Raw genomic sequence first — 57,671 nt, forward strand, 5'->3', positions numbered from 1 at the left:
GCCCCCGCCGACCGGCGCGCCCGGGGTGGAGTAGGCCACCTCGTAGGACGTCCTACCCGTAACAGTCACAGAATTACCGTGTGATTCGGTATGGTAATCTGTCGAAGGCGGAGAGGCGGCGGCGGTTGAACTTACGAATGCCATCAAATAAAATGTCGCCACGATCGCCGTGGTCCGGCGGAATATAGTTAAATGAACTCTCATTTGGAATCTCCTGCGTCTTCGATGTCGACGATTTCTACGCTCCACGTCGAGTTCTTCCAGAGCATCTGAATTAGAAGGATTTCGTCTGCCCCTTCGGTATGCGTGACCTCTACTCCGTCTCCGGAATGTGTTGAGTGGACGTCGAAGCTTGTTTTTGCGCGTACGACGTAGCGGTTGGGGTCGTCCTGGTCGGTCCACCACTCCAGGGGGGTGATCTCCTGCTCCCACGGGTCTGCCCACCCGCCTGCGTCGTGCAGTTCGGTGGCGTTGGTAATGACGTTGTTGCAGAATTCGCAGTTGTCGTCGCTCATCTTCTTCCAGGCGTCCAGGTCGCCGGTGGCGTAGACGTACGGGTAGAGGTTGAGGAAGTATGTGGCTGCCTGGGCTGCGCCGTCGGGGGTGAACTCGGGGGTGTAGGCCTGGGGCTTGTCCATGGCCAGGGCGGTGGCCCTGGCGGCGGCCTGCTGGGGTGAGAGCGTGGGTGTAGCGCTAGCGCTGGCTGTGGCGGGTGGGGTCCAGGTGGGGGTGTAGGTGGTGCGGTTGGCGGCGTGTGAGCAGCCGGCGCCCAGTAGGGTGAGGCAGATGGCCAGTGCGCCGGCTCGGCGCAGGTGATCCGCTCGGCGCGCAGGTTTCGGCGCATGGGGGTGTGCGGCAGCGGCGCGGGCCTGGTGGTGGCGGGTGCTGGCGTGTGGCTTGCTTGGGTGTGTGGGCATGTTGGGGGTGGCCTCCTCGCTGAGGACCCGGGCGGGACTTGCTGGGGCTTCGGCTTGGCGTTAACGCACGCAACCGTAGCGTGACCAACAGCCGCGGCGCTACTGGCTCCATCGCGCCTGTGGAAAACCCATCACATTCCGGGTCGGCCGTGGTACCGGGCGCGCGGCCCGGGGCCGCATCTTGCTACCAGCGCTTGTGCGCCCGTACCGACCTACCTTCACCGGTACAGACCTACCTTCACCCGTACCGACCTACCTTGGGCCCTATGAGCGACCGAACTCGGTGCGCAACTTCGACCGAACTCGGCGAGGCGAAGAAAGACTGGCGGGGAGCGGCGGTTAGATGACACGAAGGCCCACATGCGCGGCGAGCGCGGGCGCGAGTTCCGCGAGTTGCTCGGCACCCACCCAGGCACCGCGCAGGCCCGCGGCGTCGTCGAGCTGATTAAGCGTGAGTCCACGCAGGTCCACGTCTTTGAGCCGACTCTCCCGGATCCGCAGCTCGCCCACACGGCAGTCCTCGAAAGCGACCCGGTTGAGCGTGGCGGCAGTCAGGTCGAGCGTGTCCAGCGCGCAGTCGCGCAGGCGCACATCCAGCAGATTGCTCCGTCCCAGCCCCAGGAAACCGATGCGGCAGCCCTCAATCAGCACGCTGCGCCACTGCGCGTCATGACATTCGCAGGCCCCGACCCGGGAGGACTCCCAGGACACCTCACGCCACACCGACCGCTGCGCGTGCAGTTCGGAGGCGGTCAAGCGGTCCACGCGTGACTCCGCCAGGCGCAACTCCTCAAGATGAGCGCGATCGGCCCGCACGTCCTCAACTACGCACTCGACCAGCTCCAACCCGCGCAGATCCACCCCTGAGACATCGACGCCGCTGAGGCGCGCTCGGTCGACGTAGCCGCCCGCCCGCAGGACGACGGCGCCGACGGGCTCAAGATCCCGCGGCCGGATCGGTTTCGCCCGGGGCGGCCGGGGAAGCGGGGGACGAGGCACGGGACTTAGGCGGCGTCGTCGGCCCGCGACTGCTGGACGTCCGCGCCGAGGTGGCGAGCGATAGTCGCCTCGCACTCGGCGCGGTCAACCGGGCGGCAGCCCTTCGCCGCCCAGCCGGCGATCTTGGCGGGCTCCTCGCGGGCGAGCCGGAGGCCACGACGCAGCAGCACGTGTACCGGCTTACGGTGCTCGGCCAGGTCGCGGCGCAGTCGGAACCACCAGGTCTGCAGCCGTGGGCGCCGCAGTACGAGCGCATCGGCCAGTACGCCGGCCTCCCGGCAGCGGTCAACGAGCTCCGCGGCGAACACGCCCTCCGCGACGAAGGCCGGCAGGGCGTCGACGTCGAGGGTCGTGTAGTCGACCGTGGCGTTATCCGGGATTGAGTACACGGGCACGGTCGCCGTGCCCGTGGCGCACAGGTCGAGGATTGCGGTCATTGCCCGGTCTGCGTCCCATGAGGCGGGGTTGTCCCAGTCGATGGCGCTCTGGGCCTCGGCCCGGGTGACGCCTTCAGCGCCGGAGACGCCGCCGTCCAGCAGCGGCATGCCCGGCTCGTCGCCGTCGCGGTAGAAGTCGTCGAGTTTGAGCCGACGCGCGCCGCAGCGCCGCAGCAGGGACGTCTTACCGGAGCCGGACGGGCCGGCAAGCAGGATGACGCGGGTGCTCACGGTGCCCAAGGCTAGCCTGCCGGGCGGGTGCAGGTGGGCACGGCTGCGTTGTCGGGAAATGCAAATGCGGATCGGGGCGGGCGGGGCGAATCGCGCGAATACGGGTTCACTGCCCGGGGCCGTCAGGAAGCCGGCGCGAGGGCCCTGACCGGGCGCGGGGCCCTGACCGGGCGCGGGGCCCTGACCGGGCGCGCGGGGCCCTGACCGGGCGCGGTGGCGTGATCTCGATCCTGGGGCTGCCGCCGATTGCGGCGGATTGGGTACTATCTCGGCGAGGGGCAAGCGTGAGGCGGCGTGATGGGCAACGTTCGAGAGGCTGAGACCAGCGAACTCCTCGGGCTGATACGTCGCGGAGAGGCGACTACCCGGCCCGAGCTTCAGGATCGTCTGCAGCTCTCGCGGGTCACGCTGGGCAAGCGGCTCGACGCGCTGCTGCGCTCGGGGCTGGTGGATGAGGCCGGGCAGGACGCCTCAACCGGTGGCAGGCCGCGCACGGTCTTCCGGATTCGCCCCGGCTGCGGCACGCTGCTAGCCGTCGACATTGGCAGCGCGCGCACCCGCCTGGCGGTGACGGACTTCGCGGGGACGATCCTGGTGCGCGATGACCGGCTACTGGACCTCTCCGGTGGTCCTGGCGCGGTACTCCCCTGGGTCCGTCGTCGTCTGCAGGCAATGGTCAAGCAAATCGGTGCCACGGGTAGCGTCCTGGGTGCGGGAGTATGCGTTCCCGGCGCGGTCGACCCCCTCTCGGGGCGCCTGGTCCACCCCGCGCTGATGCCCGGCTGGCACGGCGTGGACATCGCCGCGGAGCTGACGGGAGACTTCGATGGTGTCCCGGTGGCCGTGGGCAGTGACGTGCAGGTGACCGCACTCGGCGAGTACCGGATGCGCTGGTCCAGCTCCGACGACATCGTCCTGGTTAAGGCGGGCGAGGGGATCGCCGCGGCCGCCGTGATTAATGGCGTCGTGCGCACGGGCGCCACCGGGGCGGCCGGAGAGATCGGGCACATGCGGATTCCGGAGGGGCGGCAGTGCCGTTGCGGGCGATTCGGCTGCCTGGAGTCGGTGGCCGGTGGCTGGGCCCTGCGGGAACGGCTGAGCGCGGCCGGCTGGACGGTGGACAGTAGCGAAGAGCTCTCCGGGCTCGCCCTGCGCGGGGACTCACTGAGTATCGAGCTGCTCGAACTGTCTGCGCGACTCGTGGGCCGTGCGCTCGCCCCGGTCGTTGCGGTTCTCAATCCCTCCGCGGTGGTGGTTGCCGGTGCCCTCGCCGACGGCGGAGCAGTGTTCCTGGACCCGCTGCGGGCCGCCCTTGACGCCGTCGGGCCGCAGGAGGCCACTCGGCCGCTCGTGATCGCCTCGGCGCAGTTAGGGGCGGACGCCGGCGTCGTTGGCGCGGCGCTGCTGGCCCAGGATCTACTGACTGCCCCCGCCCATCTGGACATGCTGCTGTCCCGGGTGACCTCGCGGCGACCGGCTCCAGACAGTTTTGTAAAGCTCTTTACATAACGGGCCTGCGGCCGGTATCGTCATGCTCACCGGAACCCACCGGCCCATATGACGAGAAGAGGCAATGATGGCCGCTCTCACTCTGTCCACCGCCTTACCGGATACCTCCTTCCGGCTCGACGTCGACGCGACCGACTGGCGCGGCGCACTCCGGCTCGCGGGCGAGGGGCTCACCGCTTCCGGGGCGGCGACGCCCGAATACACCGAGGAGATGATCGCGGCCGTTGAGGAGCACGGTCCCTACATTGTGATCGCTCCGGGGCTCGCCTTGGCGCACTCGCGGCCCTCCCCGGCTGTGCTGCGCACCGGCATGAGCTGGGTGCGGCTGGTGCACCCCGTCGAGTTCGGCAGCCCGAACGATCCGGTGCGTCACATCATCGGCTTGGCCGCCAAGGACGAGCGCGAGCACCTGGATGTCATGGCCGCCCTCGCCCGCGCCCTGTCCGACCCCACCTCGCGCGCGGAGCTGGACCGTGCACCCACCCCGGCGGCGCTCCGCGGACTGCTTGACCCCAGCTCAACCGATACCACCACCTCTACCGGATTGGAAGAAGAATGAACATCACCTGCGTCTGCGGCATGGGCATCGGCACCTCGATGCTGCTGAAGATGAACGTCGAGCAGGCCGCCGCCTCGCTCGGCCTGGACGCCGACGTCTCCACCTCCGATATCGGCACCGCCAAGGGCGCCGCGCAGAGCGCCGACCTGATTATCACCTCCGCCGAGCTGGCCGAGGAGCTCACGGGCCTGTCCACCCCGATCGCCGTGGTCCACAACTTCACTGACATCTCTGAGATCGAGGCCGCCCTAAGGGAGAAGACCCAGTGAACGTGCTGGTTGCGGTACTCGATTTCATCAGCCAGGAGATCCTCAACGTTCCCGCCTACCTGATCGGTATCGTCGCAGCTGTCGGCCTGATCGCCCTGCGCAAGTCTGCCGGGCAGGTCATCGGCGGGGGACTCAAGGCCGCAATGGGCTACCTGATCCTCGGCGCCGGCGCCACGGTGGTGACCAGCTCCTTGGCCCCCTTCGGCGACCTCATCTTCAGGGTCACCGGGGCCCACGGCGTGGTCCCGACCAACGAGGTCATCACCGCCCAGGCCGCGAGCGAGTACGGGACCACCTCCGCCTACCTCATCGTGCTCGGCTTCTTGATCATGCTGCTGCTGGCCAGGTTCAGCCCGCTGAAGTACGTGTTCCTGACCGGACACCACATGGTGTTCATGGCGACGCTGCTGGCCGTGGTCCTCTCGGTGGGCTTCGGCCCCGGGCACTCCGCCCTCGTGGTAGTGATCGGCTCGGTGCTTATGGGCACCATCATGGTGGTGATGCCGACGTTCGCCCAGCCGTACATGAACCGGGTGACCGGGGATGACAAGCTGGCGGTCGGGCACTTCAACACGGTCGGTTACCTGTTGGCGGGCGCGCTTGGCAGCGCCGTCGGTAAGCGTTCGCGCTCTACCGAGGACATGAAGTTTCCGCAGGGGCTGCGCTTCCTGCGCGACTCCATGGTCTCGACGACGCTGCTCATGCTGGTCCTGTACCTGGTGTTCGCCGTCTGGGGGATTGTCGCCGTGCCCAAGGAGGAGCTAATGGGCGTCTTCGAGGGGGCTCAGACCTCCGACACCTACGGCTCCTACATCATGGCGGCCTTCGCCCAGGCGCTGCAGTTCGGAATCGGCGTCAGCATCATCCTGTACGGGGTGCGCATCATCCTCGGTGAGCTGGTTCCCGCGTTCCAGGGAATCGCCAACCGGGTGGTGCCCGGCGCCAAGCCCGCGCTCGACATCCCGATCGTATTCCCCTTTGGGCCCAACGCCTCCCTGATCGGATTCATCGCCTCCTTCGTGGGCGGTCTGGCGTCTTTGGCGCTGATTGCCGTCTGGTTCGGTCCTGCTTGGGGGATGGCGCTGATCCTGCCCGGCATGGTCCCGCACTTCTTCGACGGCGGCGGCGCCGGTGTATTCGGCAATGCCACAGGCGGGCGTCGCGGTGCGATTCTGGGCGGTTTCGTCAATGGCGTGCTTATCACCTTCCTGCCCGCCGCGCTGCTGACCGTCATGGGTTCACTCGGTTTGGCCAATTCCACCTTTGGTGACGCCGACTTCGGCTGGTTCGGTTCGATCGTGGGGCTGCTCAGTCGTCTGGGGGCCGTCGGCGGCTCGCTCAGCGCACTCGCCTTCGGCGCGATCCTGTTCGCGGTTGCTTGGTGGTACCAGGTGCGACTGGTGAACACCGGCTGGCTGCCCGCCGCCGAGCGGGCGGCACGGCAGGAGGAGAACAAGGCGACGGCGGCCGGCTGATTCAGCGCGGCTCTGTTAATCCGACGCATCCGACGGGCCCGGCGACCAAAGTCGCCGGGCCCGTCATTGGTGCCGGTTTCGGTGTGTTACAAGTGCCGGTTTGGGCGTGTAACGAGTGCCGGTCTCGGTGAAGGGGTGAAGGGAGTCGGGTGATCATTCAGGCGAGCCGAGCAGGGCGCGCATGCGGGCGCGGGCGCCCTCGCGCTTGAGCGCCGCCAGCTCCTCGGTGTAGGCGGTGCGGAAGCGCTCGTCGTCGGCCAGGTCGCCGAAGATCTCCCGGTTGCCGATGAAGCCGAGCTCGTCGCCCGCCTCCTGCTTCTCCGCGAAGGGCCGCAGGTCGTCGGCCACCGGGATCGCCTCCCCGTTCTCGTCGGTGCCGAGCACCCCCAGCGACCAGGCGGCGCACATGGCCGCGCCCAGGCGGATCGGCCCGCCCGCGGCGAGGTTGTCGCGCACGGTCGGCAGCACGAACTTCGGCATGCCGGAGGGGCCGAACTGCGCCAGCCGCAGCAGCGTGTCCGCGATCGCCTCATTGGTGAAGCGCTCGAAGAGCGTGTCGATGTACTCATCCAGGTCGATGCCCGGCACGGGCAGCAGCCGCGGCCGCGCCTCGCGCTCCAGGTAGGTGCGCACCCAGGCGGCGATGTCGCCGTCGGCGGCGGCCGTGTGCGCGTACTCCATGCCCAGCAGCCGCCCCCAGTGCGCCAGGCCCTGGTGGGAGGCGTTCAGCAGCCGCAGCTTCATCAGCTCGTAGGGGACGACGTCGTCGACCATCTGCACCCCGACCTCCTCGTAGGGTGGGCGCCCGGCGGGGAATTCGTCCTCCAGCACCCACTGGGTGAAGGGCTCGGCCACCACCGGCCAGGCGTCCTCCACGCCCAGCTCGGCGCGCACCTCCTCAATATCGGCGGGGGTGGTCTGCGGGGTGATGCGGTCAACCATGCAGTTGGGGAAGGCGACGTTGGCGTCGATCCAGTCCGCCAGCTCCGGGTCGGACAGGCGCGCCTGGGACACGACGGCGGTGCGGGCGATCTTCCCGTTGCCGGGCAGGTTGTCGCAGCTCATCACGGTGAAGGGTGCGATCCCGGCCTCGCGGCGCAGCCGCAGCGCCTCCACGATGTAGCCGAAGGAGGTCTCCGGCTCGCGGGGGTTGGCGGCGTCGTGGGCGGCCCCGGGGGCCTCGGCACGGAAGGTGCCGGTGGCGTCGTCGATGTTGTACCCGCCCTCGGTGACGGTCAGGGAGACGATCCGCGTGGTGGCTGCGGTCATCACCTCCAGCACGCCGGCGCGGTCCTCGGGGGCGAAGCGGTAGTCGCAGATGGAGCCGATGATCGCCGGCTCGTGGTGGCCGTCGGGGTGCTTGAGGGTCAGGCTGTACAGGAAGTCCTGCCCGGTCAGGGCGTCGCGCATGCGGGCGTCCTGGGGCAGCAGGCCCACCCCGCAGATGCCCCAGTCCAGGGCCTTGCCCTCACGCATGAGCCGGTCGAGGTACATGGCCTGGTGGGCGCGGTGGAAGCCGCCCACGCCCATGTGGACGATGCCGGTGGTGATGGCGGAGCGGTCGTAGGTGGGGGCGAGGGGGGAGGCGGCGAGTGTGGTGGTCATGTTGACATCCTTGTCTTGGATCGGGTTTAGCGGTGCGGAGTCGGACGGGTTCTTGGGTCGGCTCCCGGCCGGGCCGCGGCAGGCGCCCCGGCCGGGTGACGACGGCGCTGCTGGTGCGGGATCAGGCGGTGACTGCCTCCTTGTGTGCGTCGGCGTCCTCGTCGCCGAAGGACTCGAGGATGCGGGCGTTGCCGGGCAGCTTCAGGGCGAAGCACAGGAAGAAGGAGATGACGTAGATGCCGGCCAGCGCCATGGCCACCCACAGGTAGCCGCCGGCGGTGGTCTCGTCACCCATCAGCAGGGTGACGATGGCGGGGCCCACGAAGGCGCCCAGTCCGGCACCGAGATTCAGGATGGCCAGCGCGTTGCCGGTCTCGCCGTGGGCGTGAGCGGTGATCAGCGGCGTCGTGGGTACGTGGGCGCTGAGCCCGATGCCGACGGCGGAGGTGCCCAGGGCGATCAGGAAGAAGTTCGGGCCCGCGACGATCGGGATCAGGTAGATGTAGGCCAGCGCCGCCGCCGTAATCGGGGTGGCGAACCACTGCAGGGTGTTGCGCCAGCCCAGCTTGTCACCGACCACGCCCCAGAACACGTCGCCAATGATGGCCACGAAGCCGAAGATGGAGAACTCCAGGATGGCCTGGGACTCGGGCATCCCGTAGACCTTGTGCAGGTAGACCACGTAGTAGGCCTGCATGCCGTACTGGCCGGAGAGGTTGATGACCTTCACGATGCCGCCGATGGAGACCTTCGGGTAGCGCCACAGCACGGACACGGCCGAGCCGACGGACTGCGCCACCGACTTGCCCTGGGTCTGCGCCGAGGAGGGGTGCATGCGCAGGAACAGCATGCCGATCACGCCGCCAACCGCGGCGAGGACCCAGCCGAGCCACAGGGTGGCGATGTGGCCGATGTGCGGCAGCAGCAGGCTGGAGAAGTAGGAGCCGAGCAGCTGCATGCCGAAGCTGAAGGCGAACCAGAACCAGCCGGAGACCGAGGACTGGCGTGCGGGCGGGGTCACCATCATGGTCCAGGTGAGGAACCCGTAGGCGAACATGGGATACCCGAAGCCGCGCATGCCGTAGAACAGCAGCAGCAGTGGCAGGTTGTGGCTGGGCAGGCCCACCGCGATGAACAGCGCGTCGAACACCAGGAAGGAGACCAGGCCGATCAGCATCACCCGGCGGCAGCCGATTGCGTCGCACAGGGCGCCAGAAAGGAAGGCTGCGATGGCCACCACTACGCCGTAGGAGGTGACGATCATTGAGGCCTGGGAGACGGCGAAGCCGACGGCGTCGCTGGACAGGTAGTTGGTGATCCACACCGCTTCGATCCCGTCACCGATCACGAAGATGATGACGGCCAGGAAGCCGGCCGCGAGGTTGGTGGGGAATCCGGTTTTCTGTATGGCTGCTATGAACCTGTTGGAGGAGGGCATCGTTGCTCGATCACCTTTGGTCGCTGGGTCAGGGCCGGCGTCCTTCGCCGGTAAACCCAGTTTGCGACCGGGAGGTGACCGCTTCGGTGACCGGTTGGGCACGTCAGGTTTACCGGTGTCCGGCTCCTCAAGCGCCTCGGCGACGCGGCTCAGGGCGCCCGCGAGGGGACGGCGGTTACCGAAGCCGGGCGTGCCGGTGACCGTTTCCGACAGCCTTCGCCCCAAGTGGGGACGGGAGCGGGCGAACTTGGGGCTGCAGTCGGCGGCGGCCTGGCCGCGCGCCGCCGGCTGGCGGCACCGGGTGGCTGCCAGGCTCCTGCTCCTAAAGTGCCGCTCCCGCTCAGACTCGTTCGACCTGGGGACCCAGGGCGCCAAGTCTGCGCGCCGTCGCGGCCCGCAGCTCCCGGCCGGTGATGATGCGCTCCAGCGAGCGCACGTGGCCGAAGCGCACGAAGGTGGAGTGGCCGAACTTGGTGTGGCTGCCCACCAGGATGGTGCGGTGGGCCACCGTTAGGGCTGCCTCCTTGACTGCTGCCACAGCAGGATCCGGGGTGGTCAGCCAGCCGTCATCGGTGATGCCATTGGCTCCGATGAACGCCAGGTCCGGCTCGATTCGCGCCAGCATGGCGGTGGCCCAGTGGTCGACGGCGCCGAGAGTCTTGGGCCGTATCCGGCCGCCGACGGCGATCACGGTGTAGCGGGGCCGCTCGGCCAGCTCAATCGCGGTTGGCAGGGAAGTGGTAACGACCGTGAGGGTACGGTCCTCGGGCAGGGCTCGCCCGACCAGAGCCGGCTGGTTGCCCTCGTCCAGGAATACCGTTTCTGCGTGCCCCAGGCAGGCCACGGCGGCGCGGGCAATGCGGTCCTTCTCACCGGCGTTGTGGCTGGAGCGGAAGGCGCGGCTGGTCTCATAGGTGGCGGACTCGGCGGCAGCAACCCTCCCGTAGGTGCGGATGATGCGCCCACTGGACTCCAGGTGGCGCAGGTCGCGGCGGATGGTCTCCACGGACACCCCGAATCGCCCCGGGAGCTCGGATACCTCCATCTCGCCGCGTTCCCGCAGCTCGCGGATCAGCGCCTCTCGGCGCGCCCGTGCCTCCGGGCGCGCCGAGAGCGGCTCTGGGCTACTTGCTGTCATGCGGCCGCCAGTTGCCGTGACGCCCGGTGCCGGGAGGGGAGCTGCGCCGCACCTGCCGCCGCTTTCAGCGTTGGCTTCCGCACGGGCACCAGAGTCGGCTTCAGTGTGCGATCACCACGCCCAGGTTACGCGGGCCGTGCACGCCGTTGACACGCACCAGCTCGATATCGGAAGTGGCCGAGCCGCCGGCGATCCAGGTGGTGGGGCGGGTCGGGTGCTGCCCGAGCACCTCCACCGCCTGCGGCACCGTCGGCATGATCATTTCCCGCTCCAGGACGACTACATGCTTGTCTGGAACAAGCGTGATGGCACGCCGACCCTGGTCGGGCTCCCCGTCCAGGCAGATTGTGCCGGACAGGGAGATGCCCACGCGGGAGCAGGTGACCACGGCATCGAGCTGGTCCAGCTCGAGGGTAGGGATCGGCTGCTCGCGGGAGTCCTCGCGCACCGTGCGCCCGCCGCGTGCGGCCGCGTCCTTATAGGCCTGCGGCAGCCCGGCAGGGACGACGACGCTGCGCGCATCCCCGAGCAGCTCGTCAATGGCGTCCAGGATGGCGGCATCCTTGGGGGCGCGCACGACCTTGGCGGAGTAGTCCTCGAGCTTCTCGGCCATGTCCGCGACCACCGGTTCCGAGCCGGGGGCGTCGGCGCCGACGCGAATGTAGTTGCGGGGGACCTCCCGCACGGGCCGACCCTGCTGCGAGCGGGAGATCGCTTCACGGGCGCGGGCGAGAATAGCGGTCTTGGCGTCCATCAGCGGTTCTCCTCGGTGGTGGGCTGGGCGGTGGCGTCAGCTGCGGCGTCGGTTGCCGGGCGGGCAGGAGTGATGCCCTCGGGGTGGGTGCGCTTCCACCAGTGCCGCAGCGACTCCTTGGGGGCGACGGGCAGGTCGCGCGAGCGCGTCCACAGGGAGGCGGGGAAGGGCAGGGCGCCGATCCTGCCGTCCTTCCCGAGCAGGCGGGTGGCCTTGACCCCCTCGGTGGCCGCCAGCCAGGCCTTTCCGCTGGACATGAGCGGGCCGGTGGTGTTCATGGCCACGTCCCACATGTCCGGCACCAGGCGGCGCTTGACGTCCACGCTGCGGGCCCGCAGGTGAATCAGGATGGTGGGGATGTCGATCTTGACCGGGCACACCTCCGCGCAGGCCCCGCACAGGGAGGAGGCGAAGGGCAGGGTGTGGACCGGATCGTCGTCGTCGAGCCCCTGAGTGAGCTGGGGGGTGAGGATCGAGCCGATCGGGCCGGGATAGACCGAGCCGTAGGCGTGCCCGCCGGTGTGCTGGTAGACGGGGCAGATGTTCATGCACGAGCCGCAGCGGATGCAGGCCAGTGCCTGCCTGCCGATCGGGTCGGTGAGTACCTTCGTGCGGCCGTTGTCCATGAGGATCAGGTGGAACTCCTGGGGGCCGTCGCCGGGGGTGACACCCGTCCACATGGAAGTGTAGGGGTTCATGCGCTCACCGGTGGCGGAGCGCGGCAGCAGCTGGGTGAAGATCTCCGCATCCTGGTAGCGCGGTACCAGCTTCTCGATGCCCATCAGCGTGATCAGCGTGTCCGGCAGGGTCAGGCACATGCGGCCGTTGCCCTCGGACTCGAAGATGGAGACGGTGCCGGTCTCGGCGATGCCCATGTTGGTGCCGGAGACAGCCACGGAGGCGTGCAGGAACTTGCGGCGCAGGTGGGCGCGGGCGGCCCCGGCGAGCTCCTCGGGCTGGTCCGACAGGTCCTCGGGCGCGTCCCCCATGCGGTCCAGGAAGATGCCGCGCACCTCGGAGCGGTTGCGGTGGATCGCCGGGACCACGATGTGGGAGGGCATGTCGTCGGCGAGCTGGACGATCATCTCCGCCAGGTCGGTCTCGTGGGCGGTGATGCCCTCGTCTGCCAGGTACTCGTTGAGGTTGGTCTCCTGGGTGGCCATGGACTTGACCTTGACGACGTCGTCCACGCCCTTGGACTTGATGATGTCGGCGACGATCCGGTTGGCTTCCGCGGCGTCGCGCGCCCAGTGGACGATGCCGCCGTTGGCGGTCACATTCGCCTCGAACTGCTCCAGCAGCTCGGGCAGGCGGGAGGCGACCTCGAACTTGACGGCCTCGGCGGCGTTGCGCAGGTCCTCCCAGTCCGGCATCTCGTCCACGCGCATTTGCCGCTTGTTGCGGATGGTGCGCGTGGCGTGGCCCAGGTTGCGGCGCATCTGGGTGTTGGCAAGGGTCTTGTGTGCTCCCTCGGGGAAGGTGTGGCCCCAGCGCAGCGTGTCCTGCGGGACCTCGACGTTGGTGCGCCAGCCGCCGGTGTGGGGCTGCTCGTCGGGGGCGGAGGCGGGCATGCCTAGAAATGTCTGGGTCATTTGAGTCGTCACAACCTCACCTGGTCGTTGCTGGGCTGGAAGGAGGCGTGGCCTTCAAAGGGGGCCTCCTTGGTGGAGGCGAGGATCTCCGCCAGGTGCATTACGCGCACGCCGGAGTTGACGCGGGACAGGGCACCGCCGATGTTCATCAGGCAGGAGTAGTCACCGGTGCACAGCACCTCGGCGCCGGTGGACATGACGTTGGCGGCCTTGTCCGCCACCATGGCGGTGGAGGTGTCGGAGTTCTTGATGGAGAAGGTGCCGCCGAATCCGCAGCAGACCTTCTCATCGGGAAGCTCGATGAGGGTCAGGCCCTCGACTGCGCGCAGCAGCCGGTAGGGGCGGTCCCCCACGTGCGCCACCCGCATGGAGTGGCAGGTGGGGTGGTAGGTGACCGTGTGCGGAAAGTAGGCGCCTACGTCCTCCAGTCCGAGCACGTCAATGAGGAACTCGGAGATGTCGTAGGTGTAGTTGCTCAGCGCGTCCACGCGCTTAACCAGGGAGGAGTCGCCCACGTGCTCAGCCACCAGGCGCTGCTCGTGCCGGGCGGCGCCCGCGCAGGACCCGGAGGGGACGACGACGGCGTCCCACTCCCCGTCCAGGACCGGCTCGAAGGTCTTGACGTGGTTGGCGACGATGGAGGCGGCCTGCTTGAAGTAGCCGGTGTTGGCGTGCATCTGGCCGCAGCAGGCCTGCCCCTGGGGGAAGACCACCTCGTGGCCGAGCCGCTCGAGAATACTGACGGTGGCCTGTGCGGCCTGGGGGAACATCGTGTCTGCCAGACACGTGGCGAATAGTGCGACGCGCACGGTGTGAGGTCCTTTCCTCCACGAGATGCATTGGCGTAACCGTGACCAGGTTAGGACGGCGGCGGGAAGGTCTCCACCGGTGTGTGCGAGCACCTTCAAACTCTCTGGTTGAAGGCTGAAATCTCGCGGAAAAGTGGGGGTAGTTCGGGGTGGTGGGGGGCCTCCTCGGGCACCGCTGCGGGCGCGTTGCGGGTCACATTCCGCAACTCCGGCCTTCGGTTTTCCTCACCTGTTGCCGCGTGCGGTCGACAATGTCATCGGCTGACTCCTCCGGTTCGAGGATGCGGACGTGGAGGCTGGGGTGGTGTCCGGGGCGTGCGGCTGCTTGCGGTTGGCCACCCGGCGACGACGCTTCGGCACTTCCGACGACGCTTCGGCACTTCGCATCAGCGCTTCGTACCTTGCGGTGACGGTTCGGCACTTTAGGGTACGAACCGTCGGCTCGGGGTACGAAGCGTCCACCGGAAAGTACGAACCGTCGGGTCAGGGTACGAAGCGTCTTCCCGCCGCTTAAGGGACCCCTACGGGAATGCCACCCCACTACGAGCCCCGCCTTGAGCATGGTGTTACGCCGTCAGGAGTAGTGCCCGGTGCCGACCATGACGACGAGGTCGCAGTCGGTGGACAGTGCCAGCTCATCCACGGTGAACCGCTCCGAGCCGCCCACGAGGTCGGCGTTCTCGGTGTCAAGAATCCGGTTCGCGTCGGACTCCGGGACGGTGACGAAGGTGCAGTCCTGGGGGACGTACTGGTGCAGGTCGGGGTAGATCGGCGGCAGCAGGTCGGGCGTGGTAGTCGCGGCGTCGCCCAAAGCCCGGCTGGTGGCCTGGTCGACTTCGGCGACGGCGTGGAACCAGTAGGGGCGATCGGGTTCCGGCAGCGGCCACTCGCCCTTGTTGACCCGGTACTGCCCGACGAAGTGCACGCCTGTGGCGCCCATGGCCGGCATGCGGCTGGTGACCGAGTCCAGGGAGGTCTGGACGGTCAGTGGGTCGGGAACGTACTGCGTGAATTCGGCGAAACGCGCATCCTGCGTGCTGTCCGGCTGGGCGTCCCGACCCAGGAGAGGAGTAACCGAGCAGGCTGCAAGAAGAAGAGCCATGCAGACAGCCAGTGCGCTGAGAAGTCCGCACCTCGGGAGTCGGCCGCACACCCGCCAGCCCGAGTACGACCATGGGAGCCCGGCTACGGCCCCCACCTCCCGAGGCCACCGCGAACGCGGAGTTACCGGGGAGGAAGCGGCCGTATCCGACAAACGGCCCCCGGTCGACCTCGCCGGCGCCACCGTCACGCCGGCATGTAGGCGCCCAGCCAGCCCTGGGAGGCGGCCAGCACCAGGCAGCACAGCACCAGCAGCAGGCCGAGGGAGTAGGGGGCGGCCTTCTTGAGGATCTCCGCGTCGGTGCCGGGGGCGTCCACGGCGGTGGTGACCACCGCCAGGTTCTGCGGGGAGACGATCTTGCCCAGGCCACCGCCGATGGTGTTGGCGGCCAGCAGGATGCGCGGGTCCAGGTTTGCCTGCGCGGCGGCGGTGGCCTGCAGGTTGGCGAACAGTGCCCCGGCGCTGGTGGCCGAGCCCGCCACCGCCGTGCCGATCCAGCCGAGCACGGGGGAGAGGAAGGCGAAGGCGGCACCGGTGGTGGCCAGGGCGGCACCGACAGCCGTGGTCTGGCCGGAGAAGTTCATGACGTAGGCCAGCGCCATCACGGAGGCGATGGTGAGGATGGACATGCGCAGGGTGTAGATGGTGCGCGGCAGTACTGCGAACATGGCGCCGATGGAGGTCTGGAAGCGTCCCCCCGAGGAGCGGGTGCCGTAGACGATGCAGACGATCACCGCCGTAAGCAGGATCCAGGTGCCCGGGTTGGATAGCGTCTGCAGGTTGTAGATGGCGGAGGTGGAGGCCTCACCGTCGGCGGTGAGCAGGTTGCCGTACACGCCCGGCCACTGGATCTTGATGTCGGTGCCGGACAGGACGGCGGACAGGTCCACGCCGAGCTTCCACAGCTTGGTGATGGCGATGATGACCACCACCAGCACGTAGGGCAGCAGCGCCAGGATGACGCGCTCACGGTCGGGCTTGTCTGCGGCAGCGATTTCTGAGTGGTACTCGCTGGGCGTGCTTGGCGTCCAGGCCAGCAGGAACAGGTAGCAGGCGGCAAAGGCCAGCAGGGCGCCCACCACCGAGGTCAGCTCGTAGGAGAGGCTCGGGGTAGTGAAGTGGCCGATGCCGGCCGCGATCCCGGCTACCAGTGCCAGCGGCCACAGCTGGCGCACCCCACGGGCGCCGTCGAGGATGAACAGCAGCAGGAAGGGAACCAGCAGGCAGATAAGCGAGGTCAGGTGGCCCATGTTCTGCGCGACGGACACCGGGTCCTGGCCGCCGAGGTTCCCGGCGGTGGTCACCGGGATGGACATGGCGCCGAAGCCGACGTAGATGCCGTTGCCCACGATGGTGGCGATCGCCGCCTTGAGCTTGGGCACCCCCAGCGTCACCAGCATGGCGGCGGTGATGGCTACCGGGGCGCCGAAGCCGGCCAGGCCCTCCAGCAGGCCGCAGAAGCAGAAGGCGACGATCAGGGCCTGGGCGCGCTGGTCTCCCTTGCCGATGGCGTTGAACACGGCCTTGAGGTCCTGGCTGCGGCCGGAGGTCTCGGTCAGGTTGTACAGCCAGACGGCGGCGATGATGATGTAGATGATCGGCACGAAGCCCATGGCCAGGCCTTGCGTGGCCGATAGTGCCGTCATTCCCACTGGCATGTGGAAGGCCGCGACGGCGATCACGGCGGACAGTGCCAGGGCGATGATCGCGCACCAGTGCGTGGCGACCTTGAAGGCCCCCATGAGTACGAAGAACGCGATCAGCGGCAGCAGTCCGATGATCGCGGTGAGGAAGACATTGCCGCCGACGGCGGTCGTCGAGGGCGTGAAGGCCGTGGCGAGCAGTGGAGCTGTGAGTGTCATGAGCTGTTCCGGGAGGGGTGGCGACGACGGTGCCGAAGTCCGCCGGCTTCGTGGTGAGGCCGCGAGACGACAGCGACCACTGAATTATCACATCAAATCGCTCTCGTCACATGAAGGTTGGGAAACCTTATTCGGCACCGCCTGCTGCCGGGTAGGCGCTGGGGCCCGGCACCGCAGTGGTGCCGGGCCCCAGCCGGTCTCGGGGCGCGCGCGTCGGGCCGGGATGCGTGGCCCGTGGGGCCTCACGGGGCGGTCCCGACGCCGGCGCTCACTTCACGTCGTCGTCGACCCAGTCGAGGGTGCGGGTGACGGCCTTCTTCCACAGCCGGTAGGTGCGGTCGCGCTCGGCGGCGTCCATGGACGGGGTCCAGCGCTTGCCCTCCTGCCAGTTGGCCACGACGTCCTCGGTGCCGTTCCAGAAGCCCACCGCGATGCCGGCGGCGTAGGCGGCGCCCAGCGCGGTGGTCTCGGCCACCACGGGCTGGATTACGTCGACGCCGCACAGGTCGGCCTGGAACTGCATGACCAGGTCGTCGTTAGTCATGCCGCCGTCGACCTTGAGCTCCTTGAGCGGCACGCCGGCGTCGGCGTTGATCGCATCGAGCAGCTCGGCGGACTGGAAGGCGGTGGACTCCTCCACGGCGCGGGCGATGTGCCCCTTGGTGGCGTAACGGGTCAGGCCCACGATTACGCCGCGGGCGTCGTCGCGCCAGTAGGGGGCGAACAGCCCGGAGAAGGCGGGCACGAAGTACACCCCGCCGTTGTCCTCCACCGTGCGCGCCAGCGCCTGGATGTCGCTGGACTTCTCGATCATGCCGAGGTTGTCGCGCAGCCACTGCACCAGGGAGCCCGCCACCGCGATGGACCCCTCCAGCGCGTAGACCGGCTTGGCGTCTCCGAGCTGGTACAGCACCGTGGTCAGCAGGCCGTTCTTCGAGAAGACGGGCTCCTCACCGGTGTTCATCAGCATGAAGCAGCCGGTGCCGTAGGTGTTCTTCGCGGTGCCGACCTCGAAGCAGGCCTGGCCGAAGGTGGCCGCCTGCTGGTCGCCGAGGATGCCGGAGATCGGGGTGTCGATCAGCAGGCCGTTCTTGCGGCCGTAGCCGTAGACCTCGGAGGAGGACTTGATCTGGGGGAGCATCGACATCGGGATGCCGAAGTCCGCGCAGATGTCCTCGCGCCACTGCAGGGTGCGCACGTCCATCAGCAGCGTGCGGGAGGCGTTGGTGACGTCGGTGACGTGCACGCCGCCGTTGACGCCGCCGGTCAGGTTCCACACCACCCAGGTGTCGGGCGTGCCGAACAGCAGGTCCCCGGCCTCCGCCTTCTCGCGGGCCCCGGGCACGTTGTCCAGGATCCACTTCACCTTGGTGGCCGAGGGGTAGGTGGAGATGTTCTCACCGGTGATCTGGCGGTAGCGCTCGGTGCCCAGCGGGTCGCCGGCGGCGATCTCCCGGGCGATGGCGGCGGTGCGGGTGTCCTGCCAGACGATGGCGTTGTAGATCGGCTCGCCGGTGTGCCTGTCCCACACGATGGTGGTCTCGCGCTGGTTGGTGATGCCGACGGCGGCCAGCGAGTGGCGGTTGATCTCCGCCTTCTGCAGGGCCTCGGCGACGACGGCGCGCACCGACTCCCAGATCTCCACCGGGTCGTGCTCAACCCAGCCGGGGTTGGGGAAGATCTGGGTGAACTCCTGCTGGCCGATGGATACGACCTGGCCGGAGTGGTTGAAGACGATCGCCCGGGAGGAGGTGGTGCCCTGGTCGATCGCCAGGACGTACTTCTCGGTCTCGGATACCTCGGTCATGGACAGTCCTTTCTGTTCACTTCTCGGTTTCACTTCGTTGTGACGGCGGCGCGGGCGTCAGAACAGCCCGGCCATGTTGGGGATCAGCAGCCCGGCGACGACGGCGCCGATGAGGGGGCCGACTACCGGCACCCAGGCGTAGGCCCAGTCAGCTGAGCCCTTGCCGCGGATCGGCAGGATTGCGTAGGCGATGCGCGGGCCCAGGTCGCGGGCGGGGTTGATGGCGTAGCCGGTGGGGCCACCGAGCGACAGGCCGATGGCCACGATCACGAAGGCCACGGCCAGCGGGCCCAGCTCCGAGGGGGACTTGCCGTTGTAGATGACCCAGGCGACCAGGGTGAAGGTGGCGATGGCCTCGGTGACTACGTTCCAGCCGTAGGAGCGGATGCCGGGGCCGGTTGAGAAGCAGCCGAGCTTGGCGTCCGCGGGCGCCTCCTCATCGAAGTGCTTCTTGTAGGCGAGCCAGGCGCACACGGCGCCGACGATGGCGCCCAGCATCTGGGCGAGGATGTAGATGCAGATGTTCGCGGCGGTGGCAGGGACACCCGCCGCCAGGTCCTTGCCGGCCACGGCCAGGCCGATGGTGACTGCCGGGTTCAGGTGGCCGCCGGTGGCGTAGGCGGCGTAGACGCCCATGAATACCGCCAGGCCCCAGCCGAAGGCGATCACAATCCAGCCGGATCCTTGCGCCTTGGACTTGGGGAGGTTGACGGCGGCGCAGACGCCGGCACCGAAGAGGATGAGGATTAACGTCCCGAAGAACTCCGAGAGGAAGATCTGGGCGAGACTCATGGCCTGCTCACTTTCTGCACGACAGCGTGCTCGATGCGTAGGGCGAGCGGCGTGCAGCCGTTCGCATTGCACGAAGGAACGGGCGCAGTCCTGGCCGCGCCCGAACAGGTCCGAAAGTACTCGAGGTCACACGGGTGCTCGCACCCCGGCGTCGGCTCTGTTACGTGCCAATTAGGCGTGACTAAGTCGGAGAATCCTCTGAATTCCGGGGATAAGTCCCCTTTTGGGTGATCGCGCCAGGGAATAGGTGCGAAGAATCGTGTCTGGAGGTGAACGTTTGCGCACCAGGCGTGCACGAGCTCTCGGAGGCGTGTAGGCATGAAGCCGGGCGCGGGCAGGAACGCGCCGCACAGGCATGAGTCAAGGCAACCGCCTGGACAAGACGGACGAGGAGGTCCCCAGTGAGAGCCATGACTGCCGACGTGGTCGTCGTCGGCGGCGGAGCCACCGGCGTCGGCGTCGCGCGGGATGCCGCCATGCGCGGCATGAGCGTGGTGCTCCTGGAGCGCGCCGACCTGGCCCAGGGCACCTCGGGCCGCTTCCACGGGCTGCTGCACTCCGGGGGCCGCTACGTCGTGTCCGACCCCAGGTCCGCGCGCGAGTGCGCCGAGGAGAACGCCATCGTCTCCCGCATCCACGCCGACGCCATCGAGCGCACGGGTGGCATGTTCGTCGTCACCCCCGAGGACGACCTGGACTTCTCCGACCAGTTCCTCATCGGCGCGCAGGCCACCGGCGTCGCCTGTGAGGAGCTGAGCCTGTCCGAGGCGCTGCGGATGGAGCCGCGGCTGAACCCAGGCATCAAGCGCGCCTTCGCAGTGAACGACGCCGCCGTGGACGGCTGGCAGATGGTGTGGGGCGCCGCCCGCTCGGCCCGTGCCCACGGCGCGCAGGTGCTGACCTACCACGAGGTCACCGGCCTGGTGGTTGAGGGTGAGGGAAGCGACCGGCGCGTCGTCGCCGTGCGCGCCCACGGGCTCAAGACCGGCGAGGACCTGACCATCTCCTGCGCCATGGTCGTCAACGCCGCCGGCCCCTGGGGCGGGCGCCTGGCCGCGATGGCCGGCTCGGAGGCGGTGGAGATCGTGGCAGGCGCCGGCATCATGATCGCCGTCAACCACCGCGTCGTGAACCACGTCATCAACCGCTGCGTCTACCCCGCCGACGGCGACATCCTCGTCCCCGACCACACGGTGTCCATCATCGGCACCACCGACAGCCGCATCCCCGACCCCGACCACATTCCGATTCCCCGCGAAGAGGTCGCCCAGATGCTCGACGCCGGCGAGGTACTCATCCCCGGCTTCCGGCAGGCGCGCCTGGTGCACGCGTGGGCGGGCGCCCGCCCCCTGGTGCGCGACAAGCGCGTGGCCGGCACCGACACCCGCCACATGAGCCGCGGCATGACCGTCCTGCGCCACAGCGAGGCCGAGGGCCTGGCCGGCCTGATCACCGTGGCCGGAGGCAAGCTCACCACCTACCGGCTGATGGCCAAGAACACCGTCGACGCCGTATGCGCCGAGCTGGGCACGGACCGTCCCTGCACCACCGACACCGAGGCGGTTCCCGGCTCCGAGCACGGACGCAACTACCGCGTCACCCACCGCCTGGCCGACCGCGAGCAGGACCGGCTGGACAACCAGGTCATCTGCGAGTGCGAGCTGGTCACCCGCAAGATGCTCACGGACCTGATGGAAGAGCAGCCCGACGCCTCCTTCGACGACCTGCGCCGCCAGCTGCGCATCGGCATGGGGCCGTGCCAAGGAGGGTTCTGTGCCGCCCGGGTAGCCGGCGTGCAGGCCTGCCAGGGCCGGGCCGACGCCGCGACGGCCACGGAGCTGCTACGCACCTTCCTGCGGCACCGCTGGATCGGGCTGTGGCCGATCCTGCACGGCGAGCAGGTGCGCGAGGCAGCACTGGACTTCTGGATGCTGCAGGGGACCCTAGACGTCGAGGACCTGCCGGCCGCGCCCCCTCCAGCCGCCGCGGCCACCCCGATCGAGAACGCCGAGGACGGCGAGCAGCAGCCCGACGAACTGGCCCGGGCGCTGGCCGCCCTGGCCGGCGCGCCCCGGCTCGCCGCCGCGGCCCCGGCCGGTGCCAAGCGCGCCGCCACCTCAGCCAACCAGGAGGCACGCCCATGAGCAGCGACGTCGTTGTCATCGGTGCCGGAATCGCCGGCTACGCCGCGGCCCTGCGGCTGCGGCGGGCCGGAGCCGACGTCACCCTGGTCACCAAGGGCATGGGCGGACTGGCCCTGTCCCCGGGAACCATTGACGTGCTGGGGCGGCTCGGCGGTGCCGCCGGTCCGGCCGGCCCCGGGGCCGGCGCGGACGTGGAGGCACGCTCCGCGCGCCGCAGTATCACCCACCCCTACGCGGCCATCGACGCCTCCGACCTGCTGCCCGAGGGGCACCCCTACCGGGTGATCGGTCGGCGGGCCACCGCGGCCGGCGTGGACCGCTTCGCCGCGCTGGTCGGCCCCGAGCTGCTCACCGCCCGGCCGGACGGGACTGCCGGCGGTACCGGCACGGGTGAAGACGGTGCCACCGGGAGCAGCGGTGAGGGGCCCGCGAACCTGTGGCTGCCCACCGCGCTGGGGGCCGTGCGCCCCACGCTGCTGGTCCAGCCCTCCATGGAGGCATCCGTGCTGCGCGACGGCGGCCGCTACCTGGTCGTCGGCCTGGCCCGGCTCAAGGACCTCACCGCAGACATGGTGGCCGGGAACCTGAACCGCGCCGAGCTGCCGGGGGGCGGTCGCGTGCAGGCGCGCGCCCTCACGGTCGACTTCGAGGCCCGCGCGGGCGAGAACGACACTAATGCCGTCGGGCACGCCCGCGCCCTGGATGAGCCCGCCGGGGTTGAGCAGCTGGTGCGGCTGCTGGCCGGCAAGGTGCGCGACGGTGAGACCGTGCTGCTGCCGGCCGTGCTCGGGCTGGACCACCCGGGTGTCTTCCAGGAGCTTGCCGCGCGCCTGGGCGCGCCCGTCGGGGAGATTCCCCTGGTGCCGCCGTCGGTACCCGGACTGCGCCTGGAGCACCGGCTGGACCGGCTCGCCTCCGCCGAGCGCGTGCGCGTGGTCATGGGCGCGCGGGTCGTGGATGCGCGCGTGGAGCGCGGTCGGCTGGTGTCGGTCACCAGTGCTGCTGCCGGACGTCCCCGCGAGCACCGCGCCGCCGCCTTCGTCCTGGCTGCGGGCGGCTTCGAGTCCGGGGCCCTGACCATGGACTCCTACGGGCGGGTCACCGACACGGTGCTGGGCCTGCCGCTGGCCGGAGCCGGCGCCGACGGCGAGGAGAACCTGCGCCACCTGATCCACCGCGACTACTGGGGCTCCCCGCAGGGTCTGTTCCGCGTCGGGGTAGCGGTCGATGCGCAGATGCGGCCGCTGGGCCCCGATGGGACTGCGGCTCTGGCGGGAGTCCACGCCGCCGGCGGGGTGCTGGCCGGTGCGGTGCGCTGGAGTGAGAAGTCCGGGGAGGGCATAGCGCTGGGCTCGGCCGAGGCCGCCTGCGATGCCGTCATGGCTGAGCTGGGGCACTCACCTTCCAACAACACCGCCGCCCTGGAGGCGGACGCCGCAACCGGACGGGCCACCGGGCCCGCGAAGAGCAAGGAGCAGGACTGATGTTCGACGTCGACACCCTGGCCCAGCGTTGGGACCTGCCGCTGCCCGGCAAGGGTGGGGAGCGCGTGAGGAGCGGCGCCGCCGCCGTCGAGACCGCTGCCCACTCGCTGGCCCGCGCCAGCCTGGACCGCTGCGTCAAGTGCACCATCTGCGAGACGATGTGTCCGGTCATGGAGGTCACCGAGCTCTTCCCCGGGCCGAAGTTCGTCGGCCCGCAGGCCGAGCGCTACCGCAACGGTCAGAGCGTGGACCACTCCATCGACTACTGCTCCTCCTGCGGCACCTGCACCAGGGTGTGCCCGCAGGGAGTGAAGATCGCGGAGCTGAACAACCAGGCCCGCGCCGTCATGCGCGCGCAGAACAGTGCCGTGCCCGTGCGCGACCGGCTGATCACGCAGACCACCCTCATGGGCAAGGTGATGACCCCCATCGCGCCGCTGGCCAACGCCGCCCTGGCCAACAAGCCCATCCGTGTGGTCATGGAGAAGACGGTCGGCGTGCACCGCGACGCCCCCATGCCGCACGCGCAGCCGCAGTCACTGGCCGGCTGGCTGCGCCGTCGCACCAAGCGGGAGCACACGCTGGTGCCGGCCGGCTCGCGCGGGCCGGTCGTGTTCTTCCACGGCTGTGCCGGCGGCTACTTCGAGGTGGAGACCTCCAAGCGCGCCATCGAGGTGCTTGAGCACATCGGCTATGAGGTGATCGTGCCCAAGCAGGGCTGCTGCGGCCTGGCCGCCCAGTCCAACGGCCTGTACGGGCAGGCCTCGGCCAACGTGGTCAAGCTGTGTGAGCAGCTGGCAGCCGCCGGGAAGGACCTGACGATCGTGTCCTCCTCCGGCTCCTGCGCCGGCATGCTCAAGCACGAGGCCCACGAGATCATGGGTGTGGAGGCCGAGGCCCTCGCTGATGTCTCCCCGCGGACCGTGGAGCTGTCGGAGTTCCTGCGTGACCTGGACGATGCCGGTGAGCTGCCGCACCAGTTCCGCCGCATCGACGCCACGGTCGCCTACCACGCCCCCTGCCAGCTCAAGGGGCAGAACATGGGTATGCCGGCGATCGAGCTCATGGAACTGGTGCCGGGCTTCCACGTGGTCGAGTCCGGCCGGGCCTGCTGCGGCATAGCCGGCACCTACGGGCTGAAGAAGGAGAAGTACGACATCGCCCAGGCGGTCGGAGGGCCCCTGTTCGACATCGTGCGCGAGGTCAACCCGAACCTGGCCGTGTGCGACACCGAGACCTGCCGCTGGCAGATCGAGCAGTCCAGCGGCGTCAAGACGGTCCACCCGATCTGGGTGCTGCACGCCGCCTACGGCCTGTCCCGCCTGGCCGGCATCGAGCCTAAGCCGGAGCGTGGCTCCCGGGCGTAGCCGTCGGCCGGGCACAGGTGCGTGGTTCCGTAGCGCCCTGCGGGGGCGCGGCGGAACCACGCAACTGTGCGGGCCGGAGCCCGTGTGCGATAATGTGCAGCACTAATGGGTGAATGTGCGGGGTCTTCCCGGAGAGGGGCGAGCATGACATCTGGGGCCGCGGGCCCGATTTCCCTGGGGCGCTGCTACGAGGCGGCCTCGATGTATTACGTGCAGGGGGAGACCATGGACGTAATCGCCCGCCACCTGGGCGTGTCGCGTTCCACGGTCTCGCGGCTGCTGGCGCGGGCGCGCGCCGACGGCATTGTCCGTATCACCCTGACCGCCCCAGGGGGTGCCGGCACGCTGGAGGCGGCCCTGCGGGACACCTTTGGTGTCTCCGCCCGAATCGTGCCGGTGCGCGAGGGCACCACGGAGATTCACCGCTTGGAGCAGGTTGCCGCCGTGGCGGCGGAGGAATTGGCGATGCTCGCCCCGGAGAACGGGGTGCTGGGAACGGCCTGGGGCACCACCATGTCGGAGGTGTGTGCCGCGCTGCCCCGGCGGCGCGTGCCGGGACTGACGGTCGTGCAACTAAACGGCGCCACGGCCCCCGAGGGGGACGGCCCCAATGTGGGGGAGGTGCTGGCCGATTTCGCTGAACGGCTTGGCGCGCGGGCAGTGGCCTTTCCGGTGCCGGCGTTCTTCGATCACGCCGCCACCCGTGAGGCCATGTGGTCCGAGCGCTCGGTGCGGCGCGTGCTCGCACTGGCGGACCGCGCCACCCTGGCGGTATTCGGCGTCGGCTCACTGGACCCCAATGCGGCGCTGCCCAGCCAGGTGTACAGCGGCGGGCACCTGACGGAGAAGGACCGGGAGCTGCTGCGGCTCGACGGCGTCGTCGGTGACGTGTGCACCGTCATGCTGCGCCAGGACGGTACCTGGCGTGATGTCGCCCTCAATGGGCGGGCCACCGGCCCGACCCCGGCGCAGCTGTCGCGAATTCCCCGCAGACTGTGTGTGGTGGCGGGTGTCGGCAAGGCGCGCGCCCTGCTGGCGGCGCTGCGGGCGCGCGTGGCCACCGACCTGGTGGTTGATGACGCGACCGCACGCGCAGTGCTGGCACTGGCCGCACGGAAGGAGAAGCGTGAGTATGGGCCGCATGCGCAACACGTCCAGCGCCGACCGCGGTGAGCCACGCGGCACGAGCGGGTTGGAGGCGGGTGCGGGCGGCGGCCCGTCGGCGCGGCCGCCCGCGGCGCCGTCGGCGCCATCACAGCCGGTGCCCGTGGCCGCGCCCGACCTCACCACTCGGCTGCCCGAGCGCTTCAAGGACGCCGCCTTCCGTACCGTGCTGCGCCCGGCGCGTCCCGCCGATGCGCGTGCCATCGCTGAACTCGTGCGCCCGTACGCGGAGCGGCGCATCCTGATCGGCAAGGACCTGATCAACTACTTCGAGGACATCCAGGAGTTCACCGTCGCGGAGGGAGCGGGCAGGCTCGACGGCGCGCAGGAGTCCGGCCTGATCGGTTGCGGCGCCCTGCACGTCATGTGGGATGACATCGCGGAGGTGCGCACGCTGGCGGTGCGCCGCGACCACCTGCACCACGGCGTCGGCCACGCGATCTTGAACAACCTGCTGGACCGTGCCCGGGCCCTGGGGCTGCGGCGCGTATTCTGCCTGACCTTCGAGGTGGACTTCTTCGCCGCCCATGGGTTCAAGGAGATTCAGGGCACCCCCGTGGGCACGGACATCTTCGTGGAGATGCTGCGCAGCCACGACGACGGCGTCGCCGAGTTCCTCGACCTGGCCCGCGCCAAGCCCAACACCCTGGGCAACACCCGCATGCTGCTGGAGCTGGACGACTGACAGGACGTCTCTGGAATCGCTCTGGGAGGCGAACAGTCCGGGGGAGGCGAGGGATGCCCCTCGCGTTCAGGCGGCGGGCCCTCCCGCCGGAGGTTACTGGGGTCGCAGTGCGGCCGCGCCGGGCGGGGCGGTGACCGGGGAGAGGGGCTGGCGCCGGTACAGTCGGCCTTATGGCGCAGGGACGGAACAGGGGCGACGGCTCCCGCGGTGGTGGTCGCGGCCGCGGCACGGGAGGTCGCGCTCAGTCCGGCCGCTCCGGAGGTGCCAGGCGGACGCCGTCGGCAGGCAGTGGTTCCAGGTCCTCCGGTGCCAGGCCGCCCCGCTCGGGCAGTGGCCGCTCAGGAACGCCTAGTGGCGGTTCCCGTTCCGGTTCCTCCCCCGCAGCCTCCAGGCAGGCGCCTCGCGGGCGGGCGCGTGCACAGCGCACCGTGACCACCCAGGACGGCCGTCCGGGCGCCCGCCCCGCGCGCAAGGCCCGTACCGGCCGAGGGCAGACCGCCCGTTCGGCGACGCGCTCGCGCTCCGGCGTCGGCAGCCCGTTAGAGCGGGGCGGCCGTGGCAGGGGTAATCGCTCCGCAGCAAGGCCGGGCGCTGGATACCCGGGCGGGCGGGGCCGGGGGCGCAGGCTTGCCGACAGCCGCCGCCAGGCTCGTCCGCAGCGGCCGCGCTACTGGCTGCGCCGCCTGGTGGCACTGCTGATCGGCGTTGCGCTGCTGGCCGGGATCTCCGGCGGAATTCTGTCTGCTGCCGTCTGGGCGCGTAACACGATCCGGGCGCAGGACGATGCCGCTGCCGCGCATGTGGCCACTACCTACGCCATCCCCGGGGACTGTGCCGCGGGCGACCTGGACGTCACATTCACGTCGCCGGACTCGATTTCCAGCGGTAGTTCCATGACGCTGAACGTGACGGTCAACAACAACGGCTCAGAGGCCTGCCTGCTGGACCTGGGTGGCGAGCACGTCGGCGCCCTCATCACCTCTGGGGGGCAGACGGTCTGGCAGTCGACGGTCTGCCCCTTCACCCCCACTAGCCGGCGCCTGCTTGTGGCTCCGGGCGATGCCGCTGCCGCCACCATCATCTGGGACGGCAATGTGGCCTCGTCGCAGTGCGCTCCTGCCGCCACGGCGTCAGGCACCGTGACGCCGACGGCTACCGATGCGGCTACGGGCGAGGCATCTGCGGAGGCTACCGAGACCCCTACGGCCGATGCGACTGCCGAGGGCAGCGACGGCGTCGCGAGCGGAGAGGCGCAGGAGACGCAGGACGCGCAGGATGCGGAGGACGCTGCGGGGCAGGCGCCTGCGTCCGCAGCCGGAGACGCTGCCTCCGCAGGTACTTACCGGGTACGCATCCAGCTGGACGGTGCCGACCTGACCGAGGACCGTGTCTTCGTTATCGAATGACCGGTGCTCCTGGCTTATCGGTACGCCCTGGGGCGGGGTGGGCGCTCAGGTTGGTGGCTGGCCGCAGCAGGCGCCGGCAGCATGGGGAAGCATGGGTATCCGCTTCGGTGCTGAGACGCACCGCGCGCTCACGCGTAGCGGTCGGCGATGGATACCTCGGCCAGGCGGGACAGGCCGTCGCGCAGGGTGCGGGCCTGGCGCGCGCTGACGCCGTCGATCGCCTGCAGCTCCTCCACGGTTGCCCCCAGCACGGCCTGCAGCGAGCCCCAGTTGTCTACCACGGCGCGCGCCGTGACTAGCGGTAGTCGTGGAATCTTGGCGAGGATCCGCAGCCCCCGGGGTGAGACGGCGGCGTCTAGGTCCTGCCCGTCGGCGCCGCCGAGGCCCATGGAGCGGGCCACCATGGCCAGGTCCAGCAGGGCGGGGGAGCCCACCCATTTCAGGCGTGCGTCCACCGTGGTGGTGTCCAGCCCCTGTGGCAGGTAGTCGGACAGTAGGAAGTCGCGCTCGGCCATGAGCCCGCGGGTCAGCTCCTCCACCTGCAGGGCGAGCAGCCGCCCGTCGGTGCCCAGCTCGACCACGTAGCCGTCGATGTCGGAGCCGATGCGACTCACCATTTCCAGGAGCTGTAGTACGGCGGTGACATCGCGGACCGTGACCAGGTCCTCAATCTCCAGGGCGTCCAGGCCGCCGGAGATCTTGTCCAGCCGCGCCTTGTAGCGCTCCAGGGTGGCCAGTGCCTGGTTGGCGCGCGCCAGGATCGCCTCGCTCGGCTCGATCACGTGCCGACGCCCGTCCACGTACAGGGAGATGATTCGCATCGACTGGCTCACCGAGATCACCGGGTGGCCGGTCTGCCGCGCGACGCGCTCGGCGGTGCGGTGGCGCATGCCCGCCTCGGCGGTCTCGATGGAGGCGTTGGGCAGCAGCTGCACGTTGGCGCGGCGGATGCGGTTATTGGCGCGGTCCACGATCACGGCGCCGTCCATCTTGGCCAGCTCGCGCAGCTGGGCGGCGGTCAGCTCGACGTCCAGCCGGAAGCCGCCCGAGGAGATCGCCTCTACCGTCTCGTCGAAGCCGAGCACGATGATCGCCCCGGTGCGCCCCCGCAGAATGCGCTCCAGCCCGTCGCGCAGGACGGTGCCGGGGGCGACGAGCGCGAGCGTCTCGCGCAGCAGGTTGGCTGGGGTGTCGGTCATGGGTCTCTCCTGAGAATGGTCCGGGCGCGCCCACTGGTGCAGGCGCCGGACCGGTGCCGCATCATGCTAACCGCCGGGGCGGCCAGCCGCCGTGACACAGGTCGCGCTGAGCGCGGCACCACTTGCATCCTGCAAGCGGCCCCGCCCCGGCTGGTGGTCTCAGCTGCGCGGCAGGGCGGCTCCGACGGCCTCACTGAGATGCGCCACCGGAAGGATGTGGACGCCGTCGACGCCCCGCAGCTCCTGGGAGCCTGCCAGGGGCACAATAGCCCGGTCGAAGCCGAGACGTGCCGCCTCCGCCAGCCGCCGCTGCACGCCCACGGTGGCGCGCACCTCTCCGGTCAGCCCCACTTCCCCGAAGGCCACCAGCCCGGGGGGAGTGGGCAGGTTCCGGGCGGCGGATACGACCGCGATCGCCACCGCCAGGTCCGTGGCCGGCTCGACTGCCCGCGCCCCGCCCACGGTGGACACGTACACGTCCGTACTCGACGTATCCAGCCTCAGACGAGCCGCCAGCACGGCCAGCGCCATCGCCACCCGGGAGTGGTCCACCCCGGAAGTGGTGCGGCGTGGCGAGCCTGCGGCGGTTCCGGCCACCAGCGCCTGGATCTCCACCGGCATGGGGCGGCGCCCTTCTAGCGTCACCGTGGCGCATGTGCCCGGCACCTCGCTGCGCGCCGCCGACAGGAACAGGCCCGAGGGGTCGGCCAGGCCGACAATGCCGCGCTCGCCCAGGTCGAAGCAGCCGACCTCATCGGTGGGGCCATAGCGGTTCTTCACCGCCCGCAGTAACCGGAGCCGGGCGTGGCGGTCGCCCTCGAACTGGCAGACGACATCTACCAGGTGCTCCAGCACCCGTGGCCCCGCGATGCCGCCGTCCTTGGTCACGTGCCCGACCAGCAGTACCGGAATGGCGCGCTCCTTGGCCACCTGGATGAGGGCGCTCGTCACCGCCCGCACCTGGGTGACCCCGCCCGCTCCGCCCTCTACTTGGGCGGAGGCGATGGTCTGAATCGAGTCGACGATCAGCAGGGACGGGGTGGCGTCCCGCACGTGCCCGAGCAGCGCCCCGAGCTCGGTCTCGGCCGCTAGCAGCAGCGCTGGATCGATGGCGCCGATGCGCTCGGCACGCAGCCGCACCTGGCTGGCTGATTCCTCCCCGGTCACATACAGCACCGGCCCCTGCCCGCGCTCGCGGGAGGCGGCGGCCGCCTTGGCTGCAACGTCCAGCAGCAGCGTGGACTTACCGACGCCGGGCTCTCCCGCCAGCAGCACCACTGCGCCGGGCACGACGCCGCCGCCCAGTACCCGGTCCAGCTCACCCACGCCGGTGGAGCGGGCGCGGGCCTCGTCCGCGCTCACCTCCGCGATGGGACGAGCGGAGGCGGCGGGGCGGACGGCCGTCGCCACCGCGGGAACGCGTCCGGGGGAACCGACTCCACCCGGAGCCGACTCTACGAATTCCTCCAGCGTTCCCCAGGCGCGGCACTCACGGCACTGTCCGAGCCATTTGGGGCTGTTCCAGCCGCATTCGGTGCACACGTAGGAGGTGCGCGCCCTGACTGACTTCGTGGTAGTCATGGGTGCAGGCTACCGAGCGGCACTGACGCGAATTCGGGGCGTTAAGGATCGCCGACGCCGCCCGCGAGCCTCCCGCCTGGACCATGCTTGTCCGGCTCTTCGGGTTTGCGGGTGTGGAGGTTCGGGCTGGGCTGCGGTGTGGTGGCCGTGCTCAGGTCGGCGGGGTCGTGCGGTGCCGCGAGGGGCGGGGACCGGGCTGATCGTGCGCGCTGGTGCGCCCCGCGTGACGGTTCGGCACTTCCCGCGACGGTTCGTCACTTCGCATCAACGCTTCGTACCTTTCGGTGACGATTCGTCGCTTCGCATGACGGTTCGTACCTTTGCACCGACGGTTCGTACCTTTCGGTGACGCGACGTACCCCTACTGTACGAACCGTCACCACCAGGTACGAATCGTCGACCGGAACGTACGAACCGTCACCACCAGGTACGAACCGTCGCGCCGGAGTACGGACCGCCGACCAGAACATACGAACCGTCGTGAGAATGTACGAACTGTCAACCTGGGCCCGCGGACCGCCGGCCAGAACGTACGAACCGTCGCTGGAAGTAGCGAATCGTTCGTCGGAACAGACGAGCCGTTGCCGGAAAGCGCGAACCGCCGCACCCGGTCCGCCGTGATCCGCGATGTCCCTTTGAGACTTACGGCCACATCTCCCGCCCCGAGCGCCCATCGCGCCACGTACCGTACCTAGCGGAACGCGCGCGCAAACGGCGATGTGGGTGCACGCCCACCATTAGCCCGCCACCCCCACAACGGAAGACTCCCTTAGCTGTTCTCAACCTCAATGAGTCCGCAGGTAGCTGCCCAACCATCCAGGGTGGTCACCCCACGGTTCGCCACGACCCGATACCCGGAATGGCAGGACTCGAGGCCTGCCTGCTGCGCCCAAGCACTCGCCTCGGACGCGGAGGAGAAGCGGAAATAGTCGGCCTGGTCCGTACGCCACGCCTCAATGCACCCCGAGGCGCCAGGGCACTGCTCGGCTGTAAGGTCTTGTGGGGAGGAGACCAACTGGTGCGAGTAATCGGGGCCGGTCAGCAGTTCCTTGAGGGTGAGCTCTTTATCCTGCTGCGCGGGCCCAATCACGTAGATGTAGGCATACAGGAGGTGAAGGGCCGCCACCACCGCCAGCCCCACCATGAGCGCAGCCCACAGAGGAACCATCGGATGGCGTCCACGTGCCCGGCGGTTGTCTTCTCCCATGCTGATCACTTTTCACAGCTCGTTCGGATTGGTCCAGTTACGGCGATACTTGGCGACGCCGTAGCTCCAGTGCGGCGATCGGTTGGGTGAGAACGCTCAAGGTTCCACGTTCCGGCGAAAGGCGAACCTGCGAAGTGGCGGCCAAACCGGTTCTTCGTGCTTGGGGCGCGAGGTGCCGGCAGCTGCCGGGCGCCTTGGCGAGGAGCGCTTGGCGATGGGCCTGTGCGTGTTTGGCGGTGCGGTTGAGGGTCTGCAGACGCGTCGTTGGTGAAGGGTGGGACGGAAGTGAGTGTCTCCCGCACGTCGTTCGCGCACATCTCATCTGATTCCTTCGCCGTTAGCAACGCTCGCTCTCCCGTCAGGGTCAGCGAAGCGATGAATGCGAGAACGAAACGAATACACGTCTGCCCAGTGGGTGCTTGAGGTTACTCATCAGGGACTCCTCTGCGCGGACGCAAGAAAAATGCGGCGCTGCGAGTTCGCAGGATAGGCGCCGGACGCTGGGCTGTCAACGGTTCGACGAGACTCGCCTCGGGCGCCGCAAAAGTGGTTCGGTGCGTCATCTGGAACTGCCGTGGGCAGTTGCGGGCCGAGGCGACGTGGGGGAGTGGATCGTCAATGCAGACGGAAGCGGCGATCGCTAGGAAGCACCCAGGTGCCTGCGCCAACGACGTATTAAGTGGGACAGTGAGGAGCTGCCCCGGCGCTCAGAGGCGATTCATTTCGACGGCGTCCGGGTAGCGCAAGGAGAAGGCACCGGGTGCGGCGCGCGCGGCGTCCGAGCAGTTGCTGGAAGGCCGTCGGACGCCATACCGGCGACCTGGCGGGCGGTAGCGCGCGGCGTGGTTCGCGTGCAGCCAGGCGGAAGCGCCGCCGTTGCTCAGTGCGTGGCCGGGTGGTTGCCGGAGGTGTTGCCGTATGAACCGTATGAACCGTACGTGTTGGCTGCTGGGGCCTGGCCCGTGCCCTGGCCTGGCGCCTGAGGCGTAGCGCCGTATGCGGGTACCTGCCCGTAGCCCTGCGCATCGGGCTGCGGATTCGCCGATCCGGATTCATAAAGTGGCGGGTATGGGGCGCCGGTAATCGGGTCGTGCCCAAGCTCTGCGGCGAGCCGCTCGCGGTACTTCGCCCCAACCAGGTGCGGGTACTTGGCGAGGATCTGCTTATCGATGTACGTGACGGCGTACAGCATGATGGTGAAGGGGATCATCAGGACCATCACGCGTATGCGTGTCGGGTGGGTTGCCTGGCTGGAAATCCATGCGTACATGCCGAACGCCGCCGCAATCCCGAGGACGCATGCGAGGAAGAACATCAGGCCGAAGTACTTAGAGCGGGGCGGGACTTGTGTCGACTGGTTTGCGGCCACGAGGAGGCTCCTGAGTGCGGGACATCGGTTACTGCCCCAGTATTGGTCGCGATCTCGTCACGCGGCAATGGCGTTGCCTGGGGACTACTACCCGTCTGCTCCGGGGCCGCCACCTACGCCGTGGGGGCGCCGTAGCCATAGGGACCATACGCCTCCGGCTGCCCCTGCGGCGCGGACTGCCCGTATCCCTGACCCGGGTGGCCCTGACCCGCCTGCCCCTGGCCGTCCGGCTGTGCCGGCATGGTCTGGCCGTATAGGTAACCGGGCGCAGCGGGTTGTGAGCCCGCCGGCATCTGTCCGTATCCCTGCACTGCCTGGTTGGCCGGAGCCTGCCCGTATCCCGATTGGGGCGTCATACCCGCCTGGTCCTGTGACTGCGGGCCGGGACCATACGCCGCTGTGCCGGGGATGCCGCTGCCCTGTGCCGGGGCGTAGCCGCCGACGTTGAGGGGTGGCCCCAGGGGCGCCCCGGTGATGGGGTCGTGCCCGAGCTTCTGGGCCAGCAGGTACCGGTCCTTGTTCCGCACCAGCTGCGGGGCCTTTTCGATGATGGCGTCGTCGATGACGCCTGCAATGGCGATGAAGAGCAATAGCGGGAAGATCAGCAGGATGACGGGAATCCGTACCGAGCTCACGATGTGGTTGGAGATCCATATGTAGATCCCGATCACGCCTGGTATGCCCAGGATTACCGCCAGTGTGATGAGCAACCAGTGGAACTTGGAGTGGGGTGTGGGTTCGTTCTTACCGGTGTTCTTGGCCATGAGGCGGCTCCTGATTCGGGGTGCGTGCCGCTCCAGTATTTCGCCGCGGCGTCAGACGGTACAAGGGGTAGGGGCGCGCGAAAAGTGTGTGATTCGTTATCAGGATCTTATGGTTTGTGGACGTGGAGGGTGGCGTCGGTCGCAGCCCGCGATGCATGCCCACGCTGCAGAGTCGGCGTCGCGCAAGAGCCGTCCGAGCAGGCTCGGGTGCACCCGGTTTCCCGCGAAAGTACGCGTAAGTGCTCTCGCGGCCCGAGGCCAGTGATGCTGCTCCCGTGCGCAATGCCCCTAGTTGCACGCAGGCATGCGTGCGCATGCCTCGGTCCCCGCGAACCGCGGACAACCTTGCCGCGCGGCCTCCTCACATAGGAAAATGCCCCCGACCGAGGCCCGGGCGCCCGGCGCCGGGGCCGCCGACCGAAGGGAAGCACTTCTTTGGCCGATTCCGTCGATTCCGTCAATTTCACCGGTTCTACCGACCTCGCCCGCGGCACCGATCGGCGCCGCACCGGTTCCGCCGCCCGCACCGGTACCCGCCGGCTGAGCCGTCGCGACCTCCTGGCCGGCGCCGCCACCGCGGGCGCCGCCGCACTACTGGCGGCCTGCGCCTCCGGCGGCGGCAGCACTGCGGGCCCGTCGGCCGCCGCGGGCAACGCCTCGCAGGGCGCCACCGAGTCCTTCCCCATCACCATCGCCCACACCTACGGCTCCACCACGATCGCGGCCGAGCCGACCCGTATCGTGGCCATATCCACCGTCGACGCCGATGTGGTCATCTCCTTAGGCGTGGTCCCCATTGGCATGCCCGCCGTCACTGCGGGCGCCGACGGCCAGGAGGCCTACCCCTGGACCACCGCGGGTCTTGAAGCGCTGGGCGCCGGCTGGGACACCGCCGCCGCGCCCGCGCTGTACGCCACAGTGCACGACGTCGACGCCGATGCGGTCGCCGCGCTTGGGCCCGACCTGATCCTCGGTGTGCACTCGGGCATGAGCGAGGATGAATACGCGCGCCTGTCCGCCGTCGCCCCCACTCTGGCGTACCCGGCCGACGCCTCTGCCTACGAGGTCTCGTGGGAGGCGGTGACCGTCGCCGTCGGCAGGGCGCTGGGGCGTTCCGCCGCCGCAGAAGCCCTGGTCAACACCACCACGGACGTACTGACCACCGCACGCACCCTGAATCCTTCCCTTTCGGGTGCCGCCTACGCGGCGGTCGCACTCGATGCGGGCGGCCCGTCGATAACCGTGTTCACCGAGGTTGACACGCGTTCGCAGGTGCTGCGGCAGCTGGGCCTGGCCCCCGCGCCTGCCATTCAGGCGGTGGAGGGGGTTGCGGGAGCGGTTTCCGTGGACTACCCGCTCAGCGAGGCCGGGCAGCTGGATGCGGATCTGTTGTGGGCTCAGGTGGACGGCGACGCCGCCGTCGAAGCCGTCCAGGCGGACGACCGGCTGGCCGAGATCCCGGCCGTTGCTGACGGCACGGCCCTGTTCGTCGCCGACGAGGCTGCCGCCATGAGCCTGGCGGCGGCCTCCCCGCTGTCACTGCCTTGGTGCTGCGAGAACCACGTGCCGGACATCGTTGCAGCCATTGATGCCAGTAGGGCAATGGCGACGGCTGCGGCCAGCGCGTCGGCGAGTGCCACTGCCTCCGGCTCGGCGCGGTGAGCCGGGCTCTCGCCGCATAGACCGCGCTTGGCGCGTGACTTCCGCCGTTCCCGCGACGCCAAGCGCTTGTGAAGCACCTCGGGTGCAGCGTAGGTTAGCCTCACGTAGGTGAACCTGACCTAAGTTGGTGAAGGTTGCCTGCACCACTCGCGTGGGCCGTTCCGCGCGAGCCCTACCATCCCGAAGGAACACATGTCTCGCAAACTCCCCGTGCTCCTGGCCCTGTCTGCGACTGTCAGCCTGGCGCTGGCAGGCTGCTCCGGATCCACGGACACCGCATCCACCTCCAGCTCCACCGCCGCAGCCGACGGCGCCGCAACGGTTGCAACCTCGCAGGCCTCCGCCCAGCCAACGGCGGTCACCATCGACGACAACCACGGCAGCGTGGAGATCGCCCTGCCCGTGCAGCGGGCCGCCTCGACCGATAACCGCACCTTCGAGGTGCTGGCCGAGTGGGGAGTGCCCCTGGTGGCCGCTCCCAAGCAGCTCATCCCCTCCTCGATCACCGCCTATGACAGCGACGACGTCGCCGACATGGGCAACCACCGCGAGCCCGACCTGGAGGCCCTGGTCGCGGCGGAGCCGGACCTGGTGATCATCGGCCAGCGCTTCGCCGACCAGTACGACTCCATTGCGGAGCTCACCCCGGACGCCGCCCTACTGGACCTTGAGCCCCGTGACGGTGAGTCCTTCGACGCCGAGCTCAAGCGCCAGGTGACCGCCCTGGGGCAGGTCTTCGGCAAGGAGACCGAGGCCGAGGCGCTCATAACTGATTTCGACACTGCCCTGGAGCGCGCCAAGAACGCCTACGACGGCTCCTCGAAGGTCATGGCGGTGATCGTCTCCGGCGGGGAGATCGGCTACTCCGGCCCCACCACCGGACGCACCTGGGGACCACTGTTCGACCTGCTCGAGCTGGAGCCCGCCCTTGAGGTTCAGGGCTCCACCGATGACCACCAGGGAGACGACGTCTCCGTGGAGCAGATCGCCGAGTCCAACCCGGACTGGATCTTCGTCATGGACCGCGACGCGGCCATTTCCGCGGATGACGCCAATTACACGCCCGCCGCGGATGTGATCGCCGGCAACGCCGCGCTGCAGAACGTCACCGCGGTCGGCGCCGGGCAGATCGTCTACGCCCCGGAGGACACCTACACCAACGAGTCGATCATCACCTACACGGAGATCCTCAACTCGATTGCCGACGCCTTCGAAGGTGCACAGAACTGAGCACTCGGCAGCTCTCTAGGTCGGACGCACCGGCTGGCCGCGCTACTGACGCCGCCGCCCGCACCCGCGAGCCCCTGGTCAGCCGGGGGCTCGCGGTCGGGCTGGTAGTGGTGGTGGTTCTGCTGGGCCTGAGCCTGGCCACCGGCCAGTACTCGATCCTGTCCCACGCGGACGGCTGGGAGATGTTCCGCAATGTCCGCGTCCCGCGCACGCTGGCGCTGGTGCTGGCCGGGGCGGCCATGAGCATGTCCGGCCTGGTGATGCAGCTGATCACCCAGAACCGCTTCGTGGAGCCGACCACTACCGGCACCACCGAGTGGGCCGGGCTGGGCCTGCTGGCGGTCATGGTGCTCTTCCCGCGCGCCAGCGTGCTGGGGCGTATGGCCGGCGCGGTGGTGGCCGCGTTCCTGGGCACCACGGTGTTCTTCCTGCTGCTGCGGCGGGTCTCCCTGCGCTCCTCCCTGCTGGTGCCGATCATCGGCATGATGCTGGGGGCGGTGGTCAGCGCCGTGTCCACCTTCTTCGCCCTGCAGACCGACATGCTGCAGTCCCTGGGGGTGTGGTTCCAGGGCAGCTTCACCTCGGTGTACCGGGGCCAGTACGAGGTGCTGTGGATCGTGGTGGGGGTCGTGGCCGCGATCTTCCACTACGCCGACCGCCTCACCGCCGTCGGCCTGGGGCAGGACGTGGCCACCAACATCGGCGTCGACTACCGGCGCACCGTGCTGATCGGCACCGCTCTGGTGGCCGTGGCCACCGGCACCGTCACCGTGGTGGTCGGCTCGCTGCCCTTTCTGGGGCTGATCGTCCCCAACCTGGTGTCCATGCACCGCGGGGACGACCTGCGCTCCAACCTGCCCTGGGTGTGCCTGGTGGGCATCGGGCTCGTCACCGCCTGCGACCTGCTGGCCCGCACCATCATCGCCCCCTTTGAGATTCCGGTGGCTGTGGTGCTGGGCCTGGTGGGGGCCGCGGTGTTCATCGCCTTGATCATCCGCCAGACCGGGAGGGGAGGAGCATGAGCCCCGAAGCCTCCGCGGCGCCGACGACGTCGGTCACTGCCGCTCCGGTCACTGGCCACCCCGCGGGTGGCGAGACACGGGGCGCCCCCGCCGGCACGGGCGCGACACCGGGCGCCCCCACCGATCCCAGCGCGGCCACGAGCAGTCCCGCTGCCCGCCGCTCGGGCGCCTTCGCCACGCCCGCCGCCCGCCGTCGCTGGTGGCTGACCTACCTGGGGGTGACCGGCCTGGCCGTCTGCTTCGCCGTCGGCCTGCTGGTGTGGAGGAACCCGATGGCGCCGGGGACCCGCGGCATCTGGCTGATCGCCGAGCGGCGCCTGGACGCCGTCGTCGCCATGATCGTGGTGGCCGTATGCCAGGCCATGGCCACCATCGCCTTCCAGACCGCCACCGGCAACCGCGTCATCACGCCGTCGATCATGGGATTCGAGTCCCTGTATCGGGCCATCCAGACCGCCACCATCTTCTTCTTCGGGGCCACCGGCCTGACCGCCACCCGCACCGCCCCCATGTTCGCCCTGCGGCTGGCGCTCATGGTGGGGCTGTCCCTGCTGCTGTACTCCTGGCTGCTGACCGGCGGCGCGCGCAACCTGTACTCGATGCTGCTGATCGGCATCGTCATCGGCTCCGCGCTGGGCAGCGTCACCACCTTCATGCAGCGCCTGCTCACCCCCAGCGAGTTCGACCTGCTCTCGGCCCGGCTGTTCGGCTCCATCGCCAACGCCGATCCCGAGTACTACCCGATCGCCATCCCCCTGGCGCTCGCGGCGAGCGCGGCCCTGATGCTCTGCTCGCGTCGGCTCAACGTGATCGCGCTGGGGCGGGACACGGCCACCGGCCTGGGCCTGAGCCACACCCGCGCCACCATCGGCGTGCTGGTGCTGGTCTCGGTGCTCATGGCCACCTCGACGGCACTGGTCGGCCCCATGACCTTCCTCGGCTTCCTGGTGGCGACCCTGTCCTACCAGCTTTCGGGCACCTACGACCACCGCTACCTGTTCCCCATGGCCGCCAGCCTGGGACTGCTCGTGCTCACGGGTGCCTACTTCATCATGCGCCACGTGTTCTACGCCCAGGGCGTCGTCTCCATCATCATCGAGCTGGTGGGCGGCTCGGTGTTCCTCGCCGTCGTACTCAGAAAGGGGCGCCTGTGATCGAGCTGGACGAAGTGCGCAAGGTCTACAACTCCGAGGTCGCCATCGGCCCGGTCAGCCTGGAGCTGCCCGCGGGCGGCATCACCGCCTTCATCGGCCCCAACGGGGCGGGCAAGTCCACCCTGCTGACCATGGTGGGGCGCCTGCTGGGGATCGACGAGGGCGCGGTGCGCGTGGCCGGGCTGGACGTTTCCTCCACCAAGTCGGCGGACCTGGCGCGGGCGCTGTCCATCCTGCGGCAGGAGAATCACTTCATCACCCGGCTGACCGTGCGCCAGCTGGTGGGCTTCGGCCGCTTCCCCTACTCCCGTGGGCGACTCACGGCCGACGACGAGCGCATCATCTCCCGCTACATCGACTTCTTCGGCCTGGGCGAGTTGGAGGGGCGCCACCTGGACGAGCTGTCCGGCGGTCAGCGGCAGCGCGCCTACGTGGCCATGGTGCTGTGCCAGGAGACCGACTACGTGCTGCTGGACGAGCCCCTGAACAACCTGGACATCGCCCACAGCGTGGAGATGATGAACCACCTGGAGCGCGCCGCCCGGGAGTTCGGCCGTACCGTGCTGATCGTCCTGCACGACATCAACTTCGCGGCCCGCTACGCCGACCGCATCTGCGCCCTGAAGGACGGGAGCGTGTTCCGCTTCGGCCCGCCGGCGGAGATCATGCGCGACGACGTGCTCACCGCCGTCTTCGGCACCCCCATCCAGGTGATCGCGGGCCCGGCGGGGCCGCTCGCCTGCTTCTAGGCGCGGCGCACCGGCGGCGCTCGGCGCGTGCCCGCGGTTGGGGGTTGCGTTCCACGACCCTGGTGCTTGTTGCACGACCCCGGGGTGGTCGTGGAAAGCACACCAAGGTCGTGGAACTTCCCGGGGGTCGTGGAACGCGACTCGTGGTGTCTGGGCCTGTCGGTAGGACGAACACGCCCATCGGGCGTGGGCGAGCTGAGTTGATAATCAGGCGCGGGCGGACAACCCGTTAAGGTGGTCCGCCCGCGCCGTAGTGGCCGCCTGTCAGGCGCGGGCCAGGGCCTCGCGCACCCGCGCCGCTACCGCCTCGCCGGTGAAGCCGTACTCCTTGAACAGCTGCGTGCCGGGCGCGGAGGCGCCGAAGCGGTCCAGGGAGACGATCAGGCCGTCGTCGCCAACAATCTCGCGCCAGCCCATGGCCGAGCCGGCCTCGATGGACACCCGCACGCCCGCCTCGGGCAGCACCGAGGCCCGGTAGGCCTCGTCCTGCTGGGCGAACCACTCCAGGCAGGGGGCGGAGACCACGCGGGTGGGCGTGCCCTCGGCCTGCAGCACCTCGCGGGCGTCCATGGCCACGCCCACCTCGGAGCCGGTGGCGACCAGCACCACCGCGGAGGAGACCTCGGTGCCAGCAGCATCCGTGGCCTCGGCCAGCACGTAAGCGCCGCGGTGCACACCGGCGCGGGCGGTCTCGGCATCAGCGTGGACGGTCAGGTTCTGCCGGGACAGCACGATTCCGGCCGGGCCCTCCGGGCGGCGCAGGATCTCCGCCCACGCGGCCGCCGTCTCATTGGCGTCAGCGGGACGGACCACCGCCAGGCCCGGGATGGCGCGCAGCGCGGCCAGGTGCTCAATCGGCTGGTGGGTGGGGCCGTCCTCGCCCACGCCGATGGAGTCGTGCGTCCACACGAAGATGGAGCCCAGCCCCATCAGCGCCGCCAGGCGCACGGCCGGGCGCATGTAGTCGGAGAACACCATGAAGGTGCCCCCGTACGGGCGGGTCAGACGGTCCAGTGCGATGCCGTTGAGAATCCCGCCCATGGCGTGCTCGCGGATGCCGAAGTGCAGGGTGCGCCCGTAGGGGCCGTCACCGTCGGAACGAGCCAGGTCGGCGGGCAGGAAGGAGGGCTCCCCGGCCATGGTGGTGTTGTTCGAGCCGGCCAGGTCCGCGGACCCGCCCCACAGCTCCGGGGCCACCGGCGCCAGGGCCGTGAGCGTCTTGCCGGAGGCCGCACGCGTGGCCAGGGCGTCACCCACCTCCCACACCGGCAGTGCGGCGTCCAGGCCCGCATCCAGCTTGCCTGCCTGTAGCCGCTCCAGCAGGGCGGCCCGCTCGGGGGCGGCCTGCTGCCAGGCGGCGAAGCGGGCGTCCCAGTCGGCGCGCTCGGCCGCGGCGCGCTCGGCGGCGTGCGAGCGGGTGAAGGCAAGAACGTCGTCGGGCAGCTGGAAGGATGCCTGCGGGTCCAGCCCCAGGGCGGTCTTCAGCCCGGCGACCTCCTCGGAGCCGAGCTTGGCGCCGTGAGAGTCCTCCGAGCCCTGCTTGGTGGGGGAGGGCCAGGCGATGATCGTGTGCAGGCGGATCATCGTTGGGCGCTTGGTCTCCGCACGTGCCGCCACCAGCGCCTCGTGCAGGGCCTGCAGGTCCTCGTGGTAGGCGCCGCCGGCCTTCCAGTCGACGTCGAGCACCTGCCAGCCGTAGGCCTCGAAGCGCTTGGAGGGGTCCTCGGTGAAGGAGATATCGGTGTCGCCCTCGATGGAGATGTCGTTGTCGTCATAGATGGCGATCAGGTTGCCCAGCTGCAGGGTGCCGGCCAGAGAGGCGGCCTCGGAGGCGACGCCCTCCTGCATGCAGCCGTCGCCCATGATCGTGTACACGAAGTGGTCGAACAGGGAGGCGCCGTCGGCGGCGTCCGGCTCGAACAGGCCGTGCTCGCGGCGGGCCGCGATGGCCAGGCCGACGGCATTGGAAAAGCCCGCGCCCAGCGGGCCGGTGGTGGTCTCAACCCCGGGGGTGTATCCGAACTCGGGGTGCCCGGGCAGGCCGGCGGGGGAGCGGAAGTGGGTGAAGCCCTCCATAGGGATGCCGTAGCCGGTCAGGAACAGCTGGCAGTACTGCAGCAGGGAGGCGTGCCCGGCGGACAGGACGAAGCGGTCGCGGCCCAGCCAGTTCGGGTCGGCGGGGTCGTGGCGCAGCTCGTACTGGTAGAGCAGGTGGGCCACTGGTGCCAGCGAGATTGGCGTGCCGGGGTGACCAGAGCCCGCCGCCTCCACGGCGTCGGCGGCCAGCGCCTTGGCGACGTTAATGGCCTTGAGGTCCAGGTCGGTGAGCTCGAGGGGCTCGGTGCTCATGGGCAGCTCCTTTGTTGATCGTCTGGTCGGTCGTCTGATTGATTGTCTAGCGGTCTGCGGAGTTGCCTGCAGTGCAGGCGCTGGTGCCAGCGTGCGCCCGGTCGGTGAGCGCGCACGCTGCGGAAGCTGGATGCATCATCCACGCGAGCGGCCCGCCGGGCAAGACGAAGCGGAGCACACAGGTGCGCGCGCCAGCGCCGCCACGGGCGCGGCTGCGCTGGGCGGAGCCGGAGCGCCGCCGCATGGCGCCTGCCGCGGAGCTGGTGCGCGGGGGATGAACGTGCATGCGAGCTTGCACGCGATAAATGTATCTCGAAAAGACAAACGGCGGTAGGTGGTGGTCCGGCGGGTGGGCGTCAAGGGTGTCGTGGAGGTGCGCGCCGGCGCCGGGCGAGCGGTGCGGGTGTGAGGTCCTGCGCAGCCCGAGTGCGCCGCCGCCCGGGCCCCTGCGGGCGGGCGTGGGGCCGGGCGCTGCCGTCCCCGGTGCTGCCGGGGCCGCGCCTGGCGCTACGCCGAGCCGATAGGGTGATGAACGAATGTTCATAAATGGATGTGAATGCGCGCCGGTGCGACCGGGAAATCGCCTGGTGATTGGCGCCATATCGCCGACTGGGCGCGCAGATCTGATAGCCCTTTGGTGAACATATGCTCGCCGAAGGGGTGTTTTCTGCGGGCACTTGCCGCTAGTTTCCCGAGGTGTCCGGACCTCGTCCGGACCCTGGTACTCGAAGACGAGACGCAAGGAGATGGCAGCGATGCAGCTGGATCTGCTCAAGCCCGACCTGATCCGCCTCGACTGGGAGGTGAATGACCAGCAGGAGTTCTTCGAACGGATCGCGGCGGAGCTCCTGCGCGCGGGATACATCAAGGACACCTTCTGCGGCGCGCTGGCAGAGCGGGAGCGCAAGTACCCGACCGCGCTCCCAACCATGCCGGAGGCGGTCGCCATCCCCCACTCCGACGTCGAACACATCGTCCAGCCCTTCATCGCCTCGGTGCGCCTGGCCAGGCCGATTGACTGGCGGGAGATGGGCAACGACGACGTCGTCCACCCGGTTCGCTTCATCTTCGTCCTCGGCTTCGTGCAGGAGGACCGCCACGTGGAGGTACTGCAAATCATGCTGCAGGCCTTCCAGGACCCGGCCTTCATGGAGCAGCTGAGCGCGGCGCAGACCCCGGACGAGTACTACCGGGTGCTTTCCGGCATGTCCGGCATCGAGGCCGCCTGAGCCGGAAACACCCACACCCCACACCCACCCACTCACAAGGAGAACCCACCATGACCGCAAAAGTAGTAGTCGCCTGCGGCAGCGGCGTCGCCACATCCCAGACGGTTGCCAGCAAGGTCAGTCGCCTGCTGAAGGAGGCCAAGGTCGACGCCGACGTCCAGGCCGTCGACCTGAAGTCCGTCGACCGCCACCTGGCCGACGCCGCCGCCTACATCACCATCGTGCGGGAGAACAAGCCCCGCTCCGTCCCTGTCATCAACGGGATCGCGTTCCTGACCGGCATGGGGCAGGACCAGGAGCTGGCCAAGCTGATCGAGGCCATTAAGTCCTCCGGGAGCAACTGACATGCAAATCCTTCAGGACTCCGTCAACTTCCTGCTCTCGCTCGGGGCCGCCATCTTCGTCCCCATAATCATCATCATCGCCGGCCTAATCGTCCGGATGAAGGTGAAGGACGCCATCTCCGCGGGCATCACCCTGGGCGTGGCCTTCTCCGGCATGACCATGCTCATCAGCTACATGACCGAGGCGATCACGCCGGCCGCTCAGGCCATGTCGGACACCATCGGCGTGGACCTGCCCATCACCGACGGCGGGTGGACGACGATGTCCACGATCTCCTGGTCGTGGCCGTATGCCTTCCTGATGTTCCCACTGGTGATCGGCATCAACATCGTGCTGATCCTGCTGAAGCAGACCGAGACCTTCAACGCGGACCTGTGGAATGTGTGGGGCAAGATCTTCACCGCCGTCGCCGTGTACTACATAACCGGAATGGTGTGGCTGGCATTTGTCATCGCGGCCATTCAGGTGGTCTTCGAGCTGAAGACCGCGGACTTCCACCAGCACCGGGTGGAAACCATGACCGGCATCCCGGGCGTGACGATCACCCACCGCATGGTGTTCCTGGCCGCCCCCATGTACCCGATCGACTGGCTGCTGCGCAAGATCCCCGGGCTCGACCGCTCGTTCAACGCCGCCGACCTGCGCGACAAGCTCGGCATCTTCGCCGAGAACCACGTGCTGGGCTTCATCCTCGGCATCCTGTTCGGCGTCCTCGCCCGGTTTGACGTCGCCGCCATTTTGACGCTCGGCATTCAGGCCGCGACGGCGCTGACCCTGTTCCCGGTCATCTCCAAGTACTTCATGCAGGCGCTCGAGCCGATCTCGAACGCGATCTCCGAGTACATGCGCAAGCGCTTCAACGACCGGCAGCTGTTCGTCGGGCTCGACTGGCCCTTCCTCGGCGGCGCCAACGAGATCTGGATCGCCGTCATCTGGACCATCCCGGTGACCCTCGCCTACGCCTTCTTCCTGCCCGGCAACGGCATTCTCCCCTTTGCGGGCATCATCAACATCTGCATCGCGGTGGCGGCCTACTTCGCCAGCAAGGGCAACATCATCCGGATGCTCATCCAGTGCACGATCTTCGCGCCCGTGTTCCTGTGGGTGGGCACCGCCTTCGCCCCGTTCATGACCGAGTTGGCCAACTCCACCAGGGCGGTGGAGCTGTCCGCCGGGCAGATGATCTCCAACTCCTCCATCGACGCGCCCATCTTCACCTACGCGCTGTCCCACCTCATGCAAGTCCTCGACGGGAACTTCATTCCGCTGCTCATCTTCGTGGCCTGGCTGGTCTGCTTCGCGGCGTACTCGCGCAGCCTGATCAAGGAGCGCAACGAGGCGCGCGCGGCCGCCGTCGAGGCCGGAGTCACCGTCTGAGGTGACTGACCCAGGCGACGGCGGTGACCCACCGCCGCCGCGGCCCTGATCAACACCCGAGAATCCATCGAAACCAGAAAGTAGAACACTCATGCTTGAAACCCTGAAGAAGGAACTGTGCGAGATCGCCAAGCGGGCGCAGCACGACGGGCTGTGCAAGCACAAGTCCGGCAACTTCTCCATCCGCGACGCCGAAACCGGCCTGCTGGTCGCCTCGCCCACTTCCCTGGACCGTGACCTTTTGACCCCGCGCGACGTGGTGGTCATGGACCTCGACGCCCACGTCGTCGAGAACGAATCCGGCCTGCGACCCACCAGCGAGGTGCTCATGCACCTGGAGATCTACAAGGAGCGTCCCGAGCTGGTGGCCATCGTGCACACCCACTCGGCCTACGCCACCTCCTTCGCGCTGCTGAACAAGCCGATCCCCGCCATCGTCTACGAGGTCGCCAACCTGGGGCTGAGCCGGGCGCGCATTCCCGTGGCCCCGTACGGCCGCCCCGGCACCCCCGAGCTGGCCGCCTCGGTGCGTCAGGCCGTGCGCGAGGCCGACTGCGTGCTGCTGGAGAAGCACGGCGCCGTCGCCGTCGACTCCCGCAACCTGTACGAGGCCTACCTCAAGGCCGCCTACATCGAGGAGCTCGCCCAGCTCTACCACCAGGCGCTCACGGCCAACGGCGGCGTCGAGCCCGAGTCCTTCGCCACCGAGGAGCTCCAGAAGTGGGCGTATCCGGCGGAGATCACCTTCCCCAACCAGCACTGAGACGGCACGTAGAACTCTGGGAGGCAAGCATGAAGAAGATACTCAACAGCGCGGACAGCTTCGTCCGCGACACCATGGAGGGCATCGAAGCGGCCTACGGCGACCGTGTCGCCCTGCTCGACGGCGACTTCCGGGTGCTCGTCTCACGCTACCCGGCGCCGGAGGGCAAGGTCGGCGTCGTCACCGCCGGCGGCAGCGGGCACCTGCCCCTGTTCCTCGGCTACGTCGGGCAGGGCATGCTTGACGGATGCGCCGTCGGGGAGGTCTTCGCCTCACCGGCCGCCGAGAAGATGGCCGACATGATCCGCGCCTGCGACCGCGGCGCCGGCGTCCTGTGCCTGTACGGCAACTACAACGGCGACGTCTTCAACTTCCGCATGGCCTGCGAGGACGTCGAGTTCGACGATATCGAGACCCGGCAGCTGCTCGGCCGCGACGACGTCGCCAGCTCTCCGAAGGAGCGCGCCGACAAGCGGCGGGGCGTGGCCGGGCTGGTCTACGCGTTCAAGATCGCCGGGGCCGCCGCCGAGAAGATGATGACACTCGATGAGGTCACCGCCGTCACCGCCCGCGCCCTGGACAACATCCGCACCATGGGTGTGGCACTATCACCGTGCATTGTCCCCAAGGTCGGTGAGCCGACCTTCACCATCCAGGAGGGGCAGATCGAGATCGGCATGGGCATCCACGGGGAGGCCGGCATCGAGGTGCGCCCCATGATGACCGCCGAGGAGATCGCCCGCCTCATCCTGGAGACCATCGCGGCTGACATGCCGCTGGATGCCGGGGACGAGGTCTCGGTGATGATCAACGGCCTGGGTGGCACACCGCTGGAGGAACAACTAATCGTGTACCGCTCCGTGCACGCCCTGCTGGCCGAACGCGGAGTCACGGTAGTCATGCCCCATGTGGGCGAGTTCGCCACCTCCATGGAGATGGCCGGGCTGTCAGTGTCCGTGTTCAAGCTCGACGCCGAGCTGAAGGAACTGCTGCGCGCCCCGGCCACCACGCCCTTCTACACCAACTCCAACAAGTGAGGCCCACATGCTGAACCGTGAGTCACTTGCGGCAATCGCCGGTGAAATCAGCGTCCTGATGGCCACCAACCGGGACTACCTGGTGTCCCTGGATCAGGTCAGTGGGGACGGCGACCTGGGTATCTCCATGGAGGACGGCTTCCGGGCACTGGCCGAGTACCTGGCCGCCCAGGAGCAGACCGACCTCGGGCAGCTCCTGCGCGGGGCGGCCAAGGCCTTCAACGGCGCGGCGCCGTCGTCACTGGGAACCATCCTCAGCTTCGGGATGATGGGTATGGCACGAGCGCTGCGCGGCAAGACCGAGGCCGACGTCGTCACTGCCGCGCAGGCCCTGCAGGCGGGCGTGGAGGCCATCATGGACAAGGCCGAGTCCAAGCCGGGGGAGAAGACCATCCTGGACGCGCTCGTGCCCGGGACGACGGCGCTCACCGAGGGCGCCGTCGCCGGAGGTGAGACCGCTTTGAGCGAGCTGCTGCGGCGCGCCGCCGAGGCGGCCGCCCAGGGATCGGAGTCCACCCGGGAGATGGAGGCCGTGCACGGACGCGCCGCATACTCCGCCTCCCGCAGCATTGGGGTGCTCGACGGCGGCTCCGTCGTCGGCCGCCTCATCTTCGAGGGGCTGGCCGCCTGGGCGGCCTGAGGGTCGCGGATCCACGGGGGTGGGAGGTGCCGAGAGCCCCTTCCGCCCCCGCAGATCGAGTCGTACCGTATGTGTCATGGAATACAGACAGCTTGGCAAAAGCGGCCTACGGGTCTCGACCATCACCCTGGGCACCATGGGTTTTGGCGGCACCGGGTTCGCGCGCACGGTGGGTCAGATTGATGTGGACGGAGCGCGTCGGCAAATCGACATCGCACGCGACGCCGGAGTGAACCTCTTCGACACCGCCGACATGTACTCCGCCGGACTGTCCGAGGAGATCCTCGGCAAGGCGCTCGGCGCGGACCGCGAGGACGTCCTGATCGCCACCAAGGTGCGGATGCCCATGGGGGAGGGCCCCAATGACGCCGGCCTTTCCCGGCACCACATCATGCGCAGCGTGGAGGCGAGCCTGCGCCGCCTGGGCACTGACCACATCGACCTCTACCAGGTGCACGAGTGGGACGGGGTCACGCCCCTGGAGGAGACGCTTACCGCCCTGGACGATCTGGTGCACGCGGGCAAGGTGCGCTACATCGGCTGCTCCAACTATGCGGCCTGGCACATGATGAAGTCCCTGTGGACCGCCGACCGTCACGGCCTGACCCCGTTCGTCAGCAACCAGGTGCACTACTCCGTACAGACCCGGGATATCGAGCACGAGATCGTACCCGCCGCGGTGGACCAGGGCATAGGCATCCTGGTGTGGAGCCCGCTGGCAGGCGGGCTGCTGACCGGCAAGTACCGCCGCGGAGTCGACGCGCCCGTCGGCAGCCGCCACGTGGAGGGCTGGGACGAGCCGCCGGTGTATGACGTCGAAGTCCTCTACGACATCGTCGAGGAACTCGTGGCGATCGCCGACGGGCACGGCGTCGCACCCAGTCAGGTGGCTCTTGCCTACGTTCTGGCCAAGTCGGCGGTCACCTCGGTGATCGTGGGGGCGCGCAATGAGCAGCAGTTGCAGCAGAATCTCGGTGCTGCCGACTTGGCGCTCACTGCTGAGGAGATGGAGCGGCTGGAACAGGTCAGCGCAACCGGCTTGCCGTACCCGTTCTGGCACCACCTGAACGCCGCGGACCGGTTGAGTCCCGCCGACCTGACGCTGCTGGCTCGGCACCTGCGGGATCGCGGCTGAGCGTACTGCCCTACGCTGGGGCACCATGCCCGTCTCGTTCACAGGCCTGCTTAGCGTCCTGCCGCTCAACTCCACCGCGCTCCCGCCGGCGCCGCGCAGCCCGGTGCTACTGTTCGCCGTCCTTATTCAGCCGGCGGCGCTGCTCGTGGCCTACCTGGCCGGCCGTTTCGCCTCCCACCTGGTGCGGCGGCGGGCACGTATCTCCACATCCACCGCCACCCTCACCGCTCTGATCGGCCTGTGGGCCGGGTTCGCCGGGGGCGCGTGGCTGTTCAACGAGGACTACTTATGGGCGCCGCGGATGCTGGCCTCCGCCGTCGTCGTCGCCGTGATCGTGGTGGGACTGACCGCGCTGGTCATAACCCGCATCCAGCACGAGCCGCCGTTGGACCCGATCGCCGAGGTGGCCCGGCGGGGCGAGTCGGAGCGTCTGGAGCTGAAATCCTCCGCCCGAGTCAACATGCACACCGGCAAGCGCGACGACGCCATGGAGACGGTTGTGGCCAAGACCGTGGCCGCCTTCCTCAACTCCCGGGGCGGGACCCTGCTGCTGGGCGTCGACGACGACGGGCGGCTGATCGGCCTGGACCCGGACTACGCCACCCTGCGTCAGCCCGACGCCGACCGCTTCGAGCTCTTCCTGCGCAGCCTGTGGCGAGTGCGGTTGGGGACGAACGCCGCGGCGCTGCCGCGTCTGGACTTCGCGGCGGCCGCGGACGGGGCCGGTGAGGTATGCCGGGTGACGGTGCCGCCCTCGCCCGTGCCCGTGTACCTCAAGGGTCCCAAGGGCAATGGCGGTACCGAACTATGGGTCCGCGTGGGCAATTCCACGCAGCGGCTGGAGGTGGATGACGCCGTCTCCTACGTCGCCCGCCGCTGGCCGCAGGAAGTGCGCCCGAGCCTGCGCGCACGCGTGGGTGCCTACCTGCTCTACCACCGCAAGCGTGCCGCGGTTGCGCAGGCGGAAACGGATTAGCGGGGGCGGCGGCCGGTGAAGAAGGCTGGCGCCGATGGCTTGCGATGTGAGACCATTGTGGGGAGCCGAGCGGCGGTAACCGCCCGACTCCCCGGAGACATCCGGGATGTTGATCTCAGCGGCCTAGCAGGACGCTGAGCAGAGCCGCGAGGGCCCAGATCATCGGCGGAACAGTTTCAATGGCCGTCCGCCAGATCTGGGCCTTTTGCTTGCTCTTCATCCCTCTCCGGGCCCGGTACGCCGGGTGGCCACCAGTTTCAGAGCATGTCGAGGATTGACAGGGCGGTCTGGTAGTCGGTGGCCAACGCGCTCAGGATGCCGCCCCGGATGGCGCCGACGATCGCCTCCACCTTGTCCTCACCGCCGGCCGCTCCAATGACCAGCGGGATGCGCCGCAGCTCGTCCAGCGGTAGCGCCAGGGTGCGCGGTGTCAGCGGAGTGGGAACGGGGTTTCCGGCGGCGTCGTAATGGTGGTCAAGGATGTGCCCCACCGCTCCACCCGTACGAATGGCCTCGCGCACGTCCGGGGTGAGGTACTCGGCCAGGATGTTGCCCGCGCCCTTCGCCTCCACCCCGGCCACGCCGACGAGTGCCACATCTGCACGGGCTGCCAGTGCCAGGGTGGTGGCCACCTTCTCCTCGCGCATGAGTGGCCGCAGCAGTGAGGGATTGTCGACGATCAGTGGCACCGGCATACGGGACACCTTCGCGCCCAGCTGGCTGGCGATGCGGGTGCAGATGGTCGGCGCATCCCGGCCCCAGGAGGGCAGGCCGCCGGGGATCGAGCCGAGCAGTTGGACTATGGTGCAGTCCACTCGCGGGATCTGCGGGATGCGCTGGGCGGCGGCCTGGATTGAGCGCCCGTTGCCGACGGCGACGACCTGCCCGTTTGCGACCGAGTCGATTAGCAGCTCGGCGGCGGCCTGTCCGACGGCACCGATCACGTCGGTCCCGTTGGCCTCGGCGACTCGGACTGCCCTGAGCGGCAGTCTCTCGCGCAGGCGCTTCTCCACCGAGAGAATGTGCTCCAAGGGGTGGGAGATCGTGATGTGCACGATGCCCTGCTCGCGGGCGCGGTTTAGCAGGCGCGAGACGCTGGGGCGCGAATAGCCGATCTCGCGGGCGATGTCAGCCTGGGTGAGGTGCTGCTCGTAGTACAACCGCGCCACCCGCAGCAGCAGCTCGACGTCGCCCCGCGTGCCGTCCTCGCCCACGTGGGCAATCCTATACGGGTGGCCCGTACGTCATATCTGCCGATCTCGGTACGTAACTAGTGCCGATTTCGGTGAGGGGAGGGGGCTGTTGGGGTAGAGGAGGCGGATGGTCAGATCCAGGTCGCGGGGTCGGCGACAACCTCCTCCAGCAGCGACCAGGCCGCGCCGGTTACGGCTGGCGTCTGGTCCTGGGAGGTCGTGATCACCTGGGGTACGGACCACCGGGATGACAGCACGCGCTGCCGTAGCTCCGCCTCCAATTCAGGGCGCAGGATCTCGGCCAGTGGGGCGAGGTGCCCGCCCAGGATCACGGTGGGGATGTCCAGGACGTTGATGGCGGCGCTCAGCCCGACGCCGAGCGCCTGCGCGGCCCGGGTGACGGCCTGCCGCGCGGCGGGAGCCGCGGACTCCCATGCGGTTACCAGCTCTTCCGGCGCCGCGGCCTCGTCAAGGCCAGCGGCAGCCAGAATAAGGCGGCGCCCCGCGTAGCGCTCCACGCAGCCGCGGTTGCCGCAGGTGCACAGTGGCCCGGTGGGATCAACCTGAATATGGCCGATCTCCCCGGCGAAACCTGAGGCGCCCAACATGACTTGCCCGTCGCGCACGATCCCGGCTCCGATGCCGTTCTCGCCGGAGAGGTAAATGTAAGACGGGTCTGAATGAGGTGCTGCGGGGCGGGTGCGGCCCGCGGTGAGGGCACCGAAATTCGCCTCATTGCCCAGGCGCAGCACCAGGCCGTCGGCTTCGAGCGCCGCCGCCAGGTATCGCCGCGGATCGATCCGCTCCCACCCCAGGTTGGGGGCGCGCAGCAGGGTCTCGTGCGAAACCAGTCCGGGTAGTGCGATCGCTGCACCAACCTTGCGCGCATGCCTTACGGCGTCGAGGGCCAACACATCCGTGGCCAGCTCCGCCAGGCGGGGGAGCACCCGCGCCGGGTCGGAGGCCTCCAGGTCATCCAGCACCACTCGTTCGGCCAGTACCTGGCCTGACAGGTCTATCGCCCGCACCGCCATGCGCGAGACATTCACTTCCAGGCCGACGGCCACGAAGGTGCCCCGAGCGGGCGCCAGCGGCACGGCCGGCCGGCCGGGGCCGGATGCGGGCGACGGATCCAGCTCGGTGAGGATGCCGGCGGCGACGAGGTCATCGGCCAGCCGTGAGGCGGTGGAGCGGGTCATGCCGGTTGCGGCGGCGACGTCGGCGCGCGAGACGGGCTCGGGAGCGGCGAACACGTGGCCGGCCAGCAGCGCGAGGTTGGCGGTGCGCAAGCTGGACTGCCGGGCCGAGATAGGCGCGGCCGGCGCTTGGGTGCGGGAGGTGAGGGAGGGGGGCGACTCCGACGTCGTGTTGGCTCGAGACACGCCTTGACCATACCGCACGGCTGTGCCATAGTTGCGTCAGCGAACAAATCCGGCTCGAGGAGGAACCATGGTTCGTAAGCCCACCAAGGAAGACAAGTTCTCATTCGGCCTGTGGACCGTCGGCTGGCTGGCGGCCGACCCCTTTGGGGACACCACCCGCACCGCGCTCAAGCCCTGGGAGTATGCCGAGAAGCTCGCCGAACTTGGCGCCTGGGGCATCACTTTCCACGACAATGACGTCTTCCCCTTCGACGCCACCGACGCCGAGCGGGCGAAGATCGTCAGTAAGCTCAAGGACACGGTGGACGCCACGGGCCTGACCATCGAGATGGTCACCACCAACACCTTCACCCACCCGATCTTCAAGGACGGTGGCCTGACCAACAACGACCGCTCCATCCGCCGCTTCGGCCTGCGCAAGATCCTGCGCAACGTGGACCTGGCGGCCGAGCTCGGCGCCACCACCTTCGTCATGTGGGGTGGCCGCGAGGGTGCTGAGTACGACTCCTCCAAGGACCTGGGCGCCGTCTTCGACCGCTACAAGGAGGGCCTGGACACGGTCGCCCAGTACATCAAGGACCAGGGCTACAACCTGCGCATCGGCCTGGAGCCGAAGCCGAACGAGCCCCGCGGTGACATCTTCCTGCCCACCGTCGGCCACGCCCTGGCGCTGATCGCCGAGCTGGACAACGGCGACGTCGTCGGCCTGAACCCCGAGGTGGGCCACGAGCAGATGGCGGGCCTGAACTACACCCACGCCCTGGCGCAGGCGCTGAACGCCGGCAAGCTCTTCCACATCGACCTCAACGGCCAGAAGGGCCTGAAGTATGACCAGGACCTGGTCTTCGGGCACGGCGACCTGCTCAGTGCCTTCTTCACCGTGGACCTGCTGGTCAACGGCTTCCCCAGCGGCGGCCCCCGCTACGACGGGCCGATCCACTTCGACTACAAGCCCTCTCGCACCGACGGCATTGAGGGCGTGTGGGAGTCCGCGGCCGCCAACATGGAGATGTTCATCCAGCTGGCGGACAAGGCCCGCGCCTTCCGCGCCGACCCGGAGGCCCAGGAGGCCCTGAAGCTTTCCGGCATCTACGAGCTGGCTGAGCCGACCCTGGCCGAGGGGGAGACGATCGCCGACCTGCTCGCCGACCGCAGCGCCTACGAGGACTTCGACGCCGAGGCCGCCGCCGCACGCGATTACCACTTCGTCAACCTGCACGAGAAGGCTGTTCAGCACCTCATCAGCTGACCGCCGCTCGTACCAACAATCCAACCGAATCCGAAGATCAATCAGTGGTCGGCCGTGGGCTGGGCAACCGTCCACGGCCGGCCGGCCTTCAACGCGGAAGGAAATTCATGCCTCTCGTCGCCGGCGTCGACTCCTCGACGCAGTCCTGCAAGCTCGTCGTCCGTGACGCCGCCACCGGCGCCCTGGTCCGTGAGGCGAAGGCCTCGCACCCGGACGGCTCCGAGGTCCACCCCGATCACTGGTGGGCCGCGCTCAATGAGGTGATCGACGCCGTCGGCGGGCTTGACGACGTTGCCGCCCTGAGCGTGGGCGGCCAGCAGCACGGCATGGTGGTGCTCGACGCCGACGGCGAGGTGATCCGCCCCGCCCTCCTGTGGAACGACACCCGCAGCGCCGGCGCCGCCCGCGACCTGATCCGCGAGCTCGGCGACGGCGACGAAGCCGCCGGGGCCAAGGCCTGGGCCGACGCCGTCGGCTCGGTGCTCGTGGCCTCCCTCACCATCACCAAGCTGCGCTGGCTGGCCGACCACGAGCCCGAGAATGCCGCCCGCATCGCAGCCATCTGCCTGCCGCACGACTGGCTCACCTGGAAGCTGTCCGGCGCCACCTCGCTGGACACCCTGGTCACCGACCGCTCCGACGCCTCGGGCACGGGCTACTTCGACTCCGTGGACAACAACTATCGCCGCGATCTGCTCGCGCTCGCCCTGCGCCGCAGTGAGGATGAAGTCGCCGGAATCGTATTGCCGCGCGTAGTCGGCCCACACGAGGAGGCCGGCCGCGGCGGGGTCTTCACCGCGCCGTCTGGCGGCGAGCGGGATCTGAGCCACCTGGTGCTCGGTCCCGGCTGCGGCGACAATGCCGGCGCCGCCCTCGGACTCGGCCTGCGCCCGGGCGCTACCAGCGTGTCCCTGGGTACCTCCGGCGTGGTTGCCGCGGTCTCGGCAACTCCCACCCACGACGCCTCCGGGCTGGTCACCGGTTTTGCCGACGCCACCGGGGCCTTCCTGCCGTTGGCCTGCACGCTGAATGCCGCCCGCATCCTGGATGCCGCCAAGCAGGTGCTGGGAGTCTCGTACGACGAGTTCGACCGGCTCGCATTGTCTGCCGAGCCGGGTGCCGCCGGGCTGGTGCACGTGCCGTACCTGGAGGGGGAGCGCACCCCGAATCTGCCGGAGGCCACCGGCATGCTCACCGGCATGACGCTGACTTCGCTGACTCCCGCGAACTATGCGCGCGCCGCCGTCGAGGGGCTGCTGTGCCTGATGGGGGCGTGCGTCGACGCCGTGCGCGGCCAGGCGGTTGAGGTCGACGCCGTCACGCTCGTGGGCGGGGGAGTGAAGTGGGCCTGTGCCCGGGAGCTCGCCCCGGCCGTGCTCGGCGTACCGGTGGACGTGCCCGAGCCCGGCGAGTACGTAGCCAACGGCGCCGCCAAGCAGGCGGCCTGGGTGCTCGCCGGGGGCGAGGAGCCGCCCACGTGGGAACTCGGCCCGGTCGAGCACCTGACCGCCGAGCCGCAGCCGCAGGTGCGGGCCGCCTATGATGCCGCTGCGGCCATTGTGGCGGAATCGCAGCGGGGCGATTGAACGGTCGGAATGACAGCCTCTTGGCTTATGCGGGCCTGAGCGGTCATGATTCCGCAGTGTAAGCGCTCCCGGATCGGTGACCATGCATGTAGCCGTTGCCGAAGTCGTCGGTGATGTCTTTGAACACGTAGTCGCCGATACCGGTTTGGACCATGTCGACCCACGCGTCCACTTCGTCCGCGGCCATGGTGGGGTCGTCGGCTTTTGATAGGTCGATGGTGTGGGTGCCGTCGGGTCTGGTGACGATCCAAGTGAAGGTCTTCGCCCTTTTACCGGTGTAGTCGTTGTAGCCGGTGATGGTGTAGTCCTCGGGGTCCAGCAGGTCGGCGTTAGCGGCGTCCTGGACGGCCATGGCGAATAGTTGGTTTTCGTCTGTGGTGTGGCCGGTGATGAGGGCGTGGTTGTAGGTGCTGGTGCCGGTCTTGTTCTCGGTGAGGCCGGCGAGGTAGCTGATGGCGTAGACGGCTCGTTGGTAGGGGATGTTGATGGCGTCGACTCTTGGGTCGTAGTCGTCATTGGCGGTGCCGGGTGTGGGGCTGGTGGTGGTGTTGAGGTTGGTTTGTGCTTGGGTGTGTGCGTGGTGGGCTATGGCTTTGGCGATGGTGCTGGTGGTTTCGGGGGTGTCGGTAATGCGCCAGGCCAGGGTGGTGATTGGGGCGGGGTTGATGGGCTCGTCGTCGGCCAGCAGGTGCTCGAACCAGTTGTTGTTCTGGTCGCAGGTGGGGGTTCGCCAGGACCTGTCGGGGTTGTTGTGGTTCAAGGCGCAGGTGACCTCGGCGGGGCTGTTGGCCAGCAGGTTGGCGATGGCGGTTTCGGTGGCGGGGGTGTAGTGGTCCTCGGTGGTGCTGGTGGCCAGATACGTTATGGCTTGGCCGGCGAGCTGGTCGGCCCGGTGTCGGACATCGGTGTTGGTGCTGGTGCGCAGGGTTGTGGCTGCGGCGATGGCGGTGGTGTAGGCGGCCAGGCCGGCCTGGTCCCACTGGCGCTGGGACAGCTGCTCCAGGCGCGGCCCGCCGCCGCTGGCGGGGGTGCTGGTGAGGTAGTGCAGGGTGGTTTGGGGGTGTGCGGCGATGGCTTCCAGTACTCCGGTCAGGGGGTCGAAGGAGTAGCCGGTCAGGTAGCCGCCGATGGCCCGTTTGCCGAGGGGGGCCAGGTCGGGGTAGCTGGTGTTGGCGTAGCCGCGGTAGCGGTGGATCGTGTCGGGGTCTATGCCCGCCAGCTCGTCGGCCAGGGCGGTCAGGAACCCGGGGGCGAACCCGCCGCCGGCGCCTGCGGCGCTGCCGGCCTCCTTACCGCCGACGGTGCCGACTGGCTGGGTGCCAGTGGTGTCGGCTTGCGTGCTGGTGGGGGCCGTCAAGATCGCGTTGAGGGCGGTGATGCGCCCCCACTGGCCCTTGTCCGCTACGGATCCGGCGATGACGGCGGCTACGGACTCGCGGGTGGTTTCGTCCCAGGTGGTGGATGCCGCAGCGAGGATCCGGCCGAGCAGGCGGGCGAGTGCCTGGCCGTCGGGAACGGCGCCGGCCAGGGGCAGGCCGGCCAGGTTGTCTGGCCCCAGGGCGGTGATGAAGTCATTGGCCCACACCGGGTCAGAGGCATGCGGTGCGGCGGCCTGAACCAGGTCCCCCACCCCGACACCCCCGGTGCCGGTGCCGCGGGCCGCGTCCGAGAGCTCCTGCGCCGCCCGCCCACCAGAGGAAACCATGTCCGCGGCATCAGCGGAGACGGAAGTCCCAGACGCCCCCGTCACCGCGCCCGTGCCGGCAGCACACCCCGACGCCACCAGCCCAGCTGCAAGCACCACCGCAGCCGCCCCAAGACGGAAACGGCGACCGCAACCGCGCACAAACCAGTCGTGGCCGACCGGCACACACCCATCAGCCACCGTACTTACTCCCGGAATCATAACCGGACGTATAACTCTCATCAAAGTCATCGGTGACCTTATCAAACATGGGGTCGTTGGTTATGGTTACTGCTCTACGAGACCATGCACGCATCTGCCCAGGCACATCGACGTCTTCGCCTGCAGCCGATATATCGATACCGCGACTACCGTCCTCATTGGACACCATCCAAGAGTATGGCACGCCAGAATCAGAGGTATCAATGGTGTAGTCGTCGGGGTTTAGTAGGCCCGCGTTAGCCGCGTCCTGGACGGCCGCCGCCCACATGTTTTCCTTCAAACTCTCAGGAGCTGCTGACTCAACCTGATCGGCATCGAAATTCACTAGGGGACTCAAGACCGTGTTTGCTATAGTTAACCCGGTTTTTGCGCCTCCTGCTGTTCCTCCTGGTAGCACCGACCCTAATCCTGCTCCCGCCACTGTGGTCAGCACACTTATTGCGGTTTTAGCGGCCTGACTGTGTGCGGCCGCCTTGGAGGACGAATCGACATTAAGGGCATCCGCTTTACTGTCGGCCATCCCCGCCAAGGTACCTACCGCTTTGCTGACGTCCCGGTACGCGTTGTTAATTGCTAGGATTTGGGCGTCGGGGTCTCCTGTATTCTCTTCGATTCTATGTTGAGCTCGATTATTTGCGTACTCGCCGAGTTGGGCTGCAATAGTAGCGACAGCGTCTGTAGAGTCTGAGACTCTATAAGTCAGCTTATTAATGTCGTCCACCGATGCTTCCGGCAATTCCTTACGCCTATCTGGGTCGCCGGGCGCATCCTCCCCAACCCAGGCGCTAGTGAGTTCTGCGGGGCAGTTCGCCAGAAGTACGCCGATGCGGGCCTTTGCGTCGTCGTTGTAGATTTCCTCATCTGTGTTGGCGACCAGATAATGGATGCCGTATCCGGCCACGTTGTCGGCGCGCCTGCGTGTGGTCGGATCATCCGAGGGACGTTGGCTGGAGGCTGCGGCCAAGGCTGCGGTGAAGCCTGCGAATCCCTGCTCATCCCAGTCGCGCTTGGACAGCTCCTCT

Annotated in this window: 48 protein-coding genes (1 of these 48 running past the window's edge); 25 read left to right on the top strand and 23 right to left on the bottom strand. The window is 68.8% G+C overall.

Annotated elements, in window-relative coordinates; all coding sequences use genetic code 11:
* Positions 1–200: 200 nt before the first annotated feature.
* The 3 genes from GZ997_RS11805 to GZ997_RS11815 all read right to left on the bottom strand — a co-directional run bounded on the left by GZ997_RS11805 (position 201) and on the right by GZ997_RS11815 (position 2,584).
* The gene (locus GZ997_RS11805) at positions 201–917 is read right to left on the bottom strand and encodes a DUF6318 family protein (protein ID WP_162680028.1); all 717 of its coding nucleotides are present in this window, start codon (positions 915–917) and stop codon (positions 201–203) included.
* A gap of 339 nt (positions 918–1,256) precedes the next feature.
* The gene (locus GZ997_RS11810) at positions 1,257–1,916 is read right to left on the bottom strand and encodes a pentapeptide repeat-containing protein (RefSeq protein WP_161924865.1); all 660 of its coding nucleotides are present in this window, start codon (positions 1,914–1,916) and stop codon (positions 1,257–1,259) included.
* Between the two features lie 5 nt (positions 1,917–1,921).
* Positions 1,922–2,584 (bottom strand): ATP-binding protein, encoded by a 663-nt coding sequence (locus GZ997_RS11815; RefSeq protein WP_162680029.1) that lies wholly within the window; start codon positions 2,582–2,584, stop codon positions 1,922–1,924.
* A gap of 297 nt (positions 2,585–2,881) precedes the next feature.
* Between GZ997_RS11815 and GZ997_RS11820 the strand changes: the two genes are divergently transcribed.
* The 4 genes from GZ997_RS11820 (at position 2,882) to GZ997_RS11835 (ending at position 6,396) form a co-directional block, all read left to right on the top strand.
* Positions 2,882–4,093 (top strand): ROK family protein, encoded by a 1,212-nt coding sequence (locus tag GZ997_RS11820; RefSeq protein ID WP_162680030.1) that lies wholly within the window; start codon positions 2,882–2,884, stop codon positions 4,091–4,093.
* A 67-nt stretch (positions 4,094–4,160) separates the two neighbouring features.
* Positions 4,161–4,652: a PTS sugar transporter subunit IIA gene (locus GZ997_RS11825; protein WP_162680031.1), complete on the top strand. Its 492-nt coding sequence runs from the start codon at positions 4,161–4,163 to the stop codon at positions 4,650–4,652.
* A complete protein-coding gene (locus tag GZ997_RS11830; RefSeq protein WP_161924862.1) occupies positions 4,649–4,921 on the top strand; it encodes a PTS sugar transporter subunit IIB in 273 nt (90 codons plus the stop codon). Before GZ997_RS11825 ends, GZ997_RS11830 begins: the two co-directional genes overlap by 4 nt.
* A complete protein-coding gene (locus tag GZ997_RS11835) occupies positions 4,918–6,396 on the top strand; it encodes a PTS ascorbate transporter subunit IIC (RefSeq protein ID WP_162680032.1) in 1,479 nt (492 codons plus the stop codon). The genes GZ997_RS11830 and GZ997_RS11835 overlap by 4 nt, the downstream gene beginning before the upstream one ends.
* 153 nt (positions 6,397–6,549) lie before the next feature.
* On the opposite strand, the gene GZ997_RS11840 is transcribed toward GZ997_RS11835, so the two are convergent.
* The 10 genes from GZ997_RS11840 to GZ997_RS11885 form a co-directional block, all read right to left on the bottom strand.
* Positions 6,550–8,001, bottom strand: a complete 1,452-nt coding sequence (locus GZ997_RS11840) for a mannitol dehydrogenase family protein (protein WP_162680033.1) — start codon at positions 7,999–8,001, stop codon at positions 6,550–6,552.
* Positions 8,002–8,122: 121 nt separating this feature from the next.
* Positions 8,123–9,439 carry an RbtT/DalT/CsbX family MFS transporter gene (locus tag GZ997_RS11845; RefSeq protein WP_161924860.1) on the bottom strand — a complete coding sequence of 439 codons (1,317 nt, stop codon included), beginning with the start codon at positions 9,437–9,439 and terminating at the stop codon, positions 8,123–8,125.
* Positions 9,440–9,779: 340 nt separating this feature from the next.
* Positions 9,780–10,577, bottom strand: a complete 798-nt coding sequence (locus tag GZ997_RS11850) for a DeoR/GlpR family DNA-binding transcription regulator (protein WP_161924859.1) — start codon at positions 10,575–10,577, stop codon at positions 9,780–9,782.
* A gap of 100 nt (positions 10,578–10,677) precedes the next feature.
* A complete protein-coding gene (locus GZ997_RS11855; RefSeq protein ID WP_161924858.1) occupies positions 10,678–11,331 on the bottom strand; it encodes an LUD domain-containing protein in 654 nt (217 codons plus the stop codon).
* Positions 11,331–12,923 carry a LutB/LldF family L-lactate oxidation iron-sulfur protein gene (locus GZ997_RS11860; RefSeq protein ID WP_161924857.1) on the bottom strand — a complete coding sequence of 531 codons (1,593 nt, stop codon included), beginning with the start codon at positions 12,921–12,923 and terminating at the stop codon, positions 11,331–11,333. The genes GZ997_RS11855 and GZ997_RS11860 overlap by 1 nt, the downstream gene beginning before the upstream one ends.
* A gap of 8 nt (positions 12,924–12,931) precedes the next feature.
* Complete coding sequence (locus GZ997_RS11865; RefSeq protein ID WP_161924856.1) at positions 12,932–13,732, bottom strand: (Fe-S)-binding protein; 801 nt, start codon at positions 13,730–13,732, stop codon at positions 12,932–12,934.
* A 574-nt stretch (positions 13,733–14,306) separates the two neighbouring features.
* Positions 14,307–14,834 carry a hypothetical protein gene (locus GZ997_RS11870; RefSeq protein ID WP_162680034.1) on the bottom strand — a complete coding sequence of 176 codons (528 nt, stop codon included), beginning with the start codon at positions 14,832–14,834 and terminating at the stop codon, positions 14,307–14,309.
* Between the two features lie 185 nt (positions 14,835–15,019).
* Complete coding sequence (locus GZ997_RS11875) at positions 15,020–16,696, bottom strand: L-lactate permease (RefSeq protein ID WP_162680035.1); 1,677 nt, start codon at positions 16,694–16,696, stop codon at positions 15,020–15,022.
* 268 nt (positions 16,697–16,964) lie between these two features.
* Positions 16,965–18,503, bottom strand: coding sequence for a glycerol kinase GlpK (gene glpK, locus GZ997_RS11880; RefSeq protein WP_161924853.1), 1,539 nt, complete (start codon positions 18,501–18,503; stop codon positions 16,965–16,967).
* A gap of 57 nt (positions 18,504–18,560) precedes the next feature.
* On the bottom strand, positions 18,561–19,295 hold the full coding sequence (locus GZ997_RS11885; RefSeq protein ID WP_161924852.1) for an MIP/aquaporin family protein: 735 nt from the start codon (positions 19,293–19,295) through the stop codon (positions 18,561–18,563).
* A 401-nt stretch (positions 19,296–19,696) separates the two neighbouring features.
* On the opposite strand from GZ997_RS11885, the gene glpA reads away from it, so the two are divergent.
* The 6 genes from glpA (at position 19,697) to GZ997_RS11915 (ending at position 27,545) form a co-directional block, all read left to right on the top strand.
* Complete coding sequence (glpA, locus tag GZ997_RS11890; RefSeq protein WP_162680036.1) at positions 19,697–21,439, top strand: anaerobic glycerol-3-phosphate dehydrogenase subunit GlpA; 1,743 nt, start codon at positions 19,697–19,699, stop codon at positions 21,437–21,439.
* The gene (glpB, locus tag GZ997_RS11895; RefSeq protein WP_162680037.1) at positions 21,436–22,923 is read left to right on the top strand and encodes a glycerol-3-phosphate dehydrogenase subunit GlpB; all 1,488 of its coding nucleotides are present in this window, start codon (positions 21,436–21,438) and stop codon (positions 22,921–22,923) included. The genes glpA and glpB overlap by 4 nt, the downstream gene beginning before the upstream one ends.
* The gene (locus GZ997_RS11900; RefSeq protein WP_161924851.1) at positions 22,923–24,290 is read left to right on the top strand and encodes an anaerobic glycerol-3-phosphate dehydrogenase subunit C; all 1,368 of its coding nucleotides are present in this window, start codon (positions 22,923–22,925) and stop codon (positions 24,288–24,290) included. The genes glpB and GZ997_RS11900 overlap by 1 nt, the downstream gene beginning before the upstream one ends.
* Before the next feature lie 144 nt (positions 24,291–24,434).
* Positions 24,435–25,463: a sugar-binding domain-containing protein gene (locus tag GZ997_RS11905; RefSeq protein ID WP_162680038.1), complete on the top strand. Its 1,029-nt coding sequence runs from the start codon at positions 24,435–24,437 to the stop codon at positions 25,461–25,463.
* On the top strand, positions 25,432–26,139 hold the full coding sequence (locus GZ997_RS11910) for an amino-acid N-acetyltransferase (RefSeq protein WP_162680039.1): 708 nt from the start codon (positions 25,432–25,434) through the stop codon (positions 26,137–26,139). The genes GZ997_RS11905 and GZ997_RS11910 overlap by 32 nt, the downstream gene beginning before the upstream one ends.
* 686 nt (positions 26,140–26,825) lie before the next feature.
* Positions 26,826–27,545 (top strand): hypothetical protein, encoded by a 720-nt coding sequence (locus GZ997_RS11915; RefSeq protein ID WP_162680040.1) that lies wholly within the window; start codon positions 26,826–26,828, stop codon positions 27,543–27,545.
* 128 nt (positions 27,546–27,673) lie between these two features.
* Here the strand turns inward: GZ997_RS11915 and disA are convergent, their stop codons facing one another.
* The 5 genes from disA to GZ997_RS11940 form a co-directional block, all read right to left on the bottom strand.
* Positions 27,674–28,744 (bottom strand): DNA integrity scanning diadenylate cyclase DisA, encoded by a 1,071-nt coding sequence (gene disA / locus GZ997_RS11920; RefSeq protein WP_162680041.1) that lies wholly within the window; start codon positions 28,742–28,744, stop codon positions 27,674–27,676.
* A 159-nt stretch (positions 28,745–28,903) separates the two neighbouring features.
* The gene (gene radA / locus GZ997_RS11925; protein ID WP_162680042.1) at positions 28,904–30,325 is read right to left on the bottom strand and encodes a DNA repair protein RadA; all 1,422 of its coding nucleotides are present in this window, start codon (positions 30,323–30,325) and stop codon (positions 28,904–28,906) included.
* A gap of 769 nt (positions 30,326–31,094) precedes the next feature.
* A complete protein-coding gene (locus GZ997_RS11930; protein ID WP_162680043.1) occupies positions 31,095–31,532 on the bottom strand; it encodes a hypothetical protein in 438 nt (145 codons plus the stop codon).
* Positions 31,533–32,412: 880 nt separating this feature from the next.
* Positions 32,413–32,901, bottom strand: a complete 489-nt coding sequence (locus tag GZ997_RS11935; protein WP_162680044.1) for a hypothetical protein — start codon at positions 32,899–32,901, stop codon at positions 32,413–32,415.
* A 113-nt stretch (positions 32,902–33,014) separates the two neighbouring features.
* Positions 33,015–33,665, bottom strand: coding sequence for a hypothetical protein (locus tag GZ997_RS11940; RefSeq protein WP_162680027.1), 651 nt, complete (start codon positions 33,663–33,665; stop codon positions 33,015–33,017).
* A gap of 435 nt (positions 33,666–34,100) precedes the next feature.
* Between GZ997_RS11940 and GZ997_RS11945 the strand changes: the two genes are divergently transcribed.
* From GZ997_RS11945 to GZ997_RS12885, 5 genes are all read left to right on the top strand, one after another.
* On the top strand, positions 34,101–35,327 hold the full coding sequence (locus GZ997_RS11945; protein WP_162680045.1) for an ABC transporter substrate-binding protein: 1,227 nt from the start codon (positions 34,101–34,103) through the stop codon (positions 35,325–35,327).
* Positions 35,328–35,519: 192 nt separating this feature from the next.
* The gene (locus GZ997_RS11950; protein WP_161924842.1) at positions 35,520–36,557 is read left to right on the top strand and encodes an ABC transporter substrate-binding protein; all 1,038 of its coding nucleotides are present in this window, start codon (positions 35,520–35,522) and stop codon (positions 36,555–36,557) included.
* 113 nt (positions 36,558–36,670) lie between these two features.
* Positions 36,671–37,579 (top strand): iron chelate uptake ABC transporter family permease subunit, encoded by a 909-nt coding sequence (locus tag GZ997_RS11955; protein WP_343212336.1) that lies wholly within the window; start codon positions 36,671–36,673, stop codon positions 37,577–37,579.
* Complete coding sequence (locus GZ997_RS12880; protein ID WP_162680046.1) at positions 37,576–38,733, top strand: iron chelate uptake ABC transporter family permease subunit; 1,158 nt, start codon at positions 37,576–37,578, stop codon at positions 38,731–38,733. The genes GZ997_RS11955 and GZ997_RS12880 overlap by 4 nt, the downstream gene beginning before the upstream one ends.
* The gene (locus GZ997_RS12885; protein ID WP_162680047.1) at positions 38,730–39,482 is read left to right on the top strand and encodes an ATP-binding cassette domain-containing protein; all 753 of its coding nucleotides are present in this window, start codon (positions 38,730–38,732) and stop codon (positions 39,480–39,482) included. The genes GZ997_RS12880 and GZ997_RS12885 overlap by 4 nt, the downstream gene beginning before the upstream one ends.
* Positions 39,483–39,746: 264 nt before the next feature.
* Here the strand turns inward: GZ997_RS12885 and tkt are convergent, their stop codons facing one another.
* Complete coding sequence (gene tkt, locus GZ997_RS11970) at positions 39,747–41,831, bottom strand: transketolase (protein ID WP_161924838.1); 2,085 nt, start codon at positions 41,829–41,831, stop codon at positions 39,747–39,749.
* Positions 41,832–42,577: 746 nt separating this feature from the next.
* Between tkt and GZ997_RS11975 the strand changes: the two genes are divergently transcribed.
* From GZ997_RS11975 to GZ997_RS12010, 8 genes are all read left to right on the top strand, one after another.
* Positions 42,578–43,060 (top strand): PTS sugar transporter subunit IIA, encoded by a 483-nt coding sequence (locus GZ997_RS11975; RefSeq protein ID WP_162680048.1) that lies wholly within the window; start codon positions 42,578–42,580, stop codon positions 43,058–43,060.
* Positions 43,061–43,110: 50 nt separating this feature from the next.
* Positions 43,111–43,404: a PTS sugar transporter subunit IIB gene (locus tag GZ997_RS11980; protein ID WP_161924836.1), complete on the top strand. Its 294-nt coding sequence runs from the start codon at positions 43,111–43,113 to the stop codon at positions 43,402–43,404.
* A gap of 1 nt (position 43,405) precedes the next feature.
* Complete coding sequence (locus GZ997_RS11985) at positions 43,406–44,782, top strand: PTS transporter subunit IIC (RefSeq protein ID WP_162680049.1); 1,377 nt, start codon at positions 43,406–43,408, stop codon at positions 44,780–44,782.
* A gap of 91 nt (positions 44,783–44,873) precedes the next feature.
* Entirely contained in the window at positions 44,874–45,545 is a 672-nt protein-coding gene (locus GZ997_RS11990; RefSeq protein WP_161924834.1) for a class II aldolase/adducin family protein, read from the top strand.
* A 29-nt stretch (positions 45,546–45,574) separates the two neighbouring features.
* Complete coding sequence (locus GZ997_RS11995) at positions 45,575–46,582, top strand: dihydroxyacetone kinase subunit DhaK (RefSeq protein WP_162680050.1); 1,008 nt, start codon at positions 45,575–45,577, stop codon at positions 46,580–46,582.
* A 7-nt stretch (positions 46,583–46,589) separates the two neighbouring features.
* Positions 46,590–47,222 carry a dihydroxyacetone kinase subunit L gene (locus GZ997_RS12000; RefSeq protein WP_203234247.1) on the top strand — a complete coding sequence of 211 codons (633 nt, stop codon included), beginning with the start codon at positions 46,590–46,592 and terminating at the stop codon, positions 47,220–47,222.
* Between the two features lie 76 nt (positions 47,223–47,298).
* On the top strand, positions 47,299–48,357 hold the full coding sequence (locus tag GZ997_RS12005; RefSeq protein ID WP_162680051.1) for an aldo/keto reductase: 1,059 nt from the start codon (positions 47,299–47,301) through the stop codon (positions 48,355–48,357).
* Positions 48,358–48,382: 25 nt separating this feature from the next.
* Entirely contained in the window at positions 48,383–49,333 is a 951-nt protein-coding gene (locus GZ997_RS12010) for an ATP-binding protein (protein WP_162680052.1), read from the top strand.
* Between the two features lie 257 nt (positions 49,334–49,590).
* On the opposite strand, the gene GZ997_RS12015 is transcribed toward GZ997_RS12010, so the two are convergent.
* Together GZ997_RS12015 and GZ997_RS12020 are read right to left on the bottom strand one after the other, a co-directional pair.
* Positions 49,591–50,547, bottom strand: coding sequence for a sugar-binding domain-containing protein (locus GZ997_RS12015; RefSeq protein ID WP_162680053.1), 957 nt, complete (start codon positions 50,545–50,547; stop codon positions 49,591–49,593).
* A 110-nt stretch (positions 50,548–50,657) separates the two neighbouring features.
* A complete protein-coding gene (locus GZ997_RS12020; protein WP_343212337.1) occupies positions 50,658–51,908 on the bottom strand; it encodes an ROK family transcriptional regulator in 1,251 nt (416 codons plus the stop codon).
* Between the two features lie 67 nt (positions 51,909–51,975).
* On the opposite strand from GZ997_RS12020, the gene xylA reads away from it, so the two are divergent.
* Together xylA and GZ997_RS12030 are read left to right on the top strand one after the other, a co-directional pair.
* Positions 51,976–53,157, top strand: coding sequence for a xylose isomerase (gene xylA, locus GZ997_RS12025; protein ID WP_162680055.1), 1,182 nt, complete (start codon positions 51,976–51,978; stop codon positions 53,155–53,157).
* Between the two features lie 107 nt (positions 53,158–53,264).
* On the top strand, positions 53,265–54,743 hold the full coding sequence (locus GZ997_RS12030; protein ID WP_162680056.1) for an FGGY family carbohydrate kinase: 1,479 nt from the start codon (positions 53,265–53,267) through the stop codon (positions 54,741–54,743).
* Positions 54,744–54,786: 43 nt separating this feature from the next.
* Here the strand turns inward: GZ997_RS12030 and GZ997_RS12035 are convergent, their stop codons facing one another.
* Together GZ997_RS12035 and GZ997_RS12040 are read right to left on the bottom strand one after the other, a co-directional pair.
* Positions 54,787–56,679: a DUF6571 family protein gene (locus GZ997_RS12035; RefSeq protein ID WP_343212338.1), complete on the bottom strand. Its 1,893-nt coding sequence runs from the start codon at positions 56,677–56,679 to the stop codon at positions 54,787–54,789.
* A protein-coding gene (locus GZ997_RS12040; protein ID WP_162680058.1) for a DUF6571 family protein crosses the window boundary here: on the bottom strand, positions 56,621–57,671 show its 3' portion. The gene runs 1,037 nt beyond the window's last position; the window shows 1,051 of its 2,088 coding nt (coding positions 1,038–2,088); the start codon falls outside the window, past its right edge — the gene reads right to left on this strand; it ends in the stop codon at positions 56,621–56,623. The genes GZ997_RS12035 and GZ997_RS12040 overlap by 59 nt, the downstream gene beginning before the upstream one ends.

It is taken from the genome of Actinomyces sp. 565, assembly GCF_010365615.1.
Lineage (GTDB): Bacteria > Actinomycetota > Actinomycetes > Actinomycetales > Actinomycetaceae > Actinomyces.

What these genes read in the sequence shown, in the direction of transcription:
- GZ997_RS11805 (WP_162680028.1), bottom strand. Translation starts at nt 917, where the DNA reads ATGCCCACACACCCAAGCAAGCCACACGCCAGCACCCGCCACCACCAG.
- GZ997_RS11820 (WP_162680030.1), top strand. Translation starts at nt 2,882, where the DNA reads ATGGGCAACGTTCGAGAGGCTGAGACCAGCGAACTCCTCGGGCTGATA.
- GZ997_RS11825 (WP_162680031.1), top strand. Translation starts at nt 4,161, where the DNA reads ATGGCCGCTCTCACTCTGTCCACCGCCTTACCGGATACCTCCTTCCGG.
- GZ997_RS11830 (WP_161924862.1), top strand. Translation starts at nt 4,649, where the DNA reads ATGAACATCACCTGCGTCTGCGGCATGGGCATCGGCACCTCGATGCTG.
- GZ997_RS11840 (WP_162680033.1), bottom strand. Translation starts at nt 8,001, where the DNA reads ATGACCACCACACTCGCCGCCTCCCCCCTCGCCCCCACCTACGACCGC.
- GZ997_RS11845 (WP_161924860.1), bottom strand. Translation starts at nt 9,439, where the DNA reads ATGCCCTCCTCCAACAGGTTCATAGCAGCCATACAGAAAACCGGATTC.
- GZ997_RS11850 (WP_161924859.1), bottom strand. Translation starts at nt 10,577, where the DNA reads ATGACAGCAAGTAGCCCAGAGCCGCTCTCGGCGCGCCCGGAGGCACGG.
- GZ997_RS11855 (WP_161924858.1), bottom strand. Translation starts at nt 11,331, where the DNA reads ATGGACGCCAAGACCGCTATTCTCGCCCGCGCCCGTGAAGCGATCTCC.
- GZ997_RS11860 (WP_161924857.1), bottom strand. Translation starts at nt 12,923, where the DNA reads ATGACCCAGACATTTCTAGGCATGCCCGCCTCCGCCCCCGACGAGCAG.
- GZ997_RS11870 (WP_162680034.1), bottom strand. Translation starts at nt 14,834, where the DNA reads ATGGCTCTTCTTCTTGCAGCCTGCTCGGTTACTCCTCTCCTGGGTCGG.
- GZ997_RS11875 (WP_162680035.1), bottom strand. Translation starts at nt 16,696, where the DNA reads ATGACACTCACAGCTCCACTGCTCGCCACGGCCTTCACGCCCTCGACG.
- glpK (WP_161924853.1), bottom strand. Translation starts at nt 18,503, where the DNA reads ATGACCGAGGTATCCGAGACCGAGAAGTACGTCCTGGCGATCGACCAG.
- GZ997_RS11885 (WP_161924852.1), bottom strand. Translation starts at nt 19,295, where the DNA reads ATGAGTCTCGCCCAGATCTTCCTCTCGGAGTTCTTCGGGACGTTAATC.
- glpB (WP_162680037.1), top strand. Translation starts at nt 21,436, where the DNA reads ATGAGCAGCGACGTCGTTGTCATCGGTGCCGGAATCGCCGGCTACGCC.
- GZ997_RS11900 (WP_161924851.1), top strand. Translation starts at nt 22,923, where the DNA reads ATGTTCGACGTCGACACCCTGGCCCAGCGTTGGGACCTGCCGCTGCCC.
- GZ997_RS11905 (WP_162680038.1), top strand. Translation starts at nt 24,435, where the DNA reads ATGACATCTGGGGCCGCGGGCCCGATTTCCCTGGGGCGCTGCTACGAG.
- GZ997_RS11910 (WP_162680039.1), top strand. Translation starts at nt 25,432, where the DNA reads ATGCGCAACACGTCCAGCGCCGACCGCGGTGAGCCACGCGGCACGAGC.
- disA (WP_162680041.1), bottom strand. Translation starts at nt 28,744, where the DNA reads ATGACCGACACCCCAGCCAACCTGCTGCGCGAGACGCTCGCGCTCGTC.
- radA (WP_162680042.1), bottom strand. Translation starts at nt 30,325, where the DNA reads ATGACTACCACGAAGTCAGTCAGGGCGCGCACCTCCTACGTGTGCACC.
- GZ997_RS11930 (WP_162680043.1), bottom strand. Translation starts at nt 31,532, where the DNA reads ATGGGAGAAGACAACCGCCGGGCACGTGGACGCCATCCGATGGTTCCT.
- GZ997_RS11940 (WP_162680027.1), bottom strand. Translation starts at nt 33,665, where the DNA reads ATGGCCAAGAACACCGGTAAGAACGAACCCACACCCCACTCCAAGTTC.
- GZ997_RS11950 (WP_161924842.1), top strand. Translation starts at nt 35,520, where the DNA reads ATGTCTCGCAAACTCCCCGTGCTCCTGGCCCTGTCTGCGACTGTCAGC.
- GZ997_RS12880 (WP_162680046.1), top strand. Translation starts at nt 37,576, where the DNA reads ATGAGCCCCGAAGCCTCCGCGGCGCCGACGACGTCGGTCACTGCCGCT.
- tkt (WP_161924838.1), bottom strand. Translation starts at nt 41,831, where the DNA reads ATGAGCACCGAGCCCCTCGAGCTCACCGACCTGGACCTCAAGGCCATT.
- GZ997_RS11975 (WP_162680048.1), top strand. Translation starts at nt 42,578, where the DNA reads ATGGCAGCGATGCAGCTGGATCTGCTCAAGCCCGACCTGATCCGCCTC.
- GZ997_RS11980 (WP_161924836.1), top strand. Translation starts at nt 43,111, where the DNA reads ATGACCGCAAAAGTAGTAGTCGCCTGCGGCAGCGGCGTCGCCACATCC.
- GZ997_RS11985 (WP_162680049.1), top strand. Translation starts at nt 43,406, where the DNA reads ATGCAAATCCTTCAGGACTCCGTCAACTTCCTGCTCTCGCTCGGGGCC.
- GZ997_RS11990 (WP_161924834.1), top strand. Translation starts at nt 44,874, where the DNA reads ATGCTTGAAACCCTGAAGAAGGAACTGTGCGAGATCGCCAAGCGGGCG.
- GZ997_RS11995 (WP_162680050.1), top strand. Translation starts at nt 45,575, where the DNA reads ATGAAGAAGATACTCAACAGCGCGGACAGCTTCGTCCGCGACACCATG.
- GZ997_RS12000 (WP_203234247.1), top strand. Translation starts at nt 46,590, where the DNA reads ATGCTGAACCGTGAGTCACTTGCGGCAATCGCCGGTGAAATCAGCGTC.
- GZ997_RS12005 (WP_162680051.1), top strand. Translation starts at nt 47,299, where the DNA reads ATGGAATACAGACAGCTTGGCAAAAGCGGCCTACGGGTCTCGACCATC.
- GZ997_RS12010 (WP_162680052.1), top strand. Translation starts at nt 48,383, where the DNA reads ATGCCCGTCTCGTTCACAGGCCTGCTTAGCGTCCTGCCGCTCAACTCC.
- xylA (WP_162680055.1), top strand. Translation starts at nt 51,976, where the DNA reads ATGGTTCGTAAGCCCACCAAGGAAGACAAGTTCTCATTCGGCCTGTGG.
- GZ997_RS12030 (WP_162680056.1), top strand. Translation starts at nt 53,265, where the DNA reads ATGCCTCTCGTCGCCGGCGTCGACTCCTCGACGCAGTCCTGCAAGCTC.
- GZ997_RS12035 (WP_343212338.1), bottom strand. Translation starts at nt 56,679, where the DNA reads ATGACTTTGATGAGAGTTATACGTCCGGTTATGATTCCGGGAGTAAGT.